Raw genomic sequence first — 56,820 nt, 5'->3', positions numbered from 1 at the left:
GCGGGACGGCGTCGGGGGTCGTCACACGAACTCCTGTCGGGGCAGGGCCGCCGGCCCGGCGGCCTGTCCGGCGTAGTGGTCCTTGAGGTGCTGCACGAGGGTGATCAGCACCTGCTTGCTGGACTCCCGGGAGCGGGCGTCGCAGTCCACCAGCGGCACCCGCGGGTCCAGGTCGAGCGCCTCGCGGATCTCGGCGTGCGGGTGGGCGGGCCCGCCGAAGTCGTTGCAGGCCACGATGAACGGCGTGCCGTGGTGCTCCAGCCGGTCGATGGCGTACCAGGAGTCCCCGATCCGGCGGGTGTCGACGAGCACCACCGCCCCCAGCGTCCCGGAGAACAGGCGGTCCCACAGGAACCAGAACCGCTCCTGACCGGGCGCGCCGAACAGGTACAGCACGTTGTGCGCGTCCAGGGTGATGCGGCCGAAGTCGAAGGCGACGGTCGTGGCGGTCTTGCCGCGCACACCGCTGACGTCGTCGATCGCCTCGCCCGCCTGCGTCATGGTCTCCTCGGTGTTGAGGGGACGTATCTCGCTGACCGAGCGGACCAGGGTGGTCTTGCCGACGCCGAAACCGCCCACGACCACGATCTTCAGACCGTTGTCGGCGGAGGCACCCAACGGGGTGCGGGCGTCAGAGGTTGCGGAGTCCAACGAGCACCTGCTCCAGGATGTCGGGGTCGTAGACGGCGGCCTTGCGCGGGTGGCGGGCACTGACGCGGCCCGCGGCCAGCAGGTCGCACAGCAGCACCTTGGTGATGCTCACGGGCAGCCGCAGTTCGGCGGCGATCTCCACCACGGCCGTGGGGGACTCGGCCAGCCGCAGGATCGCGGCGTGCTCCGACTGCATCCCCGGCGCCGGCTGCGACTCCGCCACGACCAGCGTGACCAGGTCGAAGGGGTTGTCGGGGCCGGAGCTGGTGCGCCCGCCGGTGATGGTGTACAGGCGGTCCGGGGCGTCGTCCCTGCCGGGCCTGCTCATGACGTGCGGGGCTGGGCGGTCAGGTACTCGCCGAGCTGCTCCACCAGCTCGCTCATGTTGTGCCCGACGAGTCCGGCGTCGGCGTCCTCGGTGGTGACGACCGCGAGATGAGCGCCCTCACCGGCCTCCACGATGAACAGCACACCGCCGTAGAACTCGGTCATCGCCGAGCGCACGCCCCCGCTGCCGTCCCCGAACTCGGCGGACGCGCCGTGGGAGAGCGACTGGATGCCGGCGGCGATCGCCGCGAGCTGGTCGGCCTGGTCGACCGTCAGCTCGGGAGTGCGGCACAGCTTCAGCCCGTCGCGGGACAGCACGAGCGCGTGCCGCGCGCCCGGGGTCCGCTCCAACAGGCCCTCCAGGAGCCAGGTGAGCTGGTCGTCGGCGGTGGTCTGGCCGGTCATGAAGTGAGGTCGCCTTCCGGGTGCGCGGTGGGGTGGGACGGGGAGTCGGCCGGTGCGGCCGGGGCGGCGGCGTCGCCCTGGGCGGACGACGGCCCGGTGGTCGGGTCGGGCGGCGTGGCGGCGGACGCCGCGCCGGTGTTCGGGCGCACGGCCTGCCGGAAGCTGCTGAAGCGGGCGACGCGGGCCTTGGCGTCGTCGCCGGCGGGCGCGGGCCGCGGGGCGGGGGCGCGGGAGGCCGAACGGGCCCGCTCGGCCTCGGCCAGGGTGCGGCCCCTGCGCCGCTTGGGCAGCCCCGCGACGGGCCGCTCGGCCGTCTCGCCGTCCGTGCCGTCGGGCACGCTCTCGTGCACGGGCGCGGGGCCGCCGGAATCGGCGGCGGGCGCGGCGGCCCGGGTTCCGGCGGGCAGCGCCCGCGGGCCGTCCTGGACGGTGTCCCGAGCGCCGTCCCGGGTGTCCTGCGCCGGGGGACCCGCGGGGCGCGCGGAGGAGGCGACGGGGCTGGTGAGAATCTCCTGGGGGACGAGCATCAGCACGCCCGTGCCGCCCCGCGCGGACGGCCGGAAGGACACCTTGAGGCCGTACTTGCGGGCCAGGCGGCCCACGACGGCGAGCCCGAGCCGGGTGCCGGTGAGGCCGCCCAGCTCCGAGACGTCGCCCGAGACGGCCTGCTCGGCACGGCGCAGCTGGATCTCGCCCATCACCAGGCCGCTGTCCTCCACGGACAGGATGACCCCGGCGGGCACCTCCTCGACGTAGACGTGCACCTCGGACGTCGGCGGGGAGAAGTTGGCGGCGTTGTCGAGGAGTTCGGCGAGCGCGTGCATCACGCCCTCGGCGGCGTGCCCCGCGACCGCGGTCTCGCTCGTCGCGTGGACCCGCACCCGGCGGTAGGCGCTGATGCGGCCCAGCGCGCCGCGCAGGATCGACTCCATCGCGATGGGCCGCGCCCAGCGGCGCCCCGAACGGGCACCGGTGAGCACGGCGACCGAGTCGGCGAGACGGCCGGCCTGCGCCGTACGGTGATCCAGGTGGAGCAGGTCGGCGAGGACCTCCTCGTCCGAGTGGCGCTCCTCCATGGCCCGCAGGTCGGCGAGCATGGCGGTGGTCAGTGCCTGCATGCGGCCGGCCGCGTTGGAGGTCGCGGAGATCGCCGCGTCCCGGGCCCGGCCGGCGCGTTCCAGCTCGCCGCTCAGCCGCGCGTTCTCCTGCCGGAGGCGGTCCGCCTCCCGGGCGGCGGCGTCTTCGAGCCGGGCCCGCTCGTGTGCGAAGGACTGCGCGAACTCGGCACGCTGGCGGGCGAGTTCGTCGACGAGGTGCTGCCGTTCCCGCTGCGCCTCCTCCACCACCCGGTAGCGCTCCTGGGCCAGGCGCTCGACGTCCTGGGTCGCCGTGTGCAGCCGGCGCCGGGCGATCCGCGCGCTCTGCGTCGCGCGTACGGCCAGGAACACGGCGACCACCAGGACGACGGCCGCCGCGCCCGCCCCCCAGGCGAGCGGGGTGCGTACCGAGGCGGGTGCCGCCGAGACCGCTCCCGCGACCGCGGCGACGGACACGACGGCGGTGAGCGCGGGAAGGGGGAGGAGCTTGCGGACGGTGGGTCGCTCGCCGTGAGGCGTGGGCGCGGTCATCAATCGGGTCCTCGGGCGGCCGCCGCTCGGTCGAGAGCGGCCCTCGGTCGGGTCCTTGGGCAGGGCCTGGCGGGTGGCAGGTGACACGTGCGGTCAACTGTCGGTCACTATACGAGCTTTGGTGATCATATTGGAAAGGCCCGGTGCGATTGCCCGCACGAGCGGGCAGTTCTGCCTGACCGGGAGACCGCCCGGCGGGGCCACCGCGCCCGGTCCCTTCCCCTCCGCCCGGCTCCGGTGCGTCACGGCTGCAGGCTCCGGCCGGGGAAGACGCCCGTGCCCGCTCGGGCGGACGCCCGCTCCGGCCCGTGAGAGCGCCCGCTGGGCTACCGGGGCGCCGGTTCCGGTCCGCCGGGCTCAGGCCCGTACGGGCCGGGGGGCACGGGCTCCGGTCCGCCGGGCTCGGTCCGTACGGCGGCGGCGCCGTCCGGGAGGGCGCCGCGCAGCGCGCGGGCGACGCGCGAGCCGGCGGGCGAGGGCGGCACCCGGCGGACCGCCACCAGGGCGACGTCGTCCCCGAGGCGCCCGCCGGTGTGCGCGAGCAGATCGCGCCGGAGGTGGTCGAGCAGCACGCCGGGGGCGCAGCCGGCCCACCGCGAGGCGTGCTCCGCCAGCGGGTAGAAGACGCCGTGGCGGTCGCGCGCCTCGACGACGCCGTCGGTGTACAGCAGCAGGGTGTCGCCGGGACCGAAGGGCAGTTCGTCGACGGTGGAGCCGCCGGCGTCGGTCAGCCCGACCCCGAGCGGAGGAGCGGGATCAAGGTCCGCGACGCCGACGCGTCCCTCGTCGCTCCCGAGCAGCAGCGGCGCCACATGGCCGCAACTGGTCATCCGCACGACCGGTTCGTCGTCGGGAACCTCCAGCAGCAGCGCGGTCACGAAGCGTTCCCCGGACTCCTCCTCCGGTTCGAAGTCGGCGAGATACCGGATGACGCTGCGCTCCAGGGACGCGGCGAGCGACGGCAGCGCGGTGAGGTGGTGGGCGGCCTCGCGGAACGCTCCGAGCACCAGGGCCGCCTCCCCGACCGCGGGCAGGCCCTTGCCGCGCACGTCACCGATGAGCAGCCGGGCGCCCCGCCCGGTCCGGGCGGCGGCGTACAGATCGCCCCCGATCGACGCCTCGTCCTCCGCGGCCAGGTACAGGCAGGCCAGTTCCAAGGACCCCAGCCGGTCCGGGAGCGGCCACAGCAGGACGTGCTGCGCGGCCTCGGCGACCGAACGGACCTGCGCCAGTTCGCGGCGGCGCCGGTCGCGGACCACGGACAGCGCCACGATCAGCACGGACAGCACCGCCAGCGAGATCACCTGCACGATCACGTTCCGCGACAGGAGCGCGTGGGAGTGCCAGCCGATGAACGCCTGCGCCGCCACCGACAGCGCCCCCACGCACCCCGTCGTCCGCGGGCCCTCGGCCCACGCGGTGACCGCGGGAGCGATCACCAGGAGCGGCCCGAGGTGGATGTCGGTGGGGGTCACGATGTCGGACACCGTGATGAGGACGACGAGCACGGCCGCGACGAGCAGCAGCGCATGACCCGACTGCCGCCGCCGCCCGCGACCGCTGGAGCCTTGTTGCCCGGCACTCACGCCTCCACACTGCACCGCGGCGACACGCCCGCGCACCTCGGGAAACGGGCGGGTACCGGTTTTCCCGGCCGTCTGCCAGGGTGGTGGCCGTCGTCCGGCATGATGCGGTCCCGGACGCGATCACGCGGGGTTGACCTGGGGAGGACCGGAATGCGGGTGCCCGGCTCGGGCGTACGACGGCTCAGGCCGCTGGCCGCGATCGGGGTGGCCCCGGCGGCGGCACTGCTGCTGGCACTGGTGCTCGGGGCCGCCGGGGTGCTGGCGTTCACGCGGACCTCCGGCCGCACGGGCGCCGCGGCCGGCACGGTGCCGCACACCGCCGTCGAGGTGTCGGCCGGCGGCTGCGGACGGGGCTGGGACGAGCCGGCGCCCGGCCTGCGCGTCTTCGACCTCCACAACGTCTCCGACCGGGCCGTCGAGGTCTACCTGGAGGATCCGGGAAGCCACGCCGTGTATGGGGAGGTCGAGGGCATCGGCCCGGGCACCACCCGGCCCCTGACCGTCCGCGTCGGCAAGGGCGCGTACGCGTTCCGGTGCGTGCCCGAGGACGCCGACGCGGTGACCGGCCCGACGGTCCGGATCGGCCGCGGGGCCCGCGGCCCGGCCGCGGCGGCGGTCACCCAGCACGACCTGATCCCCCCGGCGATCGACTACCAGAAGTGGGTGGCGGGCGGCCTGGACGAAGCGGTGCGGCTGACCGGCCGCCTGCGGGAGGCGATCGACGCCGGCGACCTCGGCCTGGCCCGTACGGCCTGGCTGCCCGCGCACCTGCAGTACGAGCGGCTCGGAGCGGCCTACGACGCCTTCGGCGACGCCGACGCCCGGATCAACGGCACCGACGCCGGACTGCCCGGCGGCGTCCACGACCCGTCCTTCACCGGCTTCCACCGGATTGAGTACGGGCTGTGGCACGGCGAGAGCGCGCGGAGCCTGCGAGCCCCGGCGGCGGCCCTGGTACGGGCGCTCACCGCGCTGCGCGACACCTGGTCCCAGGCCCGCATGGACCCCGCCCAGCTCGGCCTGCGGGCGCACGAGATCCTCGAGAACACCGTCCAGTTCGAGCTGACCGGCCGCACCGACTACGGCAGCGGCACCAGCCTCGCCACCGCCCGCGCCAACCTCGACGGCACCCGCGCCGTCCTGTCCCGGCTGCGCCCGCTGCTCGCCACCCGCTACGCCGGTCTGCCGGAGCTGGACCGCGTGACGGAACGCGCCCGGACCCTGCTCGACGGCCTGCGGAACGGGGAGCGGTGGACGCCTCTGGACCGGCTGAGCCGCACGCAGCGGGAGCGGACCGACGCCGTGCTGGGCGACCTGGTGGAGCGGCTGGCCTCCGTGGCCACGCTCTGCGACCCCCGGAGGACGTCGTGAGCCCGGCCGGACACACGGGACGCGAGCAGGTGTCACGGCGGCGGGCGGAGCAGGTGCGGGGACGGGAACGGAGCGAGGAGGCACGGGTGTCCGAGAAGCGGGGCCAGGGCGAGCGGGACAGGGACGGGAGGGCCGCACCGGTTCCCGAGCCGGCCGGCCGCCGCCCCGAGGTGCCGGACGGGCCGGCGGCGCCCCGGGGCGGCGTGGCCCGGCGCCGGTTCCTGCGGGGAGCGGCGCTGGCCGGCGCCGGACTCGCCTCCGGGGGCGCGGCGGCGTCCGGCACCGGCGCGGACCTCGCCGCGGGCCCGGCCGGGCCCGCGCTGCCCGCCGTCGCCCCCTTCCACGGCCCGCACCAGCAGTCGGTGCTCGCCGCCCCCCGCCGCACCACCGTCTTCGTGGCCTTCGACGTCACCGCCGCCGACCGCGGGGAGCTGACCGACCTCCTGCGCACCCTGACCGACCGCGCCCGCTTCCTGGCCTTCGGCGGTACGCCCGAGCCGGCCGGCATCACCGGGCCGCCCGCCGACTCCGGGATCCTGGGCGGCCGGCTGCCCTCCGGTGCGCTGGGCGTGACCGTCGGCGTCGGTGCCGCGCTCTTCGACGACCGTTTCGGCCTGAGCGCCCTGCGCCCCCGCCGGCTCACGGCCATGCCGTCCTTCCCCGACGACGACCTCAGACCCGACTGGTGCCACGGCGACCTCAGTCTGCACCTGCACGCCGACGACCCGGACACCGTCCTGCACGCGCTGCGTGACATCGCCCGGCACACGCGAGGCGGCCTCCAGGTGCGCTGGCGGCTGGACGGCTTCTCCTCACCGCCCCGCCCGGCCGGCACCCCGCGCAACCTGATGGGCTTCAAGGACGGCACGGCCAACCCGGACGCGGGTGACGCCCGGGAGATGGACCGCCTGGTGTGGGTGGGCAGGGGCGGTGGTGAACCGGCCTGGGCGACCGGAGGCAGTTACCAGGTGGTCCGGCTGATCCGGATGCTGGTGGAGTTCTGGGACCGGGTCTCCCTCACCGAGCAGGAGCGCATGTTCGGCCGGGTCCGGGAGTCCGGCGCGCCCCTGGACGGCGACTTCGAGCACGACGTCCCGCACTACGCCGACGACCCCAAGGGCGACGTCATCCCGCTGGACGCCCACATCCGCCGCGCCAACCCGCGCACCGCCGCCACCGACGACCAGCGCATCCTGCGCCGGGCCTACAACTACGACCGGGGCATGGACACCAACGGCAACCTCGACATGGGCCTGCTCTTCTGCTGCTACCAGCAGGATCCGGCCCGCCAGTTCGAGACCGTGCAAAAGCGCCTGGAGGGCGAGCCGCTCACCGACTACGTCAAGCCGTTCGGCGGCGGGTACTTCTTCGCCCTGCCCGGCGTCCGCGATGCACAGGACTGGTACGGACGCGCACTCCTGAGCTGATCCCTGATCGATTAGGCGTGATTTGCTCCCCCGTTCGGTCAATACACGGTCAAGAATTGACTCGGATTGCCTGTCCCGGTGTTCATCCGGGCGTCATCATGGCCCCTCCGCCGGGCCGGCGGCGCGTCCCGGCCCGTAGACCGCAGCACGATCCTGCCCGGAAGGTGGACCCACATGGCCAGCAGGGGAAGACGAGCAACGACGCGGAGGCTGGGGGCGCTGGCCGGCGCCGCGGCGCTCACCGTCCTGGGCGCGGCCGCCCCCGGCTGGGCCGCCGTGCCCGCCGGACACGGCGGGCACGGCGCGACCGCGACCCCCATCGAGCACGTCGTCGTCCTCTTCGACGAGAACATCTCCTTCGACCACTACTTCGCCACCTACCCGAAGGCCGCCAACACCGACGGCACGAAGTTCACCGCGTCGAAGAAGACCCCGAAGGACATCGACACCCTGGCGCACGCCGGGCTGCTGGAGAACAACCCCAACCAGTACGCCCCCAAGCGGCTCACCCCGCAGCAGGCCGTCACCTGCGACCAGAACCACTCCTACGGGCCCGAGCAGTACGCCTACAACGGCGGCAGGGCCGACCAGTTCGTGCAGAACACCGAGGTCGGCAAGTGCAGCGGCGGCCTGTTCGGCGAGCCGGGCCTGGTCATGGACTACTACGACGGCAACACCGTCACCGCCATGTGGAACTACGCCCAGCACTACGCCCTGAGCGACCGCTCCTTCGGCTCGAACTACGGCCCCTCCACTCCCGGCGCCATCAACCTGGCCTCCGGCCAGACGCACGGCATCATCTCCGTCGACCCGGCCTCCGGCACCGAGAACCCGAAGCAGACCTCCACGCCCGACCCGTACACCGTCAAGTCGCCCGACGCGAACGGCGTCGGCACGATGATCAACGACCCGGACCCCGCCTTCGACGACTGCGCCGGCAAGAACCACACCAGCCGCAACGCGCTCGCGGTGATGAAGGGCCGCAACATCGGCGACCTGCTCAACCGCAAGCACGTCAGCTGGGGCTGGTTCCAGGGCGGCTTCCGGCCCTCCACCGCGTGGAGCGGCGAGCAGGGCGAGTACGCCAGGTGCGAGACGGCGCACGCCAACGTCGGCGGCGCCCAGGTCGTCGACTACAGCCCGCACCACAACCCGTTCGCGTACTACAAGTCGACGGCCAACCCGCACCACCTGCCGCCCAGGGACGTCGCCGAGATCGGCCACGACGGGCGCGCCAACCACAACTACGACCTGACCGACCTCTTCGCCGCGCTGAAGGCGGGCAGGCTCCCGGCCGTCAGCTTCGTCAAGGCCCCCTCCTACCAGGACGGCCACGCCGGGTACTCGGACCCGATCGACGAACAGCACTTCCTGGTCGACCAGATCAACGCCGTCCAGAGTTCGCCGCAGTGGAGGTCCACCGCGATCGTCATCGCCTACGACGACTCCGACGGCTGGTACGACCACGCCTACGCGCAGGTGCGCAACGGCTCGACGGACACCTCGGTCGGCTCCAACGGCAAGGCCACCGACAGCCCCGCCTGCCAGGCCGGCCCCAAGGCGGCCGGCGGCTACCAGGACCGGTGCGGCCCCGGCACGCGCCAGCCGCTGCTGGTCATCTCCCCGTACAGCAAGGTCAACAAGGTCGACCACACCCAGACCGACCAGGCGTCGATCATCCGCTTCATCGAGGACAACTGGCACACCGGGCGCATCGGCGACCACTCCTTCGACGCGACCGCGGGCCCGCTGACCGGCATGTTCGACTTCCGTCACCCCAACCGCAAGCAGGTGCTGCTGAACCGCGACGGCTCGGTCAGGTCGGTCGGACCGATCCGCTCCGTGGCGCCCGTGAAAACGTCCGTCACCCCCGGCCCGGCCTTCGAGAGCACGGCCGCGACCACCGGCACCGGCCCCTCCTCCAGGGCGCTCGCGGTGGGCGTCGGCGCGGGCGCGCTGCTGGCGGCCGGTGCCACGGGCACGTACCTCACCTGGCGCCGCAGGAGCCGCGGCGCCCTGTGACCCGGGCGCGCTTCCCGCACGGGCCGGGCCGCCCCGTCGCCGACGGGGCGGCCCGGCCCGGCGTGGTCCGCGTGCGTGCGGGGACCGGTCAGGGCTGTACGGGCAGCGTGAGGCAGTTGGACGGCGCCGGCCTGCCGGACAGGCGGTCGGTGAGCCAGGAGACCGCGGTGCCCTGGTCGGCGAGCAGCGGCCCGAAGTGGTTGAGCAGGGGGCTGACGACGTCCGGCAGGACGACCGGCGCGTAGCTGACGTCGGCGCCCTTGCGGCACCAGTCGACGGCGAGCTGCCGTGCCTGGCCGTGCGGCACGAGGTCGTCGCTGACGCCGGTGGCCACCCGCACCGGTCCGGCCGGCTTCAGTCTGCCGATGCGCTGGGTGTCGAGGAAGGCCCTGAGCGTGGGATCGGCGCCGATGATGGCGCTCAGGGACTGCCCGTCGGTGGTCCACTTGGTGCTCTTGGCGTAGCCGTAGTGCAGGATCGCGTCGCCCACGCACATGGTGGACAGATCGGCCAGGGCGGCCTTCCCGGCGGCGTTGAGGTGGGCGTCGGCGATCGGGCGCAGCTCCGGGTCGGTCTGCAGGAAGCCGTTGAGCGACCAGCCGAGGGCGCCGGCCAGTTCGCTGCCGTCGATGCCCTCGGTGACCTCGGTCAGGTCGGCGGGCGGTGCGCCGGCGTAGGTGCCGGCGAGCGGGACGTCGGGGGCGTAGGAAGGCTGCAGTTCGGCGGCGGCCGCGGTGGCTCCGCCGCCCTGGCTGTAACCGAAGAGCCCCACGCGTGAGGCGGCGGTGACCGACGCTCCCTGGACGGTGCGTGCGGCGCGGGCGGCGTCGAGGACGGCGTGGGCGCCGTCGACGCGGTTGACGTAGGTGTGCAGCCGGTCCGTGGCGCCCAGGCCCACGTAGTCGGTGACGACGACCGCGGTGCCCTGGGCGAGCAGCCGGTAGACGGACAGGTCCTCGTAGCCGACCGACACGGTCTGTCCGTTGAGGGACAGCGGGTGTTCCAGGCCGAGCGAGGCCGCGCACTGGTCGCCCTGGCCCATGGTGCCCGGCGCGACGACGACCAGCGGGCGCGGTCCGGCGCCCGTCCAGCGTGCCGTGGGCTCGATGTAGGCGCCGGTGACGGCGACGGGCGCGCCGTTCGCGTCGGTCGACTTGTACATCAGGCGGGTGGCCCGGCCCGGCAGCGGACCGTGCAGGCTGGGCAGGCTCAGCGCGAGCGGGAGCGGTTCGCTGCGGACGAGGGTGCCGTCGGCGGCGGGCAGCTGGGCGGGCGGGTCGTAGAACTCGGGGATCGTGACGCCGCGGGAGACCACGGGAGCGGAGCCGGTGGCCGCGGCGGCCGGAAGCGCCTGGACGCCGAGGCACGAGGCGGCGGCGAGGGCCACGGCGAGCAGCCGTCTGGACGCGGGCATGGGGAACCTCCTGGGGGTGCGGCCGGGCACGCGGGCGGAGAGCAGTGAACGCGACCGTACCCACCTGCTGTTACCGCCGGTAGCAGGCAGCAGGTTACGGTTCAGTAATGTGACTCGGCGTCCAATGGCGTCCCGTCGGCGGTCACCGCGCGTCAGCCGGTGCCGCGAAGGCCCCCGCCGCCCCCGCCCGCAGAGCCCCGCTCCTCACCAGGCCATCTGGTCCAGCAGCACGGACGCGTCCGGCTGCCGGGCGCCGCCGAGGCTCTGCTCCGCCCAGATCACCTTGCCGTTCGCCACGTAGCGCGTGCCCCACCGGTCCGCGAACTGCGAGACCAGGAACAGGCCCCGGCCCCCTTCGTCGGTCGTGGCCGCGCGGCGCAGCCGCGGAGAGGTGTTGCTGCCGTCCGACACCTCGCAGACCAGGGTGGAGCCCAGCAGGATCCTGACCCGCACCGGGGGAGCGCCGTAGCGGATCGCGTTGGTGAGCAGTTCACTGAGGATCAGCTCGGTGGCGAAGGCGGACTCCTCCAGCTCCCACTCGGACAGCCGCCGGCTCACCTGGGTCCGCACCCGGGAGACCGCGCTGACGTCGAACGGCACGTCCCACACCGCGACCCGGGACGGGTCGAGCAGCCGGGTACGGGCCACCAGCAGGGCCACGTCGTCGCTCGGGTGCTCCGGCAGCATCGTCTCCATCAGGGCCCGGCAGGTGTCCTCCGGTGTCTGGTCCGGGTGGGCGACCGCCGCGGCGAGCATCGCCAGTCCCTCGTCGATGTCGCGCCGCCGGTCCTCGACCAGGCCGTCGGTGAACAGGACGAGGCGGCTGCCCTCGGGCAGGACCAGCTCGCCCGTCTCGAACGGGTGGCCTCCCACGCCCAGGGGCGGCGACAGCGGCAGGTCGGGGAAGACCACCCGGCCCACGGGGTCCACCACGGCCGGCGTGACGTGACCGGCGCGCGAGAAGGTGCAGTGCCCGCCCACCGGGTCGTAGATGACGTAGAGGCAGGTGGCGCCGGTGACCAGGGCCCCCTCGCCGTCCGTCGCCTCCGCGGGGGTGTCGAGCCGGGCCACCATCTCGTCGAGGTGGCCGAGCAGTTCGTCCGGAGGCAGGTCCAGCGAGGAGAAGTTGAGCACCGCCGTCCGCAGCCGCCCCATGGTCACCGCCGCGTGCAGCCCGTGGCCCACCACGTCGCCGACCACGAGCGCCGTCCGGAACCCCGGCAGGGGTATGACGTCGAACCAGTCGCCGCCCACCCCCGACTGCGCCGGGCGGTAGCGCCAGGCCACCTCCAGCGCGTCCTGCTCCGGCAGGTCCCGGGGCAGCAGACTGCGCTGCAGCGTGACGGCCATCGCGTGCTCGCGCGAGTACCTGCGGGCGTTGTCGATCGCCACCGCCGCCCGGGCCCCCAGCTCCTCCGCGACGGCGACGTCCTCCTCCTCGAACCGCGGCGAGCCGGCGCCCCGCCAGAAGTTGACCATGCCCAGCACCACCCCGCGTGCCCTGAGCGGCACGGCGATCAGTGAGTGGATGCCCGCGGCCAGCACCTGGCGGGCGCCCTGCGGGTCCTGGGCCCGCCAGTCCTCGGCGGCCCGCAGGTCCGGCACCCGTACGGCCTTGCCCCGCCGCAGCGCCGCCACCATCGGCGTGTCGGCCACCACGAACCGGATCAGATCGCCCACCGGCTGCAGGGGGTTGCGCGATCCGCGCAGCGCCGTGCGGCGCATCCGGTGCATGGCACCGGTGGGCTCCTCGCCGTGCAGTACGGCCTCCAGGAGTTCCACGGTGACCACGTCCGCCAGCCGGTCCACCGCCACCTGGGCCAGTTCGTCCGCGGTGCGCCGCACGTCCAGCGTCGTGCCGATGCGCACCCCCGCCTCGTACAGCAGGGTCAGGCGCTCCCGCGCCACCTCCGCGCGCCCCGAGAGAGCCCGCAGTTCCGTGGTGTCGCGGAAACTGGCCACCAGGCCCGGTGCGTCCGCGTACGGCGCGGTCCGCCGGGTGTTGACGGCGAGGAGCCGGTCGCCGGCCGGGCACACCTCGTCGGAGACGATCTCGCCCGCCACCAGCACCCGGGTCAGCTCCGGGGCGAGCCCCAGCTGTGTCACGTGCCGCTGGTCGGCGTCCGCCGGCAGGTCCAGCAGGCGGCGCGCCTCGTCGTTGGCCAGCAGGAGCCGGCCGTCGGCGCCGACGATGAGCACGCCCTCGCGCACCGCGTGCAGCACCGCGTCGTGGTGCTCGTACATCCGGGTCATCTCGGCCGGCCCGAGACCGTGCGTCTGCCGGCGCAGCCGTCTGCTGACCAGGGCGGTGCCCGCCGTGGCGAGCGCGAGGGCCAGCGCGGCCGAGCCCAGCACCATGGGCACCTGCTGGTCCAGCAGGTGCCCCAGGTTCACGACCTGGATGCCGGCCGTGACCACACCCACCACCCGGCGGCTCGCGTCCATCACCGGCACCACGGCGCGCACGGCGTCGGCCGGCTTGCCGTGGAAGGTGTCGGTGAAGGTCTCCCCGGCGATGGCGCGGCTGACGTCGGTGGCCTTGGTGCCGATGAGGCGCGGCTGTGTGTCGGCGAGCCGCACCCCGTGGACGTCGATCACGGAGATGAAGTCGATGCCGGCGCCGGCCTGCGCCTGCATGACCGGGGTCTGCAGCAGCTTGGCCGGGTCCGGGGCCTTGAACGCGAGGGCGGTGCCGGGGGCGTGCGCGAAGGCCTCGGCCGCGGCCAGGGAACGCTTGCGGGCGTCGTTCTCGCCGTCGTAGCGCCCCTGCAGGACCAGGGCGGCGGCCGCCGCCGCGACCAGCACCAGGACCACGATGACCTGGAGCAGCAGCACCTGTCCGGCCAGGGTGCCGGGCCCCCAGGGCGCCGGCGGGCGCCGCCCGGGGGAGCGGCGCGGTCCCGGACGGCGGGAGGGATCAGCGGACCGCCGGCCGCCCTGCGGCGCTGCCGCCTTCGACCGGGACCGGCGGGAACGTCCGATCATGCTCCCAGTTCTAGCACTGCGCTCGCCCGCCGGGCGACCGGTATGTCGGTTTCGCTCGGGTTCCGGTGTCCCGCCCGACCGGGAATGCGGCCGGTGCCCGCGCTGTTGACGCACCCGGCTGGCATGTCTGGATCAATCCGGGGATGCGGCCGAAAGGAGGAACACATGGCACGCACCACCGTGCGCCCCGTCGTCCGGCTGAAGTCGACCGCCGGAACCGGCGTCACCTACGTCACCCGCAAGAACCGCCTCAACGACCCCGACCGGCTCGTCCTGCGCAAGTACGACCCGGTGGCCGCCCGGCACGTCCTGTTCCGCGAAGAACGCTGAACGGACCGGCCGCGGCAGGCGCGGCCCGCCGCGGCCCGCGGGTGACCGGACCGCTCCGGCGGCGCGGTCACCCGCCCGGGCGGGACAGCTGCTGCTCCGCCCAGATCGTCTTGCCGCAGCCCGAGTAACGGGTGCCCCAGCGCTGGGCGACCTGGGCGACCAGGAACAGACCGCGCCCGCCCTCGTCCGTGCTCCGCGCCCGCTTCAGATGCGGCGAGGTGCTGGCGCCGTCGGAGATCTCGCAGATCAGCGTCCGCTCGTGGATCAGGCGCAGGCCGATCGGACCGCAGGCGTGCCGGATGGCGTTCGTGAGCAGCTCACTGACGATCAGCTCGGTGCTGAAGGCCGCCTCGCCCAGGCCCCAGCGGGCCAGTTGCCCGGCCACGTCGCCGCGCGCCACACCCACCGCGGCCGGGTCGGGGGGCACCTCCCAGTAGGCCACCCGGTCGGAGCTGAGCACATGGGTCCGGGCGATCAGGAACGCCACGTCGTCGCGCGGGCGGTCCGGCAGCAGCGTGCGGACCATGATGTCGCAGATCTCCTCCAGCGGCCGGTCCGGATGGGCCAGCGTGAAGCACAGCCGTTCCATGCCGACGTCGACGTCCCGGTCCGACGCCTCGATCAGGCCGTCCGTGTAGAGGGCGATGACACTGCCCTCCTCCACCGGCACCTCGGCGTACTCGAACGGCAGCCCGCCCAGCCCGAGCGGCGGCCCCGCCGGGATGTCCGGGAACTCGACCGGTTCGTTCAGGTGCGCGATCGCCGGACTGGGGTGGCCGGCCCGGGCCACGGTGATCTTGCGGGCGATGGGGTCGTACACGGCGTACACACAGGTCGCCCCGACCACCGGAGGGCCCTCGTCGGCGGCCTCCGCCTCGTCGGACAGCCGCACGACGAGGTCGTCGAGGCGCGCCAGCAGTTCGTCGGGGGCCAGGTCCAGATCGGCCAGCGTCTGGACGGCGGCCCGCAGCCGGCCCATGCTGGCCGCGGCGTGCAGCCCGTGGCCGACCACGTCGCCCACCACCAGCGCCACCCTGGCACCGGAGAGCGGGATCACGTCGTACCAGTCACCGCCCACGCCCGACTCCGCGTCGGCGGGCAGATACCGGTGGGCCACCTCGACGGCGCTGTGCGCGGGCAGGGAGGGCGGCAGCAGGCTGGTCTGGAGGGTGAGCGCCGCCCGGTGCTCCTGGGCGTAGCGCCGCGCGTTGTCCACGCACACGGCGGCCCGCGCCACCAGCTCCGTCACCAGGAGCACGTCGTCCTCGTCGAAGGGGTCGGGGTTCTTCCACCGCATCAGCGTGACGACGCCCATGGTCACGCCGCGCGCCCGCAGCGGCACGACCAGGTGGGTGTGCACGCCGAGCCGGATCAGCCGGTGCCAGCGCGCGGGGTCGTCGGCGACCCAGGGCGTCGTGAGGCCGACGGCGGTCACCCGCACGGGTTCGCCGGTGGCCAGGCACCGCCGCTGGGGCGAGCCGGCCGGGTACCGGGTGGGGTCGCCCACCCCGACGACGCGGTCCGGCTCGTCCTCCTGGACCGACCGGTGGGCCGACCGGCGCAGTGTGGCCGCACCGCGCTCCGGCCACGCGGCCGGCATCTGCCGCGCCCGGACGACGTCCAGGAGGTCCACGGTGACGAAGTCGGCGACCTGCGGGACGACGACCTCCGTCAGTTCCCGTACGGTCCGGTCGAGGTCCAGTGTGGTCCCGATGTGCTCACCGGCGGCGTTGAGCAGCGCGAGCCGCTGGCGCGAGGGGTCCTGGCCGGTGAGGTCCAGCGCGGCGTAACAGATGCCGAGGGTCCGGCCGGAGGCGTCCTTCAGCGGGAAGAAGGCACGCAGCCGGGCGCGGCCCGGCTGCGGCGGGTCCGGCGCGCCGGAACGGGACGGTACGGGCTCCAGGGTGACGCGGAAGCGGCCGGAGAGCAGGGCCTGCCGGGCCTGCCGGCTCACCACCGGTGACGCCCTGGCCGCGCGGGGGCGCAGGCGCTCGCCGGGGGCGGCACCGTGGCCGTCCGCGGGGCCGGTGGGCGGGGGAGCCGGGCGCGTGCGGGCGGCGTCGGCGGGGGCTGTGTCCGCGGGGGCCGGGCCCGTGGGAGCCGTGCCGGCCGGGGCCGGGCTCGTGCGGACGGTGCCCGGGGAGGCCGTGGTCGCCGGAGCCGGGTCTGCGGAGGTGGTGCTGGTGCTTGCGCTCGGGGGGTCTTCGCGTGCGGGGGCCGCGCCCCCGGGGACCGGGGCCGCGCGAGCCGGGTCCGCGAGGGCCGCGTTCGCGGGGCCTGCGTCCGGGGAGGCCGTGGTCGCTGGAGCCGGGTCTGCGGGGGCCGCATCCGGGGGGAGCGTCTCCGTGGGGGCCGGGCCCGTGGAGGGGGCGGGGACGGGGGCCGCCTTCGCCGGGCGTCGCCCGGGCCGGCCCGGCGGGCACTCCTCCATGGCGGCCAGCGCGGCGTTGACCCACCGGTACCGCATCCCCGCGTCCAGGACCGCGACGCCGAACGGCGACTGCTCCAGCAGCCCGCGCGCCACCGTGGCGTACAGCTCCCGCCGGCGCAGGTCCACCGCGTCCCACCCGGCGACGAGCCACTCGGGCGCCCCGGTCGCGGCGGTCAGCGGGGACACCCGGACGGCCAGCCGGACGGTGTGGCCGTCCCCGTGGCGCAGGGGCACGACGCCCTGCCAGCCCCGGCGGACCCGGCGCAGCCCGGACACCACCGCGGCGGGGTCGCCCCGCGCGAACAGGCCCCCCACGGACCGCCCCAGCACCTCGGCGGCCGGACGGCCGAGCAGTTCCTGGGCGCCGCGGCTCCAGCGGACGATCAGCCCTCCGGCGTCGACGACCGCCACGGCCGTGGACGTGATGTCGAGCGGATCGCGCGGAAAGGCACTGTTCGCACCGCTGACGCCCATGCTGTCATCCCCATCCACGGGCAGGACCCCACGGGCACATTTTCGCATCGGGCGCCTTGTCGCGCCGCCCGGGACGACCGCGCCGGAGCGCCCGCTACCGCGGCCGGCCCAGCGCGGCCAGCGCGTCGTCCGTCAGCCGGTACACCGTCCACTCGTCCTGCGGGCGGGCGCCCAGGGACTCGTAGAAGTCGATCGACGGGCGGTTCCAGTTCAGGACCGACCACTCCAGGCGCTCGTAGCCGCGCGCGACGCAGATGCGGGCCAGTTCGGTCAGCAGGGCCTTGCCGTGGCCGCCGCCGCGGGCCTGCGGCCGTACGTACAGGTCCTCCAGGTAGATGCCGTGCACGCCGCGCCAGGTGGAGAAGTTGAGGAACCACAGCGCGAAGCCCACGATCTCGCCGTCCGCGTCCTCGGCGACGTGCGCGTAGGCCGCGGGGCGGTCCCCGAACAGTGCCTCGGCGAGCTGCTCCGGCGTGGCCCGCGCCTCGTCGAGCGCCTTCTCGTACTCGGCCAGATCGCGGATCAGGGCGTGGATGACGGGCACGTCGGCGAGGGTCGCGGCACGGATCATGGCCGCAGTCTCACACACCGCCCGCGCCGCGCACCGGGCGGGTGCCCGCCGTCGGCACCGGGACGGCCCGGCACCTCCCGCAGATGTGCGAGGAGGTGCCGGGCCGCCCGGCGCAGCGGGCGCGCCGGTCAGAGGGCGGGCGCCGGGTAGGTCGGGTACTCGACCCCGGAGACGTGCTGGACGACCCGGATGACCTGGCAGGAGTAGCCGAACTCGTTGTCGTACCAGAGGTAGAGGATGGCGTTGTCGCCCTCGACCTTGGTGGCGCCCGCGTCCAGGATCGAGGCGTGGCGCGAGCCGATGAAGTCGCTGGAGACAGCGTCGGGCGCGCTGATGAAGTCGATCTGCCGCCTGAGCGGCGAGGTGAGGGAGACCTCGCGGAGGTGGTCGAGGACCTCCGCGCGGCTGGTCTCGCGCCGCAGCCGCAGGTTGAGGATCGCGATGGAGACGTCCGGCACCGGCACCCGGATCGAACTGCCGGTGATCCGCGCCTTCAGGTCGGGCAGCGCCTTGGCCACGGCGGAGGCGGCACCGGTCTCGGTGATGACCATGTTGAGCGGCGCACTGCGGCCGCGCCGCTCGGACCGGTGGTAGTTGTCCAGCAGGTTCTGGTCGTTGGTGAAGGAGTGGACGGTCTCCACGTGACCGCTCTCCACGCCGAACTCGTCGTCCATCGCCTTCAGCGGCGGGACGATGGCGTTCGTCGTGCACGAGGCGCAGGACAGGATCCGCTCGTCCGGCTTGAGGGTGTCGTGGTTGACGCCGTGCACGATGTTGGGGACGTCGCCCTTGCCCGGCGCCGTCAGGACGACCTTCTCGATCCCGGGACGCAGGTGCTTCGACAGGCCCGCGCGGTCGCGCCACTTGCCCGTGTTGTCGATGAGGATGGCGTCCTTGATGCCGTACGCCGTGTAGTCCACCGACGAGGGGTCGTCGGCGTAGATCACCTTGATGGCGTTGCCGTTGGCGAGGATCGTGCTGTTCGCCTCGTCGACCGTGATGGTGCCCTGGAACTGACCGTGGATGGAGTCGCGGCGCAGCAGCGAGGCACGCTTGACGATGTCCTGCTCACCGCCGCCGCGGACGACGATCGCGCGCAGCCTGAGCCCGTTGCCCGAGCCCGCCTTCTCGATGAGCAGCCGGGCGACCAGGCGGCCGATGCGGCCGAAGCCGTAGAGGACGACGTCGCGTCCCTCGCGGCGCTCGGCCTTGCCCGCGCCGGTCGCGCCCGCGACCGCCTCGGCCGTGAACTCGGCCACGGACAGGCCCCGGTCGTCGGCCTTGTACGTCGCCGCCAGCATGCCGATGTCGATCTGCGAGGGGCCGAGGTCCAACGCGGTGAGGGCCTCGAGGAAGGGCAGCGTCTCGGTGACCGACAGCTCCTCGCCGGCGATCTGCCGGGCGAACCGATGGGTCTTGAGGATGCTCACCACCGACTTGTTCACCAGGGAGCGGCTGTGCAGCAGGACGTTCACGTCCCGCTCCCGGTGCAGCTTCCCGATCATCGGGATCATCGACTCCGCGATCTCCTCGCGGTGCTTCCAGTTGGTGAACGAGTCGTCGTTGACAGTCACAGGTTTCTCTTTCGAGCTAGGCAGCGCTCATATGCTAACCCGACGGAGATCCGGCCCTTCAGGGGGTGTCCGGCGGCGTCCGTGAGGTCCGCGACCGGGCGGCAGGGCGCGGCGGGAGGGGCCGGGCCCGCGCGGGGGAGGCGGGGTTTGGCACTGCTGTTCGCCGTGGGTTAGAAAACGTCAGCGGCCGATCGAGGCTGCCGATCAAGGCTGTCCGATCAAGGCTGGGGAGGGTCCGTGACACGGCCAGAGCTGCCCGAGGCATATCTGAGGGGCTACACCCGGATCCTGGCCGACGTGTGCGCCACCGGCCGCCGCCTCACCCGCGACGAACTGGCGCTGCTGCGCGCCCAGGGCGAGCGGGCGGCCGAGGCCGGGCACGGCCTGCGCCGGCTCGTCCACCGGCACCTGGCCGAGACCCGCACGGTCTCCGCCGCCTTGCAGACCGCCGGCGTGGACCGGGTCCTGGCCGCCGTCGAACAGGCCATGGACGCCTTCGCCGAGGGCCACGAACGCGCCCAGAGACTCGCCATGCGCCAGGAGGAAGCGGCGCGCCGCGAGTTCATCGACGACCTGCTTTACGGCCGCAGCGACCTCGGCCGGCTCGCGGAACGCGCCGAACGCTACGGACTGCTCTTCTCCCGCGCCCACGCGGTCGCGGTCGCCCAGGGCACCGAGCCCGTCGACGACACGCACCCGGCCACCCGGCACGTGGAGACCTCGCTGCTCGCCCGGTTCGGTGAACGCCGGGTGCTGCTCACCACCAAGGACGGCCGGCTCGTCTGCGTCGCCCCGGGCGACCAGGACGACGTGCTGGCGTTCTTCGCCAAGCACGCCTACGCGGCCACGGACGGCGGCAGGGTCGCCATCGGCCGTCCGCACCCCGGCGCCGGGGGAGTGGTCCACTCCTACGAGGAGGCCCTCAACGCCCTCGACCTCGCCCACCGCCTCGAACTCCGGGAACCGGTGCTGCGGGCGGCGGACCTCCTCGTCTACCCCGTCCTCACCCGCGACCGGCAGGCCATGGCCGACCTCGTCCGCGACACGCTCGGCCCGCTCCGCGCCGCCCGCGGCGGTGCCCAGCCCCTGCTGGACACGCTCACCGCGTACTTCGACGCGGGCTGTACGGCCGCCGAGGCGGCGCGCCGCCTCAGCCTCAGCGTCCGGGCCTTCACCTACCGGCTGGAACGCATCCGCAAACTGACCGGCGCCGACCCTGCCGACCCCGTGCACCGCTACACCTTGCAGACCGCGGTGATCGGCGCCCGCCTCCTCGGCTGGCCGGAACACGAGGTGTGAGGCGGCCGGCGCGCGCCGGTGATCGGCGGTGGAGGCGCGGCGCGCTGGTACGGACGGTGCGCTCCGGCGCGGGCTGGCGGGCACGGTGCGGGTGCGGCGCGGGCCGGTACGGGCGGTGCGGGCGGCACCCGCCGGTACCGGCGGTCCGGGAGGAGGGGTGCGCCGGTCCGGGCGGGCGGGTGCGAGGCGCTTCGCGGGTGCTGACGGCGGCTCAGGCGCAGGGAGCGCGCGGGCCTCGCCAGGCGTGGCGGGTCGGCGCGGTTCGGGCGCGGGGACGTACCTGCGGCTCACGCACCGGGATCGGGGGCCTCGGGCCCGGGCGTCGGATCCGGGCCGGACGCCGGATCGGTGCCGGCCGATGGACCGGTGCCCCGGGGCGCCGTCGTGGAGCGCCGGTCGTCGGCGTCCTTCTCCAGCGCCTCGGCGGCCGCGTGGGCGGCGGCGTTCACCCGGTTGCGGGCCGCCAGCGCCAGAGCGGCGGCGCCGGACCCGTAGACGCAGGCGAGCAGGGCCGCGGCCCTGCCCCGCGGCATGACCGCCGCCAGGCTCCGCAGCACGGCCTCGTGCGCCGACCACAGCGCCAGCAGCCCGCACAGCCCGGAACCGGCGGCCAGCGCACCGCCCGCCCCGAACGCGCGCAGACCGGCCATGAGATCGTCCCGTACGGCCCTGACCTCGTCCCGCGCCAGTTCCGCGGCGTCCTGGCCGAGCCGGGCCGCAGCGTCACCCATCCGGCCCGCGCCCGCGGCGCCCTCACCCGGTGTTCCCATGTCCGCGTCTCCTGTCCGTCCGAGGCCCGCGCCCCCTCACGCGTCTCCTGCCCTCCTGGCCGAGGTGTCCGGGTGCCACCGCACAGGGCGGGGAAACACCCGGGTCACCGGGCCGTGCCGCCGGGGCGGGCGGCGGCGCGTGCCGCGCGCACGGGACCGCCCGCGCAGAACGCGCGGTCAGCGGCGACCTGTGTGAGCCTGGGGCAGGGACGGACCGTCCCGCGTGCTCCGGACGGCGTCCGCCCAGGCCCCCGAGCCCGCCCGCCCCGCCGCGGATCGCCGCCCCGGACGAGGAAAGATGCGATGGACGCGATCGAGCTGCTGCAGCACGACCACCGGATGGTCGAGCAACTGTTCCGCGACTACCACGCCGCGGCCTCCCCGGCCCAGCGCAGGGGCGTGATCGAGCTGACGGTCCGCGAACTGTCCAAGCACGCCGCGCTCGAGGAGATGATGGTCTACCCGCTGGCCAGGAAGGCGCTGCCCGACGGCGCGCGCCGGGCCGACGAGCACCTGGGCGAGGACATGGCCGTCAAGAAGCTGCTGCTGGCCCTGGACAGACTGCCCGCCGAGGCCCCGCGCGAGAGCGACCTGATGGCCCGGCTCGGGCGGGAGGCCGAGGCACACGTACGAGCGCAGGAGACGGACCTGATGCCCGCACTGCGCGAACACGTCGCCCAGCGCGATCTGGACGAACTGGGCCGGCTGCTCGACCAGGCCAAGCGGGGCGCCCCGACCCGGCCGCACCCGCACGCGCCCGACCGGCCCCCGGCCCTGACGGCGGTGGCTCCGGTGGCCGCCGCCTACGACCGGCTCCGTGACCGTCTCCAGGGGAGGCCGAGCACATGACTGCCCAGAGCGGCACCACCCGCACAGGACAGACACCCGAAGGCGCCGGTGAACGGCACGGCTTCGACGAGATCCACATCCTCTGGATCTCCGAGGGCATGAGCTGCGACGGCGACACCGTCTCCATGACGGCGTCGGGTCAGCCCGCGATCGAGGACATCGTGCTAGGACTCGTCCCCGGACTGCCCAAGGTGCACCTGTACAACAAGGTGCTCTCGCCGAGCCTGGGCGGCGAGGACTTCCTCGCCCCCTTCCGCGCCGCCGCCCGGGGCGAACTGACCCCGTTCGTCCTCGTCATCGAGGGCTCGGTCCCCAACCAGAACATCATCGAGGGCGACGGCTACTGGACCTCGTTCGGCAACGACCCGGAGACCGGCGAACCGCTCACCCTCAACTGGTGGATCGACCGGCTCGCGCCCCGGGCCTGGGCCGTCGTCGCGGCCGGCACCTGCGCGACGTACGGCGGCATCCACGCGATGGCCGGCAACCCGACCGGTGCCATGGGCCTCGCGGACTACCTCGGCTGGGACTTCAGGTCGCAGGGCGCCCTGCCCATCGTGAACGTCCCCGGCTGCCCGATCCAGCCCGAGAACTTCATGGAGACCCTGACCTGGGTGCTCCAGCACGCCGCGGGTTCCGCGCCGCCCCCGCCGCTCGACCACATGCTGCGCCCGCAGTGGCTGTTCGGGAAGACGGTGCACGAGGGCTGCGACCGGGCCGCCTACTACGAGCAGGCCGACTTCGCCAAGGACTACAACTCGCCCAAGTGCCAGGTGAAGGTGGGCTGTTGGGGACCGGTGGTCAACTGCAACGTGCCCAAGCGCGGCTGGATGGGCGGCGTGGGCGGCTGCCCCAACGTCGGCGGCATCTGCATCGGCTGCACGATGCCCGGGTTCCCCGACGCCTTCATGCCCTTCATGGACGAACCCACGGGCGGCAGCCTGTCCGCCGTCCTCATCAGGCCGTACGGCGCGTTCATCCGGCGGATGCGCGGCATCACCAGCATGGCCGTCAACAAGGAACCGAGATGGCGGCACAACGAAGACCGCCTGACCAGCGGCTACGACCCCTACTGGCGTGCGTGAGCACGGAACGGGAGCCCAGGACATGACCGGTGCGCTGGCGCGCCTGATCCGCGGTGCCGCCGACGCGCGCGCGGAAACCGCCGAACGCTGCGACCTGTGCGGCGAGCCGGTGGCCGACGACCACCGGCACCTGCTCGACACGGGCGGGGGCGGCGGCGAGGACCTGCTGTGCGCCTGCCGGGCCTGCTCGCTGCTCTTCGTCGACGACGGGGCGGCCGGCGGGCGGTACCGGCCGGTTCCGACCCGGCGCCTGCGGCTGCCCCCGGTGGACACCGCGGCGCTCGGGGCACCGGTCGGTCTGGCGTTCTTCGTGGTGGGCCGGGACGGCACCCCCGCCGGGCACTGGCCCAGCCCCGCCGGCGCCACCCGGTGGGAGGCCGATCCCGGCGCCTGGCGGCGGCTGGCGGATGGCTGTCCGGCGCTGGCGGCGCTGGAACCCGGCGTCGAGGCCCTGCTCGTCCACACGGCGCGCGGCGCCCGGCACCACTGGATCGTGCCCGTCGACGACTGCTTCCGCCTCGTCGCCGTGGTACGCCGAGAATGGCGCGGCCTGTCCGGGGGCGACCGGGTGTGGGGCGCCGTCGACGACTTCTTCGCGCAGCTGACCGAGCGACCGTGAGGAGCGGACCATGGGCAGGATCAGAGTCGGCAGGCCCGATGTGCGGCCCGACACCCCCGGCCACGTCGCCGGGCTGCACGAGGGCAACAAGGGCCCTTACGCCCGCCAGCCGGGCCACCACGAGGACGGAACGTCCGACGCCCGCCGCTCCACCGGCATCCACTGGAAGAAGCACAACGCGATCCTGAAGATCATGCCCAACATCTCGCCCGGATGACCGCGGGGCGCGCGGGAAGCGCGAGGCGGGCGGGACCGGAAGGGCCGGGCGAAGCAGGGAAGGAGCCCCGATGACAGGCAGGCAGGTACTGGCGGCGGAGGCGGGTGTGCTCGGCGCACTCGTGCTGGCGCTGCTGGCCCGGGAGATGCCCGGGATCGTCCGCGAGGTGCGGATCTGGCGGATGGTCGGTCTCCGCCCGGGCTGCCGGCATCCGCGCTGACCCCTGTCGGCGGGCGGTGTGCTCTCAGAGCTGCGGACGAAAGTGGGTTCCGGTCGGCGGGCGGTGTGCGGTGCGTGCGGTCGCAAGGCGCCGGAACATCCTTGTGGCGGAGCTGCCAGGGTCTTCCGGCAACGCGGCGAGGGCGCGTGCCGGGCGCCGCCCGCCGGGGCCCATGTCTGTTCGCAGCTCTTATAGACTCGCCGCCGTGGGGGAGCGGCCCGAACCGGTCAGGCACCGCCCGCCGCCCACGGGCTGGCAGCGGGCCGTCGCCCGTCTGCCCCTGCGCCTGTACCGGGCGGGACTGGGCCCGTTGTCCGGGCAGCGGATGCTTCTTCTGCACCACACGGGGCGGACGTCGGGCCTGGACCGCACCGTGGTCCTCGAAGTGGTCACGAGGGACCCGGCAGGCGGAAGCTGGACCATCGTGTCCGGCTTCGGGCCCGAGGCGGACTGGTACCAGAACCTGCGCCGACGGCCGGAGACGTGGATCCAGGTCGGCAACCGCCGCCACCGTGTCACCGCGCGCTTCCTGCCGCCGCAGGAGGGCGGCGACCTCATGGTGCGCTACGCCCCCCGGCACCCCCGCCTGGCCCGCCGCCTGTGCGCGTTCATGGGCTTCCGCGTGGACGGCAGTGAGGCCGGCTACCGCCGGGTGGGCGAGTCGATCCCCTTCGTCCGTCTGGAAGCGGTCCCCGGTCCCGGAGCAACGAGGCCGTTCGGGTGAACCGCGCGTGCGGGCCGCCGCCGCCGCGCTTAGCGTCGGAACCGCACGGATCCCACGGCTCAGCCCCGCCCCGTCCCGTTTCGCCGGCACGGCGCGGGGCGGGCACCGCCGGGCGCCGTGGCGTGACGCGACCCCGCGGAGGAGACGGACATGGGCCGAGGCCCCAGGCGCACCGACGCCGACGCCGGCATAACCACCGGGACCGGCACGGGAACCGGCACAGGGACCGGTGCCGGGACCGGCACTGACACCGGGACCGGCGGCGGTGCCGCCGAGACCCGCACGATCGCGGACGCCGACGCCCCCGAGGACACCCGCGAGGGCACCGGCACGGACGCGGCCACCGGCGAGGCGGGCACGGACGCGCCCGCCGGCACCCGCACGGACGCCCCCAGGGACGCCGGCCCCGACGCGCCCACCGGCGGCGCGGGCACGGCGGCGCCCGCCGGCACGGACGGAGAGACCCGGCCGGCGGCCGGGGACCTCCCGTGGCCCCCGAACGTCCGGGACGCGCGGATGCGCATGGACACCGCCGAACCCTGGACGCTGATGGTGTCGAGCTTCCTGCTCTCCGTCGGACTGGTCCTGTGCGCGGCCGTCACAATGCCCCCGGTGTGGATCCTGTTGCGGTTGCTGGGCCAGGACCCCTGGCCGCCCGCGAGTTGGCTGGCGGTGTGCGCCGTCGGCACCGTCGTGCTGGTCACCGCCTTCACGACGCTGTGCACCTTCCTCTACAACGTGGTGGCGCGCTGCGCGGGCGGCGTCGAGGTGACCCTGGACGAGGAACTGCGGGAGACAAACCGGCTCGCGCCCGCCGCCGGGCGCGCCCCGGGGGCGTACGGAAGCGCGCACCCTCTCGAATGAGCAGTGTGCGAGGGCGAGTTCTCCGACGCGCTCGCTCGTTCAGGTGACCGGTGATCATCTCCGCTCGGGGGACTCCGGCGGTGCCCTATCCAGGACGTATGCATGAACTCCGCACCGCAGCCAGCCAACCCCCGTTGTCCCGGCGGCGGTTCACGACCGCAGCCGGGACGGCCGCCGGCGCCGGCGCCCTCGGCCTGGGCGCCGCCGAACCCGCCACCGCGGCACCTCCCGCCCAATCCGCCGCACCGGCCGCCCCGGCCGTCCCGGGGCAAGCCCCCTCGGCGCCCCGCTCCACCGCCGACTGGGACACCTGCCTCGCCGTCGCCCGCGCACTGCTCGTCGTCGACGCCCACGACAAGCCCCTCGTACCGGGGTACGAGAAGATCCTCGGCTCCGGCCTGCCCCGCACCGGCGCCGAAGCGGCCAAGAAGATCCTGGTCGTGGGCGCCGGACCGGCCGGGCTCGTCGCCGCCTGGCTGCTCAAGCGCGCCGGACACCACGTGACGTTGCTGGAGGCCAACGGCAACCGCGTCGGCGGGCGCATCAAGACCTTCCGCACCGGAGGCCATGAGCACGCCGCGCAGCCGTTCGCCGATCCGCGGCAGTACGCGGAGGCCGGCGCGATGCGCATCCCCGGCAGTCACCCCCTGGTGATGCACCTGATCGACCGGCTCGGCCTGAAGAAGCGCCCGTTCCACCTCGTCGACGTCGACGCCTCCGGCAAGCCGGTCAACCACGCCTGGCTGCACGTCAACGGCATCCGTGTGCGCCGCTCCGACTACGCGAGGTCCCCGCGCCGCATCAACCAGTCCTTCGGCGTGCCCCGCAGGTACTGGGACACGCCCTCCTCGAAGATCCTCGCCGGCGCCCTCGACCCCGTACGCGACGAGTTCAGCACGGTCGGACCGGACGGCAGACGGGTCGACAAACCCATGCCCGAGCGGGTCCAGGGCTGGGCGAGGGTCGTGCAGCGCTACGGCGACTGGTCGATGTACCGGTTCCTGACCGAGCAGGCCGGCTTCGACGAGCACACCATCGATCTGATCGGCACCCTGGAGAACCTGACCTCACGGCTGCCGCTGTCCTTCATCCACAGCTTCATCAGCCAGTCCCTGATCAGCCCCGACACCGCCTTCTGGGAGCTGACCGGCGGCACGGCGACGCTCCCGGACGCGCTGCTGCGCCAGGTGTCCGACGTGCTGCGCCGCGACCGGCGCGCGACCCGCATCGAGTACTGGGACGCCGGCCGGCAGCGGGAGTCCGGTGCCGACGACACCCCGCACGTACGCCGGGACGGCCCCCACGTGTGGATCGACACCGTCTCGGAAGGCCGCGACGGCAAGGTCGTGCGCGAGCAGTTCACCGGCGACCTGGCCGTCGTCACCGTGCCGTTCTCCGGGCTGCGGCAGGTGCAGATCAGCCCCCTGATGTCGTACGGCAAACGCCGTGCCGTCGCCGAACTGCACTACGACAGCGCGACCAAGGTGCTCCTGGAGTTCAGCCGCCGCTGGTGGGAGATGACCGAGGCCGACTGGAAGCGCGAACTCGACGCCGTCCGCCCGGGACTCCACGACGCCTACCGGCGCGGGAAGGCCCCCGCCGACGGCAGCCTGCTCGGGGCGCACCCCTCGGTGCCGCGCGGCCACATCAGCCCGGCGCAGCGCGCCCACTACGCCGCCACCCGCTGGGCCGGCCGCGACCAGCCGGAGGCCGCGCACATCACCGGCGGCGGGTCCGTCTCCGACAACTCCAACCGCTTCATGATCAACCCCTCGCACCCGGTGCCGGGCAGCAAGGGCGGAGTCGTCCTGGCCTCCTACAGCTGGGCCGACGACGCCTCCCGCTGGGACTCCTTCGAGGACGAGGCCCGCTACCCCTACGCCCTGCGCGGACTGCAGCAGGTGTACGGGCAGCGGATCGAGGTGTTCTACACCGGGGCCGGCCGCACCCAGAGCTGGCTGCGCGACCCGTACGCGTACGGCGAGGCGTCCGTACTGCTGCCCGGCCAGCACACCGAACTGCTCGGACACATCCGCGCCCCCGAGGGACCGCTGCACTTCGCCGGGGACCACACCTCGGTGAAGCCGTCCTGGATCGAGGGCGCCGTCGAGTCCGGGGTACGCGCCGCACTGGAGGCCCATCTGGCCTAGACCCTGCGGTCACGTTCCCGCCCGCCCCGCGACGCCTGGCACGCCCTCTCGCCGCACCGGACGAAAGCCTGGGTACGCCCAGTACGTGGACTTCCGTCCGGCACGCCGGCAGCACGCACCGGACGCCGCGGGGCCGCCCTGCGGGCGACGGCGGGAAGGCGACGACAGGACCTGGGGCCCGCCGGAACGGAACACCCCAGGTGGGCTGTCCGGACGGCCCGCCTGGTCCCGTCAGGGGTGGAGTCCTGTTTGAACCCGCCTCCATCCGTGCACCCCTCAGACATGGAGGACCGCGACCGGCCGGAGCAGGGGCCCGCCTGCTCCGTCGACCTCTCCCATCGCGTACGGGCCCACCGCCCCGTCGGCAAGGGCCCCGAGGCGGTCGTCGTCGACCCCGACCGGCGGCGTGTCCACGTGGCGTGCTCCCGCAGCAACGCGGTCGTCGCCCTGGAGCTGGACGGGGACCGGGCCGGCCCCGTGTGGCGGGCCGAGGTCGGACGGGAGCCGATCCCGATCGTCCTGGACCGGCCGAGCGGGCGGATCTTCTCGGCGGACGCGCGCTCCGACACGGTGACCGTGCTCGACGCCGCGACCGGCGCCCGCCTCGCCCAGCTCCCGGTCGGCGCCTATCCCGCCGGACTCGGACACCATCCGGGGCTGCGCCGGGTCTACTCCGGCGACACCGCCGACGGCACGGTCACCGCGATCGACGCCGACCGCCTGGAAGTGGTCGGGACCGTGCCCGCGGAACTCGGCGCGGGCAGCATCGCCGTCGACACCGAGCGGGACCGGGGCTACTGCGCCAACTTCATGGCGGGCTCCCTGACCGTCTTCGACGCGGCCTCGCTGCGGCCGCTGGAGCGGATCGCCGTGCGCGAGGGCCCCTGCAAGGCGGTGGCCCACCCGGCCGCCGGACACCTCTACGTGGCCAGCTCCCTGCACGGCACGGTCACCCGGATCTCGCTCGGCACCGGCGCGGTCCTCGACGAGATGACTGTGGAGCGGGCACCCGTCGGCATGTGCGTGGACGCGGCGCGTGAGCGGCTCTACGTCTGCAACCGGGGCGCGGGCACGGTGAGCGTCCTGAACACCGCGACCGGCCGTGAGACGCACCGCATCACCGTGGGCAACGCCCCCGGCGACTGCGCCCTGGACCCGGTCTCCGGCGCCCTGCTGGTGTCCAACGCGGGCAGCGGCACCCTCAGCTTCGTGGACCGCCCCTGGCTGCCCGGTCCCGTACAGCCCGCGGTGCACCCGCTGGTGGGCCGGCCGCTGCCCGCGTTCGAACTGCCCGACCTGCGCGGCGGCCGGATCCGGACGTCTCGGGAGTGGGCCGAACGCAAGTATGTGATCAACTTCTTCGCCAGCTGGTGAGGCCCGTGCAACGCGGAGGCGCCGGTCCTGGAGGAGCTGCGCCGCCGTACGGCCCGGTCCGGGCTGGACGTCGTCATGATCAATGTCTGGGAGAACACCGATCCCCGGCAGGAGGCCGCGAACTTCGCCGCCGTCTGGGACATCGGTGCCACGGTGCTCCTGGACGGCACGGGTGAGTACGCGGCGCGCCTGGGGATCCGCGGGGTGCCCACGAACGTGCTCGTCGACGGCCGCGGTGTGGTCCGCGCGGTCGGCGGCACCACCCCCGCCGAACTGCACGCCGCGGTCGAGGCCCTGCTGACGCAGGAGTGAATGCGCCATGCGCGGCCGGGCGGCCGGGCATGGCCTGACGGCCGGGCTGCCGGGCGGGGTGTGACGGCCGGCAGCCGCGCCGCGGTGGCCTGTCGGCCGCGCGGCTGTTGCACGGCGGGGCGGCGCAAGCTCGCCCGGGGGCCGGGGAGTCAGGGGCCGGGGAGCGGGCGGGGCCGTGGCGTCCGGGTCAGGACCGCTGGGAGGCGGACCGCTCGGCGTCGGGGCCGGACCCGTCCCGCTCGTCCGGTGTGGTGTCCCAGCCGCCGTCGGTGGCCGTGGCGCGGGCCAGCCCCACGCTGCCCGCTCCGATGAGGGCGACCCCGATCGCCTCGGGCACCACCCGCACCCCGAGCCCGATGTACTCCTGGAACAGCACCCAGCCCAGCGCCACGCTGGTCAGCGCGTCGCCGAGGGTGAGCGCGGGCTGGGACGCGGTCAGGCTCCCGGCGCGGAACGCGCTCTGCAGCAGCAGGAAACTGAGCGCGCCGACCACGAGGGTCGCGTACGGGGGCCACTGCGTCAGGACGGCGCCCACGCCCTGCCCGAGCCGCCCCATGACCTCCTTGAGCAGCGCCGCCGTCGCGGCGAACGACACCGCGGACGCCAGCCCCAGCAGAGCCGCCCGCGCGGCACCCCGCACCAGCCGTGAGACGGCCACCACGGCGGCCACCACGCCGAGCACCACCGCGCCCACCAGGAGCCACAGGTGCGGCTCGGCGGTGGTCCGGCCCTCGGAGGGCGAGGCCGCGCCGAGGAAGAGGGAGAGCCCCACGGCGAGCGCGGCGAACGCCAGCCAGGTCCGCCGGTCGGGCGGGCGGCGGAAGACGACGCTGCCGACGGCCAGCGTGAACAGCAGTTCGCTGGCCAGCAGCGGCTGGACGAGTGACAGACTGCCGACGGCCAGTGCCGCCGCCTGCAGCACGGTGGACAGCGCCAGCAGCCCCGCACCGGCGAGCCAGTGCGGCCGCCGCAGCACCCGCACGAGCCAGCGCACCGCCTGCCGCAGCCCCGAACCGCTCGCGGACTCGTCCGTCGCGGCCCGCCGCTGCAGCACCGAGGCCGAGGCGTTGGACAGCGCCGCGAACAGGGCCAGCACGATCGTCAGAGCGCTCACCGGCACTCGCCCGGCTCCGTCGGCCGCCCGTCGGCCGGGCGGTGCCCCGGCGCGCGCCGGGGCGGACCGGCGCGGCCGGTCCGTGCGGCGCCGCCCGGGCACGGCAGAGGCAGGAAGCGGGACCGGGCAGGGGCGTAGGACACGGCGACCGACCTCGGCTGCGACGGGAACACCGGGGCGGCGCAGCCGGGCTGCGGGCGCCCCGCGGTTCGGACGGGCTGGGCGGACACGGAGTATCCCGGCGCTCGCGTCACCAAACGTGTCCGCTGCCCGGCGCGCCTCACCTCCGGTGCCGCGTCCAGTGGTGCTCGCAGAACCAGCGGCCGAACATCGCGCCGCCGTAGACGACGAAACCGACCCCGGTCAGCCATGACTCGACGACGAGGACGATGCCGACGGTGCCGTAGCTGATCGCGTTGTCGACGATGAGCGGGGTGAAGACCAGGTAGGAGAAGACGCGCAGACCGCCCAGTCCGATCATGGTGGCCACGGCGCCCGGCAGCAGCGTCCGCCAGCGGAGCTGGCCGCCCAGCAGGAAGTGCTGGCCCCACCAGAAGAACAGCGCCCCCGTGGTCGCGGACACCGCGATCCGTGGCAGCCCGTGGAACTGGTGCCCGTTGAGCACCTCCTGGTACAGGTACGCGGTCAGTACCCCCAGCCAGGTGACCTGCCGCCACACCCGGTGCCACGGTCCCGGCGGCAGGCCCCAGATCCGTTCGTAGCCGTTCTGGACGCTGCCCGCGAAGGAGACGCCGAACACGGCGAGCAGGATGCCGCCCCAGACGCTCGTGGTGCCGATCACCTTGACCGGCGGGGTGATGATGTCGGTGAGCACGCGGGCGGAGCGGCCGGACAGCCCCATGCCGTCGACCAGCCACGAGGCGAAGCCGCCCTCGCCCAGCGGATCGGCGGCGGCCACGACGATGAGCAGGGGCGCCAGGGTGACGAGGGAGAGGGTGGCGAACCCCATGGCCCGGTGCATCAGCTCGAGGTCGCGGCCGCGCCGGACCAGGGCGTAGGCGCCGAGCCGGTGCTCCAGGCCGAGCACCGCCTGCCGGACCCGCGGCACGTGGCGCTTCACGACCGCCACTCTGCACGCGCGCACGCCCGGCCGCAACGCGCGGTCGGCCGGCCGGCGGCGCCCGCACCGGTCACCGCGTCGCTAACCGCGCCCCTGGGGGTGTTCCCGGACCACCTGCGGAGGTCTGGGATGTTCGTCGGCCGTGCCGGCGGCGAGCGCGGTCGTCAGGGCCAGCAGCGTCATGACGACGGCGGCGAGCAGGTACACGTGCCGCCGGCCCGGGGCTCTCGGCCGCGGGGCGGTGATCTGCTCGAACGTCTCGAGCTTCGACGCCAGGAGCGGGTCCTGTGCCACCAACTGTTTCTCTATCCGCGCGAGTTCGCGATCGACGTTCACGGGCGGACTCCTTCGGATCCGGCACTGCGGCGGGATACGGCGGTGACCTCCGGCGTACCGCGCGGCCACCCACCCGGCGGAGCGCGAAGAGACGACCCGGCCCCCCTGGGGGAGAGGCACTGCGGTCCGTAGCTCCGCAGTACCCCTCCCGGAGCCCACCGACGCGCGGATCGGCCACCGTCCTTCCGCCTCGGGCCGCCGGGCCCCCGCCCGGCGGGGCGCCGCCCGCGGCGCCCCCACGCGACGGCCCTCCCGCACACGGCCCTCTCGCACACGGCCCGCCGGGCGCGGGCCGTGCCGTCCCGGTCCCGTCCCGTCCCGTCAGGCGAGGCGTCTCATCGGCGTCCGCGGCGGGTGGTCAGGTCGCGGAGGCGGTCCCAGGGGCCCCACACCTGGGCGGTGAGCTTGACCAGGGGGGCCGAGTCCGGGGTGGTGGAGCGGGGGCGGGTGGGGGCGGACGCCGCGGTGGCCCGGGCCTTGTCCCCGAGGTCCCGCAGCGCCTCGGCGGGGCACAGGGCCTGCAGGCGGGGGAAGAGCAGCTGCTCCTGCCCGACGATGTGCTCCGTCGCCCGGGCGACCACCGCGAGCAGCAGCCGCCCGGACTCCTCGCCGCCCGGCTCCGCGGCCTCCAGGGACACCAGCAGCTCCTCCAGCTCCTGGTGCGCGGCCAGCTCGCGCTCCGCCCACCGGTCACCGTCCGGCAGGTACCGGCGCACCGCCGGGTACAGATGGGCCTTCTCCACGACCGAGTGGCGGACCAGCTCCGCACAGACCTGCTCCACCAGGGCCGACCGCTCGCCGGTGTCCGGGCGGACGGACCGGATGCGGTCGAAGAGGTCCTGGATCCGCTGGTGGTCCCGCGTCAGCTCGTCGACGATGCCGCTGCGACTGTCCACTCCTGCTCCTCGCTGAGCCGCCGGGCCGCGCGGCGCCCCGCCGGGAAACGGTGCGTGGCGACCGGGCCCGCGGGGTCCGCCGTGTGGCAATGGGGGTGTTCCCGGCACGCCTGCGCGACGCGTCCGGACCGCACACCCAAGATTGAAGCACCTGGCAGCCGGGCGTTCCGGGCCCGCCGCGCCACCGGGGCCGCCCGGCGGACGCCGGAGACCCACGTGACACGTAACGACGCGTAAAGGAGCGTGATGCGGGCGTGCTGATGCGGCGGCGCAGGGAACGGGTGGAGGCGAGGGCGCGGCAGGCCGCGTTCCAGGCGTACGTCGTCGCGGACCGCAGGGCACCGGTCTCGGAACTGGCCGGGCAGGTGCTGCGCAAGGCCTTCCCCGACCACTGGAGCTTCCTGCTGGGCGAGATCGCGCTGTACGGCTTCGCCGTGCTGGTGCTCACCGGGAGCTTCCTGACGCTCTTCTTCGATCCCAGCCTGGCCGAGGTGCCCTACCACGGGCAGTACGCCCCGCTGCGGGGCGTACTGGTCTCCAAGGCGTACGAGACGACCCTCGACCTGAGTTTCGGGGTGCGCGGCGGACTCCTGATGCGCCAGATGCACCACTGGGCCGCGCTGGTCTTCGTGTCGGCCATCGGGGTTCACATGCTGAGGATCTTCTTCACGGGCGCCTTCCGCAGACCCCGGGAGATCAACTGGTTCGTGGGCGTGACCCTGTTCCTGCTGTCCCTCCTGGAGGGCTTCTGCGGCTACTCCCTCCCGGACGACCTGCTGTCCGGCACGGGCCTGCGCACCGCCAACTCCATCGTGCAGTCGATCCCGGTGGTCGGCACCTACCTCGCGTTCTTCGCCTGGGGCGGCCCGTTCCCGGGGCAGGCGATCATCAGGCGGCTGTACATCGTGCACGTCCTGTTCGTGCCCGGTCTGCTGATCGCCCTGATCACCCTGCACCTGTTCATGGTCGTGTACCTGAAACACACCCAGTGGTCGGAGCCGGGCAAGACCAACCGCAACGTGGTCGGGCAGCCCATGTTCCCGTCCTTCATCGGCAAGTCGGCCGGCCTGTCGCTGATGGTCTTCGGCGTGCTCGCCGTCATGGGGGGCATCGCGCAGATCAACCCGATCTGGAACTTCGGCCCCTACATCCCCGACCAGGTGTCCACCGACGCCCAGCCGGACTGGTACGTAGGGTTCCTGGAGGGGGCGCTGCGGCTGATGCCCGGCGTGGAGTGGAACGTCGCCGGGCACACCTTCATGTGGAACGTCCTGCTGCCCGCGGTGGTGCTCCCGGCCCTGCTGTTCCTCGTGCTCTACAGCTATCCGTTCTTCGAACGCTGGATCACCGCCGACCTGGTGGAGCACCACCTGTGCGACCGTCCGCGTGACCGGCCCGTGCGCACCGCACTCGGCGTCGCCGCGGTCGTCTGGTACGCCGTCCTGCTGCTGGCCGGGGGCAACGACGTGCTCGCGGTCACCTTCAGGATCTCCGTCAACGGGCTCACCTGGATCTTCCGGGTGGCGTTCTTCCTGGCGCCCGTCCTCGCCTACCTGATCACCAGGCGGGTCTGCCTGGCGCTGCAGCGGCACGAACGGCACCTGCTCCAGGAGGGCGAGGAGACGGGTGTGGTGTACCAGGACCTGCCCGGCGGCATGTCGGAGCGCCACGAGGGCATCGACCCGCGGCACCGCTACAAGCTCCTGGTCAGGGAGATCCCGCTGCCGCTGAATCACCCGGGGCCCGGAGCCCCGCTGCGCCACCGCCTGCAGGCCTCGCTCAGCGCCTGGTACTACGGCGAGCGCGTGGACATGCCGACCACGGCGGAGGAACGCCTCCAGATCGGCGGGCGTACGGCCGATCCGGTGGCGGGCGGCGCCGGTTCCTCCCGCGAGTGACAGCGCGCCGTGCCCGTACGGGGTGTGCGGGCACGGCGCGCTTCCTTGTGTCAGCGGTGGGTTGGTGGTGTGTCAACGCTGGTGGGTACGGCCCCGGCGTGCCACGCCGATCGTCAGTCCCATGGCCGCCAGACCCAGCGCGGCGGTCACCGCACCGACCCAGCAGTTGTTCCAGATGATGCCCGCCCGCGCGCCGTGTGTGAGGGTGACCACCCACGGGGAGATGAACAGCCACACGCCGAGCGGCACGAGCGCCCACGCCAGCCGGAACATGCGTTCCGGGGCCAGCGCCAGGCCGAGCCCGATCACGCCGATGGTGATGCCGACGATCAGGTTGTTGACGGTGATGGCGGGCTGGATCGCGAAGTGCACGACCCACGGTGAGATCGCGGCGTAGAGGCCGGCCAGGACGACCAGGCCTTCTATGGCGATCGCCGGGGCGCTCGATGCGGTGCGCTCGAGCCGTTCCCGCATCTCCGCCATCTCGGGATGCGAGCCCATCATCTCCGGATGGGCGCCCACGTCACTGGAGCGATGTGGATACGACATTTCTGTCGTCTCCTCTCCAAAAGGGGGTTCCTTTGCCTTATGCAAGGGTTCCCCCGTCGGAGTGACTTATGCACCTTTTATCCCGAATTCTCGCGCGAGCAGGATGACGGCACCTTCACCGCGCGGCCAGGGAGGTCAGCCGTCCTGACGCCCCACATAGGCGAGCACCATGCCGATCAGCCCCACCGCGAGGACACCGATGCCGATCATGAAGAGCCAGAACCCGTAGATGATGCCGAGGGCGCAGATGGTGACCGCCGCCGCGGTGATGACCGGGTGCCCGCTGTGCGGCGGGAAGAAGTCGACCCGGCCGCTGCGCTCGTGGATCTCACCCGTCGGCCGGTCCTCGGGACGTTCGCCCTTGCGCCGGTGGTTGACGAGGCAGAAGAAGGCGATCACGGACGCCATGAAGCAGGACACCGTCAGGGCGGCGATGCCCGCCGGCTCCCGCGCGAACCAGATGTAGGCCACGTCGGTGAGCAGGAAGAACACGGCCACGCCGGCGAAGAGGTAGGTCTCGGATTTCATTCGCTCTGCGTCCCCAGGGTGTCGGGTGTGGGCTCCACGGTGCCGTGCCCGGACGCCGGCAACTCGCGCAGCATGTCCGGATGGTGCAGGTCGAAGGCGGGGGAGTCGGACCGGATGCGGGGCAGCGCGGTGAAGTTGTGCCGGGGCGGGGGACAGGACGTCGCCCACTCCAGCGAGCGGCCGAACCCCCACGGGTCGTCCACCTCCACCCGCGTGCCGTCCCGGCTCGTCCTCCACACGTTGTACAGGAAGGGCAGCGTGGACAGGCCGATCAGGAACGCGCCGATCGAGGACACGGTGTTCAGCGCCGTGAACCCGTCGGCCGCGAGGTAGTCGGCGTAGCGCCGGGGCATGCCCATCTCGCCGAGCCAGTGCTGGACGAGGAAGGTCGTCTGGAAGCCGACGAACAGCGTCCAGAAGTGGATCCTGCCGAGCCGCTCGTCCAGCAGCGTGCCGGTGATCTTGGGCCACCAGAAGTAGAGCCCGCCGAACGTCGCGAAGACGATCGTCCCGAAGAGCACGTAGTGCAGGTGGGCCACGATGAAGTAGCTGTCGGTGAGGTGGAAGTCCAGCGGCGGGGAGGCGATGAGGACACCGCTGAGCCCGCCGAGCAGGAAGGTGACCATGAACCCCATCGACCACAGCATCGGCGTCTCGAAGGAGAGACTGCCCTTCCACATGGTGCCGATCCAGTTGAAGAACTTCACCCCCGTGGGAATGGCGATCAGGAACGACAGCAGGGAGAAGAACGGCAGCAGCACCCCGCCGGTGGCGAACATGTGGTGGGCCCACACCGTGGCCGACAGCATGGTGATCGCGATCGTCGCCCCCACCATGCCGACGTATCCGAAGACCGGTTTGCGGCTGAAGACCGGGATGATCTCCGTGACCACGCCGAAGAACGGCAGCGCCACGATGTAGACCTCCGGGTGGCCGAAGAACCAGAACAGGTGCTGCCACAGCAGGGAACCGCCGTTGGCGGGATCGTAGATGTGCGCGCCGAACTTGCGGTCCGCCTCCAGCGCCAGCAGCAGCGCCGTGAACACCGGGAAGGCCAGCAGCGCCAGGATCGAGGTGAACAGCACGTTCCAGGTGAAGATCGGCATCCGGAACATCGTCATGCCCGGCGCCCGCAGGCACAGGATCGTGGCGATGAAGTTGACGGCGCCGAGCGTGGTGCTCAGACCCGCGATCGCCAGGCCCAGGGCCCACAGGTCACCGCCGTGCCCCGGGCTGTGCTCGGCGCTGTTGAGCGGGGCGTAGGCGAACCAGCCGAACGGGGCCGCGCCCTCGTCGACCAGGAAACCGGACAGCACCGTGAGCCCGCCGAACAGGAAGAACCAGTAGGTCAGCGCGTTGAGCCGGGGGAAGGCGACATCGGGGGCACCGATCTGCAGCGGCATGATCGCGTTGGAGAACCCGGCGAACGTCGGGGTGGCGAACAGCAGCATCATGATCGTGCCGTGCATGGTGAACAGCTGGTTGTACTGGTTCTCGTCCAGGAACTGCAGTCCCGGACGCGCCAGCTCGGCCCGCATCAGCATCGCCATGATGCCCGCGGCCAGGAAGAAGCCGAACGCGGTGACCAGGTACAGGTTGCCGATCTTCTTGTGGTCGGTCGTGGTCAGGTAGTCCCGGATCCGTTCACCGGTACTGGGCCGGGCCGGACGCGGGCTCCTGCGCGACGCCCCCACGCCGGGATGTGTGTGTGACATGAACGCCCTCCACGCGCCTCACGGGGTCCGGTCGGCCGGGCCGTCGAGGGGACGGGCGGCCCCCGGTCCCGAACGCGGCACCGGCTTGGTGTGGATGTACAGCTCCCGCCGGTCGCCGACCGGGACCCCGGGCGGGAGCGGCAACTGGTAGCGGACGCGGCGGCGGTGGTCGGCGAGCTGGCGCTGCGGGTTGTACACGCGGTTGAACTTCCACAGCATCCGGGCGAAGTTGGTCTGGCCGTGCGCCAGCCGGCCGGCCAGGATCCGGGCCGCGCCGAACGCGGTGCGCAGCCCCAGGTGCTTGCGGTTGATGACGGACTGGGTGCGCACCAGCTCCTCGTAGAAGCGGGGCAGCGGCAGGGTGGTGGGGACCACGGCGTGCTGGATGTCGAACAGGCGGTAGTCCCGGGTGGTGAGCCGCCGGGCCTCGGTGTGCCAGATCTCCGTGCCCGGGTAGGGGGTCATCACCGTCAGGTGCACGATCTCCGGGACCGACAGGGCGAACTCGCGCACCAGACGGAAACGCTCCTCGTCCCAGGCCGGGTCGACGATGAGGTTGATGGCCACGTTGATGCCGAGCCGCCGCGCGGTCCGCAGCGCCCGCAAGTTGTCGTCGGGGTCGATGCGCTTGCGGAACAGGTCCAGGCCCTCGGCGTCGAGGGCCTCCATGCCCAGAAACATGTACCGCAGGCCCAGCCGTGTCCAGCGCTCGAACACCTCGGTGTTGCGCAGCAGCACGTCGGCGCGGGTCTCCAGGTAGTACTGCTTGCGGACCCGGCGGCGTTCCAGCTCGGCGGCGATGGCGTCACCGTGCTCGGGCCGGATGAAGGCGACGTCGTCGACGATGAACACGTTCGGCTCGGCGATGGAGGCCAGTTCGTCCGCGGCGGCGCGCGGGCTCGCCTTGCGGTAACTGCGGCCGTAGAAGGTCCACGCGGAGCAGAAGGAGCAGTCCCAGGGGCAGCCGCGGGTGAACTCGACCGACGCGCAGGGGTCCAGTTCGCCGATGAAGTAGCGGCGGCGGTGGCGCATCAGGTCCCGGGCCGGGCGCGGTTCGTCGATGCCGTGCATCATGAGCGGCGCCGGGCCGTGCCCCGCGGTGGTGACGATGCCGGGGACCTCCTGGAGGCCGCCGTCGCGCACCGCCCGCAGCAGCGGCGCCATGGCCGGTTCCCCCTCGCCCCGCACGACGGCGTCGACGGCGCCGCCCGCCTGGCGCAGCACGTCGTCGGCGACGAAGGAGACGCTGTGCCCGCCGAAGAAGACGAAACACTCCGGCAGCGCCTGCTTGACGGCGCCCGCCAGGCCGATGGCCTCCGGGATGTTCGCCAGGTAGTTCAGCCCGAAGCCGACCGCCTGCGGCCGGAAGGAGAGCACGACGCGGCGCAGGTCCCGGTGGCGCAGCACCTGGAGGTCGACCACCCGCACCTCGTGCCCGGCGTCACGGGCCGCGGCGGCCACCCGCTCCAGACCGAGCGGCTCCAGCCGGAGGAAGATCTCCGAGTACATCAGGGCACTGGGATGGACGAGCAGGACACGCATGGATCACCTCGGGTTCCGCGGCGGGAGCGGGGGAGTGACCGCCCGCCGGTGGGCGTAAACAGGCGTCAGCCGGGTGGTGCAACGCCCCGTGCGCGCGGGCGCCCGCGCCCCGGCGCGACACCTGACCGGCCCGGGCCGCCCGAGGGTGCCGGCGCCGGGCCTCACCTGTCCGGGCGCCCGCCCGGGGGTGCCGGCGCCGCGTCTCACCTCGTGGGGCGTGCGCCCGACCGTGCCGGCGCCGGGCCTCACCGCTCCGCCAGACGGTCCCGCAGCCGCGCGCAGCTCTGCGCGATCAGCCGGGACACGTGCATCTGGGACAGGCCCACCGCCTGGGCCACCTGCTGCTGCGTCAGCGACTCCAGGAAGTACAGGCACAGCACCCGGCGTTCCCGGGCCGGCAGGGCGCGCAGCACATCCCGCAGCGCCACCCGGTCGGTGACCCGGTCCAGTGCGGGATCCTCGGCGCCGAGCGTCTCGGCCAGCGGCCCGGCGCGGCCGAACCCGCGCTCCTCGTCCAGCGACGCCGGGCGCCGGGCGCCCTCCACCTGGAGCGCCAGCCGGACGTCCTCCCCGGCCATCCCGGTCGCCCGGGCCAGCTCCGCCGCGCTGCCGCCGTCGCCGTGCCCCGAACGGCGCAGCGTCTCCTGGGCCGCCCTCAACCGCCGGTGCTTGTCCTGCAGGGCCCGGGGGACCCGCAGGTCCCACGCGCAGTCGCGCAGATGGCGCCGCACCTCGCCGTCCACGGTCGGCACCGCGTACGACAGGAAGGCGTGCCCCCGCCGGGGGTCGAACCGGTCCACCGCCTTGACCAGGCCCATGCAGGCGACCTGGTAGAGGTCCTCCTCGCCCTCGGCGTGCGTGCTGTGCCGGCGTGCGATCCTGCGCGCCATCGGCAGGAACGCGCGGATGGCCTGCTCACGCAGGGCCGCACGCTGCGGTCCGGGCGGGCAGGAGGCCATCCGGTACACCAGTTCCTGGTCCTCGGACGTGCCGGAGCGCCGGGAGGGCAGGGTGCGGCGGGCACCGCGTCCCGGGACGCTGGTAGAGGTCTGCACGGCGGGTTTCCCATCGGTGGACGGCTGCGCCCGGCGTCCAGGACGGGTCGGGGCAGGCGCACGAGTGCTTCATTGGGACCCGCTGCGCGAGTCGTCCATGCAGGACTTCCCCCGCCTGCCGCGCAGGTTCCGCCCCAGGAGTGATCCACCGGTGTGTCGGCCGGCCCGTTCCACCGCGTCCCCCCGGGGGCCGCCGAGGTGACCGGCACCGCCGTGCCGTTTACGCACCCGGCTCCCGGGTCACACGCAGGACGGCAGTGCCGTCGTCGAAGGAGTCAGCCATGGAGTGTGCGCGGATCGACGCCGTCGACGTCCACGCCTTCGAACTGCCCACCGACGGGCCCGGCGGCACCGAGCAGGACGGCACCCTGGAGTGGGACTCCACCACCATGGTGCTCGTCCGGGTGCACGCGGGCGGCCGGACCGGCCTCGGTTACACCTACGGGGACGTGTCGGTCGCCGCCTTCCTGTCCGGCACCCTCGCCCCGCTGCTGACGGGCCGGGACCCCTCCTCGCCGCCGGCCCTGCGGGAGCTGATGGGCCGGCGGATCCGCAACGCGGGCCGTCCCGGCGTGGGCGCCATGGCGGTCTCCGCCGCCGACATCGCCCTGTGGGACCTCAAGGCACGGCTGCTGGAACTGCCCCTGGTCCACCTCCTGCCCGCCTACCACGACCGGGTCCCGGTCTACGGCAGCGGCGGCTTCACCAACTATCCCCCGCAGCGCCTCGCCGACCAGCTCGCAGGCTGGGTCGAGCAGGGCATCCCCCGGGTCAAGCTCAAGACCTCCCGCGACCCCGAGAGCGACCCGCGGCGGCTGGCCGCGGTGCGCCGGGCGATCGGGGAGGGCCCCGAACTGTTCACCGACGCCAACGGCGCGCTGGGCCGCAAGGAGGCCCTGTACTGGGCCCGCCGGTTCCACGAGGAGTGGGACGTACGGTGGTTCGAGGAGCCGGTCAGCTCCGCGGACATCGAGGGGCTGCGGAGCCTGCGGGAGCACGGGCCGGCACGACTGGAGATCACTGCCGGGGAGTACGCGTACACCAGCCGCGACTTCGTCAACCTCGTCGAGGGGGGCGCGGTGGACTGCCTCCAGGCGGACGTCACCCGCTGCGGCGGCGTCACCGCGGTCCTGGAGACCGGCGGACTCGCCGCGGCCCGGGACCTCGACCTCTCCGCGCACTGCGCCCCCGCCGTCTCCGCCCACGCCTTCTGCGCCGTGCGGCGGCTGCGGCACCTGGAGTACTTCCACGACCATGTCCGCTTCGAGCACCTGGTGTTCGACGGCACCCTCTCACCGGACGGCGGTGCCCTGCGGCCGGACACGACCAGGCCCGGTCTCGGCCTGGACGTCAAATGGGCCGACGCCGAACCGCACCGGGTGTACGGAACGCGACCCGCCCCGGCCTGACCGCCCCGGCCTCACGGCGGCGCCCCCAACTCGCTTACGGGCAGGGGAGACAGTGTGCGAGACTGCGGTGATCGACCTCCCGCCTGATCCACTCGCACGACGGAGTCCGCCATGGCGACCGGAACCCCCGACCTGCCGTCCCCGCAGATAGACACCAGCAAGGCCCACCCGGCCCGGGTGTACGACTGGCTGCTCGGCGGCAAGGACAACTACCCCGTCGACGAGGCGGTCGGCCGCAAGCTGCCTCCCGAGGCCCACGACGCCGCCCGGCAGAACCGCGCCTTCATGAACCGCGCCGCGGCCTGGCTCGCCTCACGCGGCCTGGACCAGTTCCTCGACGTCGGCACGGGCATCCCGACGGAGCCGAACCTGCACCAGATCGTGCAGCGCGCCGTCCCGACCGCCAAGATCGTGTACACCGACAACGATCCGATCGTGCTGCGGCACGCCGAAGCGCTGCTGGTCAGCCACCCCGAGGGGGTCACCGACTACATCGAGGCCGATGTGCGCCGCCCGGCCCAGATCCTCGAACACGCTCGCGAGATACTGGACTTCGAGCGTCCCGTCGTCCTCTCGCTGATCGCGCTGATGCACTTCATCCCCGACGACGAGGTGGCCCACGGCATCGTCCGCGAGCTGCGCGCCGCCCTCCCCCCGGGCAGCTACCTCGTCCTGTCGCACGCCGCCTCGGACCTCTATCCGGAACTGGCGGAGCAGGTCACCGCCGAGTACGCCAAGGGCGGCATCCGCCTCGGCTTCCGCACCCGCGCGGGGGTATCGCACTTCTTCGACGGCCTGGAACTCGTCGAGCCGGGCCTGGTGACGGCCACCGAGTGGTTCAAGCAGTCCCCGGCGCCGCGGCCGGAGGGCAGCGGCATCTACGCCGGCGTCGCCCGCGTCCCCTGACAGGGCGCCGCCGCCCCGGCCGTCAACGGTGATGAACGTCCTCAGAGGGTGAGAGCGGGTCAGCGCGGCGGCTGGTCGGTGCCGGTACCCCGGTCCTGGTCGCCGAGCTGCTCCCGGAGCCTGTCCTGAGCCGTGTCCACCTGGCCTCGGTACTTGCCCTGGGTGCGTTCGTCGATGTAGTCACCGCCCTTGTCGATCCCCTTGCCGGTCTGCTCCTCGTGCCCCTTGAGCAGCCCCTTGAGCTTGTCCATCATGCTCATCGCGTACTCCTTCACGGCGTGGTTCCCTTCCAGCATGGCCCGCCCGTCCGGGGCACGCATCCGCAGGCGGAGCGGGGGCGCGGGCCGGAGCGGGGGCGGCCGAGGCCCCCGGCGGGACCGGGGGCGCCGCGCCGGCAGGGCCTGTCAGCGCACCCGCTCCTGCCGGTACGGCACCAGGCGCACCGGTCCGAGGAGTCCGTAAGCCTGGCGGGCGGCGGCGGCGAACACGGCGGGCCGGGCGACCCGCAGCCGGTTCAGCAAAGGCGTGGCGACCTCGATCTCCAGCGTGTTGCGGCCGGGGCGCAGCCACGGACCGAGGTCGAGCACCGGGTGCAGCCGGTCCACCGGGTCCAGCGCCCTGCCGTTGACGGCGACCCGGCAGGTGTCGCTCACCTGCCCCAGTTCCAGCAGTGCGCCCGTGCCCTCGTCCCAGGAGCCGGGCAGGGACACCGTGGTGCGGTAGCGGCCGACGCCGGTCACGTCGGCGAGTTCCGGGATCAGGGACCAGGGCAGGAGTTCGTCCAGGGCCAGCCGGTGCCGGGTGACGGCGGTGTCCGTCGCGCGGGCCCCGGGCCGCCAGTCCTCCACCTCCAGCTCCCACCGGTCGGGCGTGACCGCAGCGGGCACCGAGGCGAACCGCGTGAGGACCGTACGTCCCTGGGAGAGCCGGGTGGTGCGGGTGCCCGCGGTGCCCGACCGGACGACCAGGCCGTCCCCGGTGAACAGCGCCCCGTCGGCGTCGGTGGCCACCACGTGCGGCCGGTCGCCGTGCCGGTCCCCGAACGCCCCCGGCCGGGCCAGGGAGACGATCAGCGTCTCGCCGGGCTCCAGGGCGACCCGCAGCGTGACCCCGTCGCCGTCCTCCGTGTACCGGGCCAGGCGGACCGCCTTCCCGCTCCACGCGTCCAGCACGTAGGGCACGGTCCCGCGGCCCCGGGTGCGGCGCAGCGTCACCTCGTGGTCGACGCGGGCGACGGGCGGCTTGACGGTCTCGGCGTGCTTGCCGTTGCACAGGTAGTAGAAGTCCGCCTCGTCGGTGGCCCGGTGGGCGTTCAGGAGCGTGGACGGCAGGGCGTGGCGTACGTCGGGCCGTACCCCGAGGCCGGCGAGGGCGTCGCCGACGAGGGCCTTGTCGGCGACCCGCCGAACGTGAGGCAGGGCGAACAGCCGGGCCATCACGTCCCGCAGCGCGGCCGTCTCCCCGGGCGCGGGCACCCCCGGTGTGAGCGCTTGGTCGAAGGCGCCGAGCACCACGGTCGGCAGGCCCGCCTCGGCGAACTCCAGCAGCTTGCGCGCGTGGGCGAGGGCCAGCGTGGGGGAGGAGCCGTAGAAGAAGTCGCCCTCCAGGAACAGGGCCTTGTAGGCGGGACCGTCCGGGGCGAGCCGGCCGTCCCGCACCGTCGCGTTCGGCAGGTCGAGCAGCGGTCCGCTCAGGAACTGGTGCGTCCAGCCCAGCGGCACCCCGGTCGAGGTGAACCAGGACGCGCCGATCCCGGTGGCGGAGTAGCCGGTCTGCCGGAACACGGCCACGTCCGCCCGGGCGGTGCCCGCGCGGAGCACGCGGTGCACGCGCCCCAGGTAACCGGCGACGTCCTCGGCGTGCCGCCACGTGGGCTGGCGCGGTCCCCACGACTCGCCGTAGCCGGGGGTGCCGTTGTAGGGGCTGAACGCGGCGAAACCGGGCCAGGCGGTGCCCGGCGCGGTGGCGTAGGAGAAGCCGTGCAGGACCGTCTGGTTGACGCCCGCCGCGTACGCCCCGCCCATGGTGCGCAGGATCCGGTCCCAGGTGGTGCTGTACGCCGTCCCGGCGTAGGCGCCCGCCTCACAGGACAGCACCTGGTGCCCGGCCATGTCCCGGCCGCCGGCCAGGCAGCGGTGATCGTCCAGGTTCTTGAAGCCGAGCGACTCGCCCTCGGGGATGTCGAGCAGCGCTGCGGAGGCGATGGCGTCGGTCTGCAGACCGTAGGGCTGCGCGCGCAGCGACATGCCGAGGCCGTGCGCCCAGTCGCGCAGCGCGCTCACGTGGTGCCGGTTGAACAGGACCGAGACGGTCTCCCAGAAGTCGTGCCGGATCTGCCGGGTCAGTTCCTCCTCGAAGGCGAAGACCTGGTTGCTCCTGTCCAGCACGATCGCCGGGAGGTACGGCAGGAGCGGCCGGCCGGTGTGCTCCTCGAAGGCCTCGGGCAGGCCGGGCGTCCACTGCAGGCCGTCGGTCTCCAGTTCGATGGAGTCCTCGAAGAAGGCCCCGCCCGCCGCCTTGAGCAACTGCCGGACGGCGGGCGTGAGCAGGTCGCGTTCCCAGTAGCCGGTGATCGCGGCGGTGCCGGCCGGACTGAAGTGGTCGACGACGTACGCGGCGGGGGAGGAGTGCGGTCCCGACTCCGGCTGCCCGCCGGAGCCGCGCTGCCAGTACGAGAGCACCACCCAGTCGCCGTCGGCGGGCGCCGTCCAGGTGAGGGTGCCGTCGCTGACCAGAGCGGTCAGGTCGGTCACGGAGCCGGCGTCCAGACCCGTCTCCTTGCGGGTGGAGTTGGCCGGGTTCACCCGGGCCGCCTGCACGGCGAGCAGCCGCTGCCGGGTGACGGAGGACGCGGGCGCGCGGACCGGCGCCGGGACCGGGCCGTCGAAGGTCGCCCCGGCGGCGAGGCCGGCGCGTCCGTGGGCCAGTTCCTTGGCGGCGGCCTCGTCGTCGGGCCGGACCCCGGGGACGGCGGTGGGCCAGCTCGGGCCCAGGGTGATGTCGATGGTCAGCCCGCGGCGCGCGGCCCGGCGCAGCGCCGCCTCCACCCCGTCGCGCCAGGGCCGGCTGCCCCAGCCGTGGCGGGCGGTGTCCAGGACGGACTTGTCGCTGATGCTGTGGTGGACGGCGGCGATCTCGGCCCCGCCGAAACCGGCGTCGGCCATCTGGTCGATCTCGCGGGCGACCTCGTCGGGGTCGATCAGCCCGTCCGGCCACCACCAGCGGAACCTGGGGCGTACCGCCCGGGCCGGACGGGCGAACCAGTCGGCGTCCAGCCGTTCGTGTGCGGCGGGGCCGGTGAAGGTGCCCTGCGCCGTGGCCGTTCCCGCGGTGGCCGCCGCCGAGGGGCCCTGGCCGAGCGCGGACAGCGCCCCCGCGCCCAGCCCCGCCGCCAGAACCGTGCGCCGCGCCGTCCCGCCGCGCCGCGATGTGGATTCGTGCATGACTTCCGTCCCCAGCCGTGCGATCGTGGTTGAATCGTTTCAATCACGCTGGACGCGGGAACGCTAAAGCCGCGGCGGTGCCGCAGTCAAGATCCATGACAAGGGGTGGAACCGGGCGGGAGGCGGCGCGGCTACCCGCCCGTCGAAGCCGTGGGCAGCCGCAACAGGGCGGTGATCACCTTGCCGGTGTCACGGTCGGTGACGGTCAGGCTGCCGCTGAGCGCGCCGACGATCTCCAGCCCGTGGCCACCCACGCGCCGCCCGTCGCGCGGGCGGGGCCGGGGCGGCTGGGGCGAGGTGTCCCACACGCTGATCCTGACCAGTCCGCTCTCCGGTTGCGCTTCCAGGCGCAGCCCGCAGGGGCCGGGGGCATGCCGTACTGCGTTGGTGATCAGCTCACTGACCACCAGTTGCGCGTCCTGTGCCACGCGGTCGGGGACGTGAGTGCGGCCGGTGACACGGACTCGGTCCAGGAACCTGCCGACGGCTGCCCGTGCCTCCGCGGCGGTGATCGCCCCACTGTCCCAGCGGGCGTCCCAGCGCAGCACGGCGTGCGTGTTCCTGTCCCGGTCCGGCTCATCCGACGCCTTCTGCCTAAGCGGGATGGCCATACGGTTGCCTCAAACTGTCACATTGTGTTACTGCTCTTCCGCCTCTCCGGTTACCCCGCCCCGCACGGAATAGACAGGTTCGTTCGGCGAACCGGTGCGGGACGGGGTGTCGTGTGTGCGTGCCGGAAGGGCGGGTGACGCTGGGGCGACCTCCGGGTCGGTCACCAGTAGTGGCGGTGACCGGCCACCGCGTGCCCCATGGAGCCCAGCACCCACAGCACCGCGCCGATGACGGCCAGGATGATGCCGATGGTCCACAGGATCGAGATGCCGGTGACGAAACCGACGATGAGCAGAATGACGCCGAGGAGGATCATGGCCGCCTCCTGAAGGGGGTAGTACTTCCTCCACTGTGCACCCAAAAAGCGGCAAGTGGGTATGAACATACGGAAAACTGACCAACTGGCGTCAGTCGGTCATGAGGGGATCTTTCCGGTCTTCTCGCTCATTCAGGGTTTCCTTCCAGTGGAGGTGCGTCGGTGCGTACAGGACTGCTGCGTTCGGTCGGAGCGGCGACGGCCGTGTACGGAGCCGTGGCGGCGTACCGGCCGAACTGGCTGGCCCGTCCGGTGGGTCTGGTCGACCCGGACGGGACCACCCGGCCGCACACGGCCATGGCCCTGCGCCCGCTGGCGTGGCGCGACGCCGCGAGCGGACTGGCCATGCTGCTCGCCCCCGGCGGCCCGGCCCTGGTCACCGCGACCGCCGTGCGCATCGCCTCCGACCTGGGGGACGCCGTGCTGTTCGGCACGGGGGTCACCGGGCGCGTACGCCGGGCGGGCACGGTCGTGACCGCGCTGGGCTGGGCCGCCCTCACGGCGGCGGCCCTGGCCGCGAGCCGGGACGTCGGGGCGGCGGACGGGGGCGCCATGGCGGCCGAGCGGGGCCGGATGGCGGCCCGCCGCGACGGGGTGGCCGGCGTCCACGGGGGCTGAACCGCTGGTCGCGAGGGGTGCGGTCGCCGTTCGGAGGGGGGCGGGCGCCGAACCGGCCGGCACGAGCACGGCTGGGCGGCCCTGCCACGCGGGCGGCCCTGCCCAGTCGCCCGCGTGGCAGCCCGCCCGCCTGGCCGTGCCGCAGCGCCGGCCCGGGCTGTCCCGGGACCCGTACTTGCTGGGCCCGCTGCGCCGGCGGCCGGGGCGCGCCGGGACCCGCGCACGTTCGACCGGCTGAGGCGGCGGCCCGGTGCGCCGGTCCCGCGCCTGTGCGCGCTGGTGTGTGTTCGGGCGCGTCCGCTCGGCCGCGGGGCAGCGGGCGCCGTGGCGTTCCGTCGCCCGGCCGCAGCGCGCCTCGCTGCGGGCGCACCTGACCGGGCCTCACGCGGCGCCCGCCCACCTGCGGCGGTCATCCTCTGACGGTCGGCGGCTGGTCGGCCTCAACGGGCGGCGGGGTCCCGCCTTGCCGGGGGGCCAATACCGGCGGCCGGGCGATCCACCCGCCCCAGGCACACTTCTGGCGCCGGGCGGTCCGGTCGGGCGCACGCCCGGCGGCTCAAGCCGTCCGGCGGATTGAGCACGTCGGCGGACGGAGGCGCGCCCCGCGCTTGAGGCACGCCCGGGTGTGGACACGTCGGTGGGCCGGGCGCGCCCGGCGAATTGAGTGTGTCCGCGGTCCGAGTGCGTCGGTGGACCGAGGTGTGCCCCGCGCTTGGGGCGCGCCCGGGTCTGGGCGCGCCGGTGGTCCGGGAGCGTCGGCGGTCCGGGCGCGCCCGGCGGGTGGGACGCGCCCGACGGCCTGTGAGCCCCGAGCAGATGGGACGCGCCCGGTTGTCCGGACGGCCCCGGCCGTCCGGGCGGCCCCGACGCGGGGGCGTCGGCCGGTCGGGTGGGTTCAGCGCACCGGGAAGCCGAAGGAGTAGCCCTGCTGCTTGAGCCAGGGCAGGATCTCGCGCAGGGCGTCCACGGTCTGGGTGCGGTCGCCGCCCGCGTCGTGGAAGAGGACGGTCGGCCCGTTGTGGATCTCCTGCTTGACGGTGGCGACGATGGCCGCGGTGCCGGGCCGCTCGAAGTCCTTGGTGTCCACGTTCCAGCCCAGCGGCCGCATCCCGCGGGACGCGGCGAGCTGACGGCTGTACGGGGTGAACGCCCCGCCAGGCGCCCGGTAGTACATCGGCCGGACGCCGCCGGACGCCTCCGTGATCATCTTCTCGGCGTCGAGGATCTGCTGCGACTGGTAGGCCTGCGACTTGTGGTCCATGGCGGTGTCGTGGGACACCGTGTGGTCGCACAGCCGGTGCCCGGCGGCCAGCACCGCCTTCACCATGTCGGGATGCGCCTTGGCCTGCGTGCCCACCATGCAGAACGTGGCCTTCACCCCGTTCTCCCGCAGCACCTCGAGCACCTTCGGCGTCCAGGTGGGGTCCGGCCCGTCGTCGATCGTGATGTTGACGCCCCGGGCCCCCTTGTCCGAGGAGTGCGCGATGGTCACGTCCACCTTCGCGGCGGAGCCCTGCGCGCCGGCTCCCGCCGCGGACGCGCTCGCCGACGCGTCCCCGTGTGCCTTGCCCCCTCCGGAGGGGTCGGCCTGCGCGGTCCACACCGAGGTCGCGGCGGCCACCGCAGTCACCCCGAGCGCCGCTGCCAGGACCCGTCCGTGCCAACCCCGTCCGCCGCCATGCCGCACCATGTCCCGCCCCGCTTCTCGCAGTCTTCCGTGTTGTCGTGCACTCCTGATGACGACGAAACCGCCGCGCGGGATCCCGCTGTTACGGATCACTGACAATTCCGCGGACGACGTGCGACAGTCCGACGCCGGCGAAAGCGTCCTGACGGCCCGTCGGGCGCATCCGCACACTCGTGAGCGCGACGAGTGGCCCGGTTCACATGGCGTGCCGGGAACGTGACCGACACCATGGTCCTCGTCACCGGCAGGCCGAAGGGATCCAGGATGTTCCGCAAGGTACTGGTCGCCAACCGCGGCGAGATCGCCATTCGCGCGTTCCGCGCCGGATATGAGCTGGGCGCGCGCACCGTCGCCGTCTTCCCCCACGAGGACCGCAACTCGCTGCACCGGCTGAAGGCCGACGAGGCGTACGAGATCGGTGAACCCGGGCACCCGGTGCGGGCCTACCTCTCCGTCGAGGAGATCGTCGCCGCGGCGCTCCGGGCCGGCGCCGACGCCGTCTACCCGGGCTACGGGTTCCTCTCCGAGAACCCGGAACTGGCGCGTGCCTGCGAGCGGGCCGGGATCACCTTCGTCGGCCCGGACGCCGGCACCCTGGAACTGACCGGGAACAAGGCCCGCGCCGTGGCCGCCGCGCGCGCCGCCGGCGTGCCGGTGCTCGGCTCCTGCGCCCCCTCCACCGACGTCGACGAACTGGTCCGGGCCGCCGGGGACATCGGTTTCCCCGTGTTCGTCAAGGCCGTCGCGGGCGGCGGCGGACGCGGGATGCGACGGGTCGAGGACCCGGCCGCGCTGCGCGAGTCCATCGAGGCCGCCTCCCGCGAGGCGGCCTCGGCGTTCGGGGACGCGACCGTCTTCCTGGAGAAGGCCGTCGTGGAACCCCGCCACATCGAGGTGCAGATCCTCGCCGACGGCACGGGGGAGGTCATCCACCTCTTCGAACGCGACTGTTCGCTCCAGCGCCGCCACCAGAAGGTCATCGAACTCGCCCCCGCGCCGAACCTGGATCCGGCGCTGCGCGAGCGGATCTGCGCCGACGCGGTCCGCTTCGCCCGCGAGATCGGCTACCGCAACGCGGGCACGGTGGAGTTCCTGCTCGACCGCGACGGCAACCACGTCTTCATCGAGATGAACCCGCGCATCCAGGTGGAGCACACCGTGACCGAGGAGGTCACCGACGTCGACCTGGTCCAGGCACAACTGCGCATCGCCGCCGGCGAGACCCTGGCCGACCTCGGACTGTCCCAGGACACCGTACGGCTGCGCGGCGCGGCCCTGCAGTGCCGTATCACCACCGAGGACCCGGCCAACGGCTTCCGCCCCGACACCGGCCGCATCAGCGCCTACCGCTCACCGGGCGGCTCGGGCATCCGCCTGGACGGCGGAACCACCCACGCGGGTACGGAGATCAGCGCCCACTTCGACTCCATGCTCGTCAAACTCACCTGCCGGGGAAGGGATTTCAAGGCCGCGGTCGGCCGGGCCCGGCGCGCGGTCGCGGAGTTCCGCATCCGCGGCGTCGCCACCAACATCCCCTTCCTGCAGGCCGTCCTGGACGACCCCGACTTCCAGGCAGGGCGGGTCACCACGTCGTTCATCGAGCAGCGCCCGCACCTGCTCACCGCCCGCTCCTCCGCCGACCGCGGCACCAAGCTCCTCACCTACCTCGCCGACGTCACCGTCAACAAGCCGCACGGGGAGCGGCCCGAGACCGTCGACCCGGTCACCAAACTCCCGCCGCTGCCCCCCGGCGAGCCGCCCGCCGGCTCCCGGCAGCGGCTGGTCGAACTCGGTCCGGAGGGATTCGCCCGGCACCTGCGCGAGTCGCCCCTGCTCGGCGTCACCGACACCACCTTCCGCGACGCCCACCAGTCCCTGCTCGCCACGCGGGTGCGCACCAAGGACCTCCTGGCCGTCGCCCCCGTCGTCGCCCGCACCCTGCCCGGTCTGCTCTCCCTGGAGTGCTGGGGCGGCGCCACCTACGACGTCGCGCTGCGCTTCCTCGCCGAGGACCCCTGGGAGCGTCTGGCCGCCCTGCGCGAGGCGGTGCCCAACATCTGCCTGCAGATGCTGCTGCGCGGCCGGAACACCGTCGGGTACACGCCGTACCCGACGGAGGTGACCGACGCCTTCGTGCAGGAGGCCGCGGCCACCGGCGTCGACATCTTCCGCATCTTCGACGCCCTCAACGACGTGGGACAGATGCGGCCGGCCATCGACGCCGTACGCGAGACGGGCACGGCCGTCGCCGAGGTCGCCCTGTGCTACACCGCCGACCTCTCCGACCCCGCCGAGCGCCTGTACACCCTTGACTACTACCTGCGCCTGGCCGAGCAGATCGTCGAGGCGGGCGCGCACGTCCTGGCCGTCAAGGACATGGCCGGACTGCTGCGGGCGCCCGCCGCGGCCACACTGGTCTCGGCGCTGCGCCGCGAGTTCGGCCTCCCGGTCCACCTGCACACCCACGACACCGCGGGCGGTCAGCTCGCCACCTACCTCGCCGCGGTCGGGGCCGGTGCCGACGCGGTGGACGGGGCGGTCGCCTCGATGGCGGGCACCACATCCCAGCCTTCGCTGTCGGCGCTCGTCGCCGCCACCGACCACTCCGAGCACCCCACCGGCCTGGACCTGAAGGCCGTCGGGGACCTGGAGCCGTACTGGGAGAGCGTCCGCAGGATCTACGCCCCCTTCGAGGCGGGTCTGGCCTCGCCGACCGGCCGGGTCTACCACCACGAGATCCCCGGCGGGCAGCTCTCCAACCTGCGCACCCAGGCCGTGGCCCTCGGCCTCGGCGACCGCTTCGAGGACATCGAGGCGATGTACGCCGCCGCCGACCGGATCCTGGGCCGCCTGGTGAAGGTCACCCCTTCCTCCAAGGTGGTCGGTGACCTCGCCCTGCACCTGGTGGGCGCGGGAGTCGCACCGGAGGACTTCGAGCAGACCCCCGACCGGTTCGACATCCCCGACTCCGTCGTCGGCTTCCTGCGCGGCGAGCTGGGCACTCCGCCCGGCGGCTGGCCGGAGCCCTTCCGCACCAAGGCGCTCAAGGGCCGCGCCGAGGCCAGGCCCGTCGCGGAGCTGAGCGCCGAGGACCGCGAGGGCCTGGACAAGTCCCGGCGCTCCACCCTGAACCGGCTGCTGTTCCCCGGCCCGACCCGCGACTTCGAGCAGCACCGCCAGGCCTACGGCGACACGAGCGTGCTCGACAGCAAGGACTTCTTCTACGGTCTGCGCCCGGCGAAGGAGTACGCCGTCGACCTCGAACCCGGGGTACGGCTGCTGATCGAGCTGCAGGCCGTCGGCGAGGCCGACGAACGGGGCATGCGCACCGTGATGTCCTCCCTCAACGGCCAGCTGCGCCCCATCCAGGTGCGGGACACCGCCGCCGCCTCCGACGTCCCGGTCACGGAGAAGGCGGACCGGGGCGACCCCGGCCACGTCGCGGCCCCCTTCGCCGGTGTGGTGACCCTGGCGGTCGCCGAGGGCGAGGAGGTGGCGGCCGGGGCGACCGTCGCGACGATCGAGGCCATGAAGATGGAGGCGGCCATCACGGCCCCGAGGTCCGGCCGGGTGGGCCGGCTGGCCATCAACCGCATCCAGCAGGTGGAAGGCGGCGATCTGCTGATCGAGGTCGTCTGACCCGGCACGGACCGCTCCCGGCCCGCGAAGGGGGCGGGAGATGCGCCGGACGGAGCCGGGGGACCGGGGGCCGAAGACCGGCGACCGGCGCTCCGACCCCGTTCCCCGGCCCGCCCGCGTTCCCCGGCGCCGCCCCCGTTCCCCGGCCCCGGCCTCCGTCCCTCTGCCTTCGGTCCGCCGGGGCCGAGGGCGGTGGGGGCGGGCCGCGGGGCGGCTCACCCGTCCGTGGTGTCCGTCCGGCCCAGCCAGGACCGGGCGGCGGCGGTGAGCGCCGTGACGCCCGTCCGCAGCGTCGGCCCGACGACCGGGGCGAACAGCGGAGAGTGGTTGGAGGGCAGGGCACGGGCCACCCGGGAGAACTCCTCGAAGGTGCGGGCCGCGGCGAAGTCCGCCGGGTCGGCACCGCCCAGCAGCCAGTAGACGCACGGGGCCCCGGCGGCCTTGGCCAGCATGCCGACGTCCTCGCTGCCGGTCGCGGGCCCGGGGTCCACCACCCGTGCCCCGCCCAGGGCTTCGGCGAGCGACCGCCGCGTCCGCTCGGACGCCTCCGGGTCGTTGACGACCGCCGGGAACGACTCGGTGACGGTGATCTCCGGATCGCGGGGTGCGCCGGAGGCGGCGGCCTCGGCCCGCACGATCCGCTCCACGGCCCGCAGCACGGACGTCCGCACCGCCGGCTCGAAGGTGCGTACCGTCAGCAAGAGTTCCGCGCGGTCCGCGATGACGTTGGGCTTGTTCCCGGCGTGCAGGGCGCCCACGGTGACCACCGCCGTGGAGGTGCCGGCGACCTCGCGGGCGACGATGCCCTGCAGGCGCAGGACCGTCGCGGCGGCCATGAGGACCGGGTCGACGCACGCCTCGGGCCGAGAACCGTGCCCCCCGCTGCCGTGCAGGACCACGCGCAGGGAGTCGGAGGCGGCGAACGCCGGGCCGCCGTGCAGCCCGACGTGTCCCGCGGGCAGCGGCGCGACGTGCTGGCCGAGCACGACGTCGGGGCGGGCGAACCGCTCGAAGAGACCGTCGTCGATCATCGCACCGGCGCCCCGGCCGACCTCCTCCGCGGGCTGGAACACCAGCAGCAGTGTGCCCCGCCATGCGGAGCGGTCCGCCGCGAGCCGCGCCGCGGCGCCCAGCAGACAGCTGACGTGCATGTCGTGGCCGCAGGCGTGCATCAGGGGCACCGCGTCGCCGTCGCCGTCGGCCGCCCGCGCGGTGCTCGCGTAGGGCAGGCCGGTCCGCTCCTCCACCGGCAGCGCGTCCATGTCGGCGCGCAGCGCCACCGTGGGCCCGGCGCCGTTGCGCAGGAGGCCGACGACGCCCGTGCCGCCGACGCCGCTGGTGGTCTCGTACCCGGCGGCCCGCAGCCGCTCCGCTACGATCTGCGCGGTGCGGTGCTCGCAGAAGGCGAGTTCGGGGTGCGCGTGGAGGTCGCGGTAGAGACCGGCGAGATCCCGGTAGTCGGGGACCTCGTGGACGTCGGGACGCGGGGACGCACTGCTGGGCATCGTGCCACCTTCCGGTGCTCGCGGCCGGCGCCGCCGCCGGGACGTACCGCTCGGTCACAAGATAGCCAGCGCCTGATCCCGCCGGTCACGGGCCGTCGAATTGCGGTGCCCGCGGGGGCGGGGACGATGGACGGGGGGCCTGAGAGCGGCGAAAGGTGTCGGGCATGCCCGTGTGCAGCACGCGAGACGGTGTCGAGATCTTCTACAAGGACTGGGGCCGCGGACGGCCCGTGGTGTTCATCCACGGCTGGCCGCTGAACGGCGACGCCTGGTACGACCAGCTCAAGGCGGTCGCCGATGCCGGGTACCGGGCCGTCGCCCACGACCGCCGCGGCCACGGCCGCTCCACCCCGGTCTACGACGGCTACGACTTCGACACGTTCGCCGACGACCTCGACGACCTGCTCACCCACCTCGACCTGCGCGACGTCACGCTGGTCGCGCACTCCATGGGCGGCGGTGAACTCGCCCGGTACATCGGCCGGCACGGCACCGGACGGGTGCGCTCGGCCGTGCTCCTGTCCGCCATCACACCGCTGATGCTGCAGGGCCCCGACAACCCCGAGGGTGTCCCGCAGAGCGTCTTCGACGACATCAAGGCGGGCATTCTCAAGGAGCGTTCACAGTTCTGGAAGGACACCGCCGAAGGCTTCTTCTCCGCGAACCGCCCGGGCAGCAAGGCCACCCAGGGCAACCGGGACGCCTTCTGGTACATGGCCATGGCCCAGACCATCGAGGGCGCGGTCGCCTGTGTCGACGCCTTCGGCACCACGCCCTTCCACGAGGACCTGAAGAAGTTCGACGTGCCCACCCTGGTCGTGCACGGCGACGACGACCAGATCGTGCCCCTCGACGCCACCGGGCGCAAGGCGGCGCAGCTCGTCCCCGGCGCCGAACTGAAGATCTACGAGGGCGGCAGCCACGGCATCGCCATGGTCGACGGGGACAAGCAGCGCTTCAACCAGGACCTGCTCGACTTCCTCCGGCGCTGAGACCGGGCGCTGAGAAGCGGGCCGGTCCGTGCCCCTCACGGCAGGATCCGCAGCGCGGCCACCCGGGGCCACGGCTGCCCGGGGTCCTCGTAGCGCACGGCCGGCGCGACGCCGCCGCCGGTGCGGCCCGCGTCCCGCGAGGGCGCCGGCCGGGTGCGGTCCCAGGTCCGGGCGCGGTCGGCGGCGACCGGCGTCGGCACACAGACCAGCACGGCGTCCGCCTCGCCGAGGGAGTCGGGCCGCGCGGTGAGCGCGAAGGCGTCGTCGCGTTCGGCGCACGCCAGTGCCGCGTGCCGGGCGGGCAGGACGTCCACGCGTCCGGCGTGGATGCCGGCGAGCCGTTCCTCGCTGCGGTCGACGCCGGTGATCCGGGCGCCTGCCTCCCACAGGCCGAGCGCCAGGGGCAGCCCGACGTGGCCGAGCCCGACCACGGCGACGGTGACCCCGCTCAGCGGCGGCCCGCCGGATGCGGCCGGCGGACGCTGCAGCCAGCGCGGGGCAGGGGGCCGCGGCGCCGTCCGGAGCAGGGGCCGCCGGGCCGGGCCGGTCGGGAAGGGGATGGCCGATTCGTCAAGATGTGCCGCGATCGGCACACCGTGATACATGACGATCTTCGCTCCGGGATGCCGACGCCATCACGCCCGCTCCCGTCGGCTTCACCCCGCCGGCGGCGCGGCGGCCGTCCTCACGGGTTCCTGGTCCGCCGGGCCGCCATCACCGCGTACACCAGGACGCCCGCGAACAGGAACAGCACCCCCTGGTACACGGCCGCGTAGCCCGCGCCCGCCACCAGCCACATCGAGAAGGCCGCCGCGACCGCCGCCACAACGGAGTCCCGCACCAGGCGCGCCCGGTCCACCAGGTGGCGGCGCCCGCCGACCAGGTGGAAGATCTGCGCGGCGGTGGCCAGCAGGTAGGGCACGGTCGCGGTGAACGTGGTGACCAGGACGAGGACCTGGAACACCTTGGCCGAACCCGAGGTGTAGTTGTAGACGGTGAGCAGGGAGGCGAGGACGACGGTGACGCCGACGCCGACGGTCGGCACCCCGCGCCGCCGCCGCGCGAAGGCAGCGGGGAACAGGCCGTCCTGCGCGGCGGCGTACGGTGTCTGGGCGCTCAGCAGCGTCCAGCCGTTGAGGCAGCCGGTCATCGACACCAGCGCGGCGAGCGCGACGGCCCAGCCGCCCCAGGCGCCGCCGAACATGGCGTTCACGGCGTCCGAGAAGGGCGCGGAGGAAGCGACCAGCCGGCTGTGCGCGACCGTGCCGAAGACGGACAGCGTGCCCAGCAGATAGACGAG

Annotated in this window: 49 protein-coding genes and 1 pseudogene (2 of these 50 running past the window's edge); 21 read left to right on the top strand and 29 right to left on the bottom strand. The window is 73.8% G+C overall.

Annotated features, from left to right (window positions below):
• The 6 genes from IG64_RS12780 to IG64_RS12755 form a co-directional block, all read right to left on the bottom strand.
• On the bottom strand, positions 1–25 hold the start of the coding sequence (locus tag IG64_RS12780) for a cytochrome P450 (protein ID WP_037855138.1). The gene continues 1,202 nt to the left of window position 1, outside the view; only the first 25 of its 1,227 coding nucleotides appear in the window; the start codon lies at positions 23–25; the stop codon falls past the left edge of the window.
• Entirely contained in the window at positions 22–651 is a 630-nt protein-coding gene (locus tag IG64_RS12775) for a GTP-binding protein (protein ID WP_234438489.1), read from the bottom strand. Before IG64_RS12775 ends, IG64_RS12780 begins: the two co-directional genes overlap by 4 nt.
• Positions 632–979 (bottom strand): DUF742 domain-containing protein, encoded by a 348-nt coding sequence (locus IG64_RS12770; RefSeq protein WP_037855135.1) that lies wholly within the window; start codon positions 977–979, stop codon positions 632–634. Before IG64_RS12770 ends, IG64_RS12775 begins: the two co-directional genes overlap by 20 nt.
• On the bottom strand, positions 976–1,383 hold the full coding sequence (locus IG64_RS12765) for a roadblock/LC7 domain-containing protein (protein WP_037855134.1): 408 nt from the start codon (positions 1,381–1,383) through the stop codon (positions 976–978). Before IG64_RS12765 ends, IG64_RS12770 begins: the two co-directional genes overlap by 4 nt.
• Positions 1,380–3,011, bottom strand: a complete 1,632-nt coding sequence (locus IG64_RS12760) for a sensor histidine kinase (RefSeq protein ID WP_037855133.1) — start codon at positions 3,009–3,011, stop codon at positions 1,380–1,382. The genes IG64_RS12765 and IG64_RS12760 overlap by 4 nt, the downstream gene beginning before the upstream one ends.
• Positions 3,012–3,337: 326 nt before the next feature.
• Complete coding sequence (locus tag IG64_RS12755; RefSeq protein WP_234438488.1) at positions 3,338–4,597, bottom strand: PP2C family protein-serine/threonine phosphatase; 1,260 nt, start codon at positions 4,595–4,597, stop codon at positions 3,338–3,340.
• Between the two features lie 150 nt (positions 4,598–4,747).
• Here IG64_RS12755 and IG64_RS12750 point away from each other — a divergent pair, with 150 nt between their 5' ends.
• The 3 genes from IG64_RS12750 to IG64_RS12740 all read left to right on the top strand — a co-directional run bounded on the left by IG64_RS12750 (position 4,748) and on the right by IG64_RS12740 (position 9,417).
• A complete protein-coding gene (locus IG64_RS12750) occupies positions 4,748–5,968 on the top strand; it encodes an EfeM/EfeO family lipoprotein (RefSeq protein WP_037855131.1) in 1,221 nt (406 codons plus the stop codon).
• A gap of 170 nt (positions 5,969–6,138) precedes the next feature.
• Positions 6,139–7,395 (top strand): iron uptake transporter deferrochelatase/peroxidase subunit, encoded by a 1,257-nt coding sequence (gene efeB / locus IG64_RS12745; RefSeq protein ID WP_078883958.1) that lies wholly within the window; start codon positions 6,139–6,141, stop codon positions 7,393–7,395.
• Between the two features lie 174 nt (positions 7,396–7,569).
• Positions 7,570–9,417 (top strand): phospholipase C, encoded by a 1,848-nt coding sequence (locus IG64_RS12740; protein ID WP_037855130.1) that lies wholly within the window; start codon positions 7,570–7,572, stop codon positions 9,415–9,417.
• Positions 9,418–9,505: 88 nt separating this feature from the next.
• Here the strand turns inward: IG64_RS12740 and IG64_RS12735 are convergent, their stop codons facing one another.
• A complete protein-coding gene (locus IG64_RS12735) occupies positions 9,506–10,831 on the bottom strand; it encodes a lipase family protein (RefSeq protein ID WP_037855129.1) in 1,326 nt (441 codons plus the stop codon).
• Positions 10,832–11,035: 204 nt separating this feature from the next.
• Entirely contained in the window at positions 11,036–13,816 is a 2,781-nt protein-coding gene (locus IG64_RS12730; RefSeq protein ID WP_234438487.1) for a SpoIIE family protein phosphatase, read from the bottom strand.
• A 165-nt stretch (positions 13,817–13,981) separates the two neighbouring features.
• Here IG64_RS12730 and rpmG point away from each other — a divergent pair, with 165 nt between their 5' ends.
• Positions 13,982–14,146 carry a 50S ribosomal protein L33 gene (gene rpmG / locus IG64_RS12725; protein WP_037855128.1) on the top strand — a complete coding sequence of 55 codons (165 nt, stop codon included), beginning with the start codon at positions 13,982–13,984 and terminating at the stop codon, positions 14,144–14,146.
• A 67-nt stretch (positions 14,147–14,213) separates the two neighbouring features.
• Here rpmG and IG64_RS12720 read toward each other — a convergent pair whose 3' ends face one another.
• The 3 genes from IG64_RS12720 to IG64_RS12710 all read right to left on the bottom strand — a co-directional run bounded on the left by IG64_RS12720 (position 14,214) and on the right by IG64_RS12710 (position 19,196).
• Positions 14,214–17,051, bottom strand: a complete 2,838-nt coding sequence (locus tag IG64_RS12720) for a SpoIIE family protein phosphatase (protein WP_234438486.1) — start codon at positions 17,049–17,051, stop codon at positions 14,214–14,216.
• 94 nt (positions 17,052–17,145) lie between these two features.
• Complete coding sequence (locus tag IG64_RS12715; protein ID WP_037855126.1) at positions 17,146–17,622, bottom strand: GNAT family N-acetyltransferase; 477 nt, start codon at positions 17,620–17,622, stop codon at positions 17,146–17,148.
• A gap of 128 nt (positions 17,623–17,750) precedes the next feature.
• On the bottom strand, positions 17,751–19,196 hold the full coding sequence (locus IG64_RS12710; protein ID WP_037855125.1) for a glyceraldehyde-3-phosphate dehydrogenase: 1,446 nt from the start codon (positions 19,194–19,196) through the stop codon (positions 17,751–17,753).
• A 237-nt stretch (positions 19,197–19,433) separates the two neighbouring features.
• Here IG64_RS12710 and IG64_RS12705 point away from each other — a divergent pair, with 237 nt between their 5' ends.
• Positions 19,434–20,495: a PucR family transcriptional regulator gene (locus IG64_RS12705; RefSeq protein ID WP_037855124.1), complete on the top strand. Its 1,062-nt coding sequence runs from the start codon at positions 19,434–19,436 to the stop codon at positions 20,493–20,495.
• A 287-nt stretch (positions 20,496–20,782) separates the two neighbouring features.
• On the opposite strand, the gene IG64_RS12700 is transcribed toward IG64_RS12705, so the two are convergent.
• Complete coding sequence (locus IG64_RS12700; protein WP_037855123.1) at positions 20,783–21,265, bottom strand: phage holin family protein; 483 nt, start codon at positions 21,263–21,265, stop codon at positions 20,783–20,785.
• 303 nt (positions 21,266–21,568) lie between these two features.
• On the opposite strand from IG64_RS12700, the gene IG64_RS12695 reads away from it, so the two are divergent.
• The 10 genes and pseudogenes from IG64_RS12695 to IG64_RS12655 all read left to right on the top strand — a co-directional run.
• A complete protein-coding gene (locus tag IG64_RS12695; RefSeq protein ID WP_037855121.1) occupies positions 21,569–22,114 on the top strand; it encodes a hemerythrin domain-containing protein in 546 nt (181 codons plus the stop codon).
• The gene (locus IG64_RS12690) at positions 22,111–23,199 is read left to right on the top strand and encodes a hydrogenase expression protein HypE (RefSeq protein ID WP_037855120.1); all 1,089 of its coding nucleotides are present in this window, start codon (positions 22,111–22,113) and stop codon (positions 23,197–23,199) included. The genes IG64_RS12695 and IG64_RS12690 overlap by 4 nt, the downstream gene beginning before the upstream one ends.
• Before the next feature lie 22 nt (positions 23,200–23,221).
• A complete protein-coding gene (locus IG64_RS12685) occupies positions 23,222–23,818 on the top strand; it encodes a DUF5947 family protein (RefSeq protein WP_037855118.1) in 597 nt (198 codons plus the stop codon).
• 10 nt (positions 23,819–23,828) lie between these two features.
• A complete protein-coding gene (locus tag IG64_RS12680; protein WP_037855117.1) occupies positions 23,829–24,035 on the top strand; it encodes a hypothetical protein in 207 nt (68 codons plus the stop codon).
• 70 nt (positions 24,036–24,105) lie between these two features.
• On the top strand, positions 24,106–24,255 hold the full coding sequence (locus IG64_RS41570; protein ID WP_199811579.1) for a hypothetical protein: 150 nt from the start codon (positions 24,106–24,108) through the stop codon (positions 24,253–24,255).
• A 205-nt stretch (positions 24,256–24,460) separates the two neighbouring features.
• Positions 24,461–24,979 (top strand): nitroreductase family deazaflavin-dependent oxidoreductase, encoded by a 519-nt coding sequence (locus IG64_RS12675; RefSeq protein ID WP_037855116.1) that lies wholly within the window; start codon positions 24,461–24,463, stop codon positions 24,977–24,979.
• A gap of 150 nt (positions 24,980–25,129) precedes the next feature.
• Complete coding sequence (locus IG64_RS12670; protein ID WP_037855115.1) at positions 25,130–25,843, top strand: DUF3566 domain-containing protein; 714 nt, start codon at positions 25,130–25,132, stop codon at positions 25,841–25,843.
• A gap of 98 nt (positions 25,844–25,941) precedes the next feature.
• On the top strand, positions 25,942–27,993 hold the full coding sequence (locus IG64_RS12665; RefSeq protein WP_051812765.1) for a flavin monoamine oxidase family protein: 2,052 nt from the start codon (positions 25,942–25,944) through the stop codon (positions 27,991–27,993).
• A gap of 282 nt (positions 27,994–28,275) precedes the next feature.
• Positions 28,276–29,367: a hypothetical protein gene (locus IG64_RS12660; protein ID WP_037855114.1), complete on the top strand. Its 1,092-nt coding sequence runs from the start codon at positions 28,276–28,278 to the stop codon at positions 29,365–29,367.
• Between the two features lie 12 nt (positions 29,368–29,379).
• A pseudogene (locus tag IG64_RS12655) lies at positions 29,380–29,679 on the top strand (TlpA family protein disulfide reductase); the annotation flags it as partial.
• A 187-nt stretch (positions 29,680–29,866) separates the two neighbouring features.
• On the opposite strand, the gene IG64_RS12650 reads toward IG64_RS12655, so the two are convergent.
• From IG64_RS12650 to IG64_RS12635, 4 genes are all read right to left on the bottom strand, one after another.
• The gene (locus IG64_RS12650; protein WP_037855192.1) at positions 29,867–30,793 is read right to left on the bottom strand and encodes a DMT family transporter; all 927 of its coding nucleotides are present in this window, start codon (positions 30,791–30,793) and stop codon (positions 29,867–29,869) included.
• Positions 30,794–31,073: 280 nt separating this feature from the next.
• Positions 31,074–31,874 carry a ribonuclease BN gene (locus IG64_RS12645; RefSeq protein ID WP_420709918.1) on the bottom strand — a complete coding sequence of 267 codons (801 nt, stop codon included), beginning with the start codon at positions 31,872–31,874 and terminating at the stop codon, positions 31,074–31,076.
• 81 nt (positions 31,875–31,955) lie between these two features.
• Entirely contained in the window at positions 31,956–32,210 is a 255-nt protein-coding gene (locus IG64_RS41135) for a DUF3040 domain-containing protein (RefSeq protein ID WP_037855112.1), read from the bottom strand.
• A 335-nt stretch (positions 32,211–32,545) separates the two neighbouring features.
• Positions 32,546–33,106 carry a hemerythrin domain-containing protein gene (locus IG64_RS12635; RefSeq protein WP_037855111.1) on the bottom strand — a complete coding sequence of 187 codons (561 nt, stop codon included), beginning with the start codon at positions 33,104–33,106 and terminating at the stop codon, positions 32,546–32,548.
• A 260-nt stretch (positions 33,107–33,366) separates the two neighbouring features.
• Between IG64_RS12635 and IG64_RS12630 the strand changes: the two genes are divergently transcribed.
• Complete coding sequence (locus IG64_RS12630; RefSeq protein WP_051812779.1) at positions 33,367–35,004, top strand: ubiquinol-cytochrome c reductase cytochrome b subunit; 1,638 nt, start codon at positions 33,367–33,369, stop codon at positions 35,002–35,004.
• Between the two features lie 72 nt (positions 35,005–35,076).
• Here IG64_RS12630 and IG64_RS12625 read toward each other — a convergent pair whose 3' ends face one another.
• The 5 genes from IG64_RS12625 to IG64_RS12605 form a co-directional block, all read right to left on the bottom strand.
• Positions 35,077–35,553 carry an SPW repeat protein gene (locus tag IG64_RS12625; RefSeq protein ID WP_199811577.1) on the bottom strand — a complete coding sequence of 159 codons (477 nt, stop codon included), beginning with the start codon at positions 35,551–35,553 and terminating at the stop codon, positions 35,077–35,079.
• Between the two features lie 135 nt (positions 35,554–35,688).
• On the bottom strand, positions 35,689–36,081 hold the full coding sequence (locus IG64_RS12620; protein ID WP_037855109.1) for a cytochrome c oxidase subunit 4: 393 nt from the start codon (positions 36,079–36,081) through the stop codon (positions 35,689–35,691).
• A complete protein-coding gene (gene ctaD / locus IG64_RS12615; protein WP_037855108.1) occupies positions 36,078–37,796 on the bottom strand; it encodes a cytochrome c oxidase subunit I in 1,719 nt (572 codons plus the stop codon). The genes IG64_RS12620 and ctaD overlap by 4 nt, the downstream gene beginning before the upstream one ends.
• Before the next feature lie 18 nt (positions 37,797–37,814).
• The gene (gene hpnR / locus IG64_RS12610; protein WP_037855106.1) at positions 37,815–39,338 is read right to left on the bottom strand and encodes a hopanoid C-3 methylase HpnR; all 1,524 of its coding nucleotides are present in this window, start codon (positions 39,336–39,338) and stop codon (positions 37,815–37,817) included.
• A gap of 245 nt (positions 39,339–39,583) precedes the next feature.
• Entirely contained in the window at positions 39,584–40,393 is an 810-nt protein-coding gene (locus IG64_RS12605; RefSeq protein WP_051812763.1) for a sigma-70 family RNA polymerase sigma factor, read from the bottom strand.
• A gap of 281 nt (positions 40,394–40,674) precedes the next feature.
• On the opposite strand from IG64_RS12605, the gene IG64_RS12600 reads away from it, so the two are divergent.
• A complete protein-coding gene (locus IG64_RS12600; protein WP_051812761.1) occupies positions 40,675–41,802 on the top strand; it encodes an enolase C-terminal domain-like protein in 1,128 nt (375 codons plus the stop codon).
• 111 nt (positions 41,803–41,913) lie between these two features.
• Complete coding sequence (locus tag IG64_RS12595) at positions 41,914–42,708, top strand: SAM-dependent methyltransferase (RefSeq protein ID WP_037855103.1); 795 nt, start codon at positions 41,914–41,916, stop codon at positions 42,706–42,708.
• 59 nt (positions 42,709–42,767) lie between these two features.
• On the opposite strand, the gene IG64_RS12590 is transcribed toward IG64_RS12595, so the two are convergent.
• From IG64_RS12590 to IG64_RS41565, 4 genes are all read right to left on the bottom strand, one after another.
• Positions 42,768–42,968 (bottom strand): antitoxin, encoded by a 201-nt coding sequence (locus tag IG64_RS12590; protein WP_037855187.1) that lies wholly within the window; start codon positions 42,966–42,968, stop codon positions 42,768–42,770.
• Between the two features lie 144 nt (positions 42,969–43,112).
• On the bottom strand, positions 43,113–46,151 hold the full coding sequence (locus IG64_RS12585; RefSeq protein ID WP_037855101.1) for a glycosyl hydrolase: 3,039 nt from the start codon (positions 46,149–46,151) through the stop codon (positions 43,113–43,115).
• Positions 46,152–46,282: 131 nt separating this feature from the next.
• Positions 46,283–46,762, bottom strand: a complete 480-nt coding sequence (locus tag IG64_RS12580; RefSeq protein ID WP_037855099.1) for an ATP-binding protein — start codon at positions 46,760–46,762, stop codon at positions 46,283–46,285.
• A 161-nt stretch (positions 46,763–46,923) separates the two neighbouring features.
• The gene (locus IG64_RS41565) at positions 46,924–47,079 is read right to left on the bottom strand and encodes a DUF6131 family protein (RefSeq protein WP_199811576.1); all 156 of its coding nucleotides are present in this window, start codon (positions 47,077–47,079) and stop codon (positions 46,924–46,926) included.
• 162 nt (positions 47,080–47,241) lie between these two features.
• Between IG64_RS41565 and IG64_RS12575 the strand changes: the two genes are divergently transcribed.
• Complete coding sequence (locus tag IG64_RS12575; RefSeq protein ID WP_234438485.1) at positions 47,242–47,697, top strand: hypothetical protein; 456 nt, start codon at positions 47,242–47,244, stop codon at positions 47,695–47,697.
• An 895-nt stretch (positions 47,698–48,592) separates the two neighbouring features.
• On the opposite strand, the gene IG64_RS12570 is transcribed toward IG64_RS12575, so the two are convergent.
• Positions 48,593–49,387, bottom strand: a complete 795-nt coding sequence (locus tag IG64_RS12570) for a polysaccharide deacetylase family protein (protein ID WP_037855098.1) — start codon at positions 49,385–49,387, stop codon at positions 48,593–48,595.
• Between the two features lie 261 nt (positions 49,388–49,648).
• Between IG64_RS12570 and IG64_RS12565 the strand changes: the two genes are divergently transcribed.
• Positions 49,649–53,023 carry a pyruvate carboxylase gene (locus IG64_RS12565; protein ID WP_037855184.1) on the top strand — a complete coding sequence of 1,125 codons (3,375 nt, stop codon included), beginning with the start codon at positions 49,649–49,651 and terminating at the stop codon, positions 53,021–53,023.
• A 215-nt stretch (positions 53,024–53,238) separates the two neighbouring features.
• Here the strand turns inward: IG64_RS12565 and IG64_RS12560 are convergent, their stop codons facing one another.
• Positions 53,239–54,528, bottom strand: a complete 1,290-nt coding sequence (locus IG64_RS12560; RefSeq protein WP_037855096.1) for an amidohydrolase — start codon at positions 54,526–54,528, stop codon at positions 53,239–53,241.
• Positions 54,529–54,692: 164 nt separating this feature from the next.
• On the opposite strand from IG64_RS12560, the gene IG64_RS12555 reads away from it, so the two are divergent.
• Positions 54,693–55,520 (top strand): alpha/beta fold hydrolase, encoded by an 828-nt coding sequence (locus tag IG64_RS12555; protein WP_037855094.1) that lies wholly within the window; start codon positions 54,693–54,695, stop codon positions 55,518–55,520.
• Between the two features lie 35 nt (positions 55,521–55,555).
• On the opposite strand, the gene IG64_RS12550 is transcribed toward IG64_RS12555, so the two are convergent.
• Complete coding sequence (locus IG64_RS12550; RefSeq protein WP_158771547.1) at positions 55,556–56,113, bottom strand: NAD(P)-binding domain-containing protein; 558 nt, start codon at positions 56,111–56,113, stop codon at positions 55,556–55,558.
• A gap of 92 nt (positions 56,114–56,205) precedes the next feature.
• Positions 56,206–56,820: the end of an amino acid permease gene (locus IG64_RS12545; RefSeq protein WP_037855091.1), read on the bottom strand. 804 nt of this gene lie beyond the right edge of the window; only the last 615 of its 1,419 coding nucleotides appear in the window; its start codon lies beyond the right edge, outside the window — the gene reads right to left on this strand; it ends in the stop codon at positions 56,206–56,208.

It is taken from the genome of Streptomyces sp. NRRL S-340, from assembly GCF_000720185.1.
Lineage (GTDB): Bacteria > Actinomycetota > Actinomycetes > Streptomycetales > Streptomycetaceae > Streptomyces.
Note: the sequence above shows the minus strand (reverse complement) of the source record. Positions and strands in the feature narration are given on the sequence as shown.

What these genes read in the sequence shown, in the direction of transcription:
- IG64_RS12720 (WP_234438486.1), bottom strand. Translation starts at nt 17,051, where the DNA reads ATGGGCGTCAGCGGTGCGAACAGTGCCTTTCCGCGCGATCCGCTCGAC.
- IG64_RS12700 (WP_037855123.1), bottom strand. Translation starts at nt 21,265, where the DNA reads ATGGGAACACCGGGTGAGGGCGCCGCGGGCGCGGGCCGGATGGGTGAC.
- IG64_RS12765 (WP_037855134.1), bottom strand. Translation starts at nt 1,383, where the DNA reads ATGACCGGCCAGACCACCGCCGACGACCAGCTCACCTGGCTCCTGGAG.
- IG64_RS12690 (WP_037855120.1), top strand. Translation starts at nt 22,111, where the DNA reads ATGACTGCCCAGAGCGGCACCACCCGCACAGGACAGACACCCGAAGGC.
- IG64_RS12570 (WP_037855098.1), bottom strand. Translation starts at nt 49,387, where the DNA reads ATGGTGCGGCATGGCGGCGGACGGGGTTGGCACGGACGGGTCCTGGCA.
- IG64_RS12695 (WP_037855121.1), top strand. Translation starts at nt 21,569, where the DNA reads ATGGACGCGATCGAGCTGCTGCAGCACGACCACCGGATGGTCGAGCAA.
- IG64_RS12685 (WP_037855118.1), top strand. Translation starts at nt 23,222, where the DNA reads ATGACCGGTGCGCTGGCGCGCCTGATCCGCGGTGCCGCCGACGCGCGC.
- IG64_RS12750 (WP_037855131.1), top strand. Translation starts at nt 4,748, where the DNA reads ATGCGGGTGCCCGGCTCGGGCGTACGACGGCTCAGGCCGCTGGCCGCG.
- IG64_RS12620 (WP_037855109.1), bottom strand. Translation starts at nt 36,081, where the DNA reads ATGAAATCCGAGACCTACCTCTTCGCCGGCGTGGCCGTGTTCTTCCTG.
- IG64_RS41565 (WP_199811576.1), bottom strand. Translation starts at nt 47,079, where the DNA reads ATGATCCTCCTCGGCGTCATTCTGCTCATCGTCGGTTTCGTCACCGGC.
- IG64_RS12760 (WP_037855133.1), bottom strand. Translation starts at nt 3,011, where the DNA reads ATGACCGCGCCCACGCCTCACGGCGAGCGACCCACCGTCCGCAAGCTC.
- IG64_RS12770 (WP_037855135.1), bottom strand. Translation starts at nt 979, where the DNA reads ATGAGCAGGCCCGGCAGGGACGACGCCCCGGACCGCCTGTACACCATC.
- IG64_RS12560 (WP_037855096.1), bottom strand. Translation starts at nt 54,528, where the DNA reads ATGCCCAGCAGTGCGTCCCCGCGTCCCGACGTCCACGAGGTCCCCGAC.
- IG64_RS12625 (WP_199811577.1), bottom strand. Translation starts at nt 35,553, where the DNA reads ATGTCGTATCCACATCGCTCCAGTGACGTGGGCGCCCATCCGGAGATG.
- IG64_RS12665 (WP_051812765.1), top strand. Translation starts at nt 25,942, where the DNA reads ATGCATGAACTCCGCACCGCAGCCAGCCAACCCCCGTTGTCCCGGCGG.
- IG64_RS12565 (WP_037855184.1), top strand. Translation starts at nt 49,649, where the DNA reads ATGTTCCGCAAGGTACTGGTCGCCAACCGCGGCGAGATCGCCATTCGC.
- IG64_RS12730 (WP_234438487.1), bottom strand. Translation starts at nt 13,816, where the DNA reads ATGATCGGACGTTCCCGCCGGTCCCGGTCGAAGGCGGCAGCGCCGCAG.
- IG64_RS12595 (WP_037855103.1), top strand. Translation starts at nt 41,914, where the DNA reads ATGGCGACCGGAACCCCCGACCTGCCGTCCCCGCAGATAGACACCAGC.
- IG64_RS12670 (WP_037855115.1), top strand. Translation starts at nt 25,130, where the DNA reads ATGGGCCGAGGCCCCAGGCGCACCGACGCCGACGCCGGCATAACCACC.
- IG64_RS12735 (WP_037855129.1), bottom strand. Translation starts at nt 10,831, where the DNA reads ATGCCCGCGTCCAGACGGCTGCTCGCCGTGGCCCTCGCCGCCGCCTCG.
- IG64_RS12660 (WP_037855114.1), top strand. Translation starts at nt 28,276, where the DNA reads ATGGAGGACCGCGACCGGCCGGAGCAGGGGCCCGCCTGCTCCGTCGAC.
- IG64_RS12580 (WP_037855099.1), bottom strand. Translation starts at nt 46,762, where the DNA reads ATGGCCATCCCGCTTAGGCAGAAGGCGTCGGATGAGCCGGACCGGGAC.
- hpnR (WP_037855106.1), bottom strand. Translation starts at nt 39,338, where the DNA reads ATGCGTGTCCTGCTCGTCCATCCCAGTGCCCTGATGTACTCGGAGATC.
- IG64_RS12630 (WP_051812779.1), top strand. Translation starts at nt 33,367, where the DNA reads ATGCGGCGGCGCAGGGAACGGGTGGAGGCGAGGGCGCGGCAGGCCGCG.
- IG64_RS12590 (WP_037855187.1), bottom strand. Translation starts at nt 42,968, where the DNA reads ATGAGCATGATGGACAAGCTCAAGGGGCTGCTCAAGGGGCACGAGGAG.
- IG64_RS12600 (WP_051812761.1), top strand. Translation starts at nt 40,675, where the DNA reads ATGGAGTGTGCGCGGATCGACGCCGTCGACGTCCACGCCTTCGAACTG.
- IG64_RS12680 (WP_037855117.1), top strand. Translation starts at nt 23,829, where the DNA reads ATGGGCAGGATCAGAGTCGGCAGGCCCGATGTGCGGCCCGACACCCCC.
- IG64_RS41570 (WP_199811579.1), top strand. Translation starts at nt 24,106, where the DNA reads ATGACAGGCAGGCAGGTACTGGCGGCGGAGGCGGGTGTGCTCGGCGCA.
- rpmG (WP_037855128.1), top strand. Translation starts at nt 13,982, where the DNA reads ATGGCACGCACCACCGTGCGCCCCGTCGTCCGGCTGAAGTCGACCGCC.
- IG64_RS12740 (WP_037855130.1), top strand. Translation starts at nt 7,570, where the DNA reads ATGGCCAGCAGGGGAAGACGAGCAACGACGCGGAGGCTGGGGGCGCTG.
- IG64_RS12715 (WP_037855126.1), bottom strand. Translation starts at nt 17,622, where the DNA reads ATGATCCGTGCCGCGACCCTCGCCGACGTGCCCGTCATCCACGCCCTG.
- ctaD (WP_037855108.1), bottom strand. Translation starts at nt 37,796, where the DNA reads ATGTCACACACACATCCCGGCGTGGGGGCGTCGCGCAGGAGCCCGCGT.
- IG64_RS12555 (WP_037855094.1), top strand. Translation starts at nt 54,693, where the DNA reads ATGCCCGTGTGCAGCACGCGAGACGGTGTCGAGATCTTCTACAAGGAC.
- IG64_RS12585 (WP_037855101.1), bottom strand. Translation starts at nt 46,151, where the DNA reads ATGCACGAATCCACATCGCGGCGCGGCGGGACGGCGCGGCGCACGGTT.